Genomic DNA, 56,886 nt, shown 5'->3' with positions numbered 1-56,886 from the left:
CCTCGGAGGCCCCGTACCGCGACCGGTACGGGGAGGCGGAGGCGGAGTTCTTCCCGGAGCCCTCGGCTGCGCCGGACGGCCACGGTGTCGACCCCGACCGGGGCGCCAGGCGCACGGATCGCTACTCCGGGTCCGCCGATGTCGACGCGGACCCGCCCACCGGGCCGATCACCGTGTACACCGACGACCCGGTGACCGGCCCCATCGTGGTGGTCGACGACGAGGCGCCGGCGAGCCCCGCGCGCTTCGTCGCGGACGACGAAGCACCCACCGGGCAGTTGCCGCGGATCACCGACGACTTCCCGGGTGATGACGCCGCAACCGGATGCTTCCCGGCGGTGACCGCCGCGGCGTTCACCGCCGCGCGCGACGAGCCGTTCGCGGAGCCGCTCACCCAGCCCTTCGCCGCTGTGCCCGTGGCCACCGCCGGCGCCCGGCCGGTCACCGAGCCCGAGCCGGACACCGAACCGGACACCGAGCCACGGCTCGCCGCGGCCCTGGTGACCGCCGCGCCGGACGCCGCCGCGGAGTCCACCGCGGCGCTGACGCCGGCCGGTCGGGATGTCGAGGCGCAGCTCGCCGCTCCGCCGGATGCCGACGCGCGATCCACCGCCGCTCTGGCCACCGCTGCGCCGGACGTCGATGCGTGGACCGCCTCGGTTCCCGTCGCCGCGCCCGACAGCGATGTGCGGCCCGCCGCGGCTCCTGATGTCGCCCCGCCCGCGCCGCGGGAACCGGAGCGGTCCGGGCGCGGCCGGCTGCTGGCCAAGGCGACCGCGCTCGCCGCGCTGCTCACCCTCACGGCCGGCGGCGCCACCGCCCTCGCCATGGACAAGACCGTCACGATCACCGTCGACGGGCAGAACCGCACCGTGCACACCTTCGCCGACAGCGTGGCGGGCGCGCTCGGCTCCGCGGGCCTGGACACCGCTCCACAGGACCGCGTCGAGCCGGCCCTGTCCACCGACCTGTCCGACGGCGACCAGATCATCCTCAGCCGGGCCCGGATGCTGACGCTCGTCGAGGGCGGCCACGAGCGGAAGGTCTGGACCACGGCCGCGTCGGTCGACGAGGCCCTGCGCGGAATGGGCGTCGAGGTCGAGCCGATCCAGATGTCCATGTCCCCGGATGCCGAGATCCCGCTGAACGGCCTGCAGCTCGAGCTGCACGTGCCACGCAACGTGTCGCTCGCCGATGGCACCGGCGCCCCCGAGCCGCTGACCACCACGACCGGCACGGTCGGGGGGCTGCTGGCCGAGCGCGGGATCGAGCTCGGACCGGACGACGTCTCGGTGCCCAGCGCAGAGACCCCGCTGACCGAGGGCATGGCCGTCCACGTCGTGCGCAACGGCGTCGGCGAGGTCGTCGAGGTTCGCCAGATCGCCCCGCCCGAGCAGATCATCGAGGATCCGGAACTGCCGCGCGGCAAACGGCAGGTCGTCGAGCCGGGCGTCCCCGGCGAGCAGACCGCGATCATGCGGGTCTACGTGCAGAACGGCGAGGAAATCCGGCGTGAGCAGGTCCGGGCCGGTTCGAGCACGCCGCCGACCCCTCGGGTGGTCAAGGTCGGTACCAACGACGACGAGCCGGAGGTCCCCGTGATCTCCGACGGCACGATCTGGGACCGGCTGGCCCGGTGTGAGGCCACCGGGAACTGGGCGATCAACACCGGCAACGGCTACTACGGCGGGCTGCAGTTCGACGCCTCGACGTGGCGGGCCTACGGCGGCACCCAGTACGCGCCGCTGCCCCACCAGGCCAGCCGGGAGGAGCAGATCGCGGTCGCCACACAGGTCCGCGACGACCGCGGCGGCTACGGTGCGTGGCCCGCCTGCGCCCGCAAGCTCGGCCTGCCCCGGTAGGTGCATCCACCCGCACGGGATGATGGGTGGGTGAGTAGCACCCCGGAGGCGCTGGCGTCGCGGCTGCTCGGGCCCGCGGAGGTCCGCGCGCTGGCCGAGCGTCTGGACCTGCGACCGACCAAGCGGCTCGGGCAGAACTTCGTGCACGACCCGAACACGGTGCGGCGGATCGTGCGGGCGGCCGAGCTGACCGCGGACGACGTGGTGGTCGAGGTGGGGCCGGGCCTGGGGTCGCTGACCCTGGCCCTGCTCCCGGCCGTCGCCGCGGTGCACGCCGTGGAGATCGACCCGACGCTGGCCACCGCGCTCCCCGAGACCGTCGCCGACCGGGCACCCACGCTGGCCGGCCGGCTCACCGTGACCACCGCCGACGCGATGCGGGTACGGGCCACCGAGCTCGCCGCAACCGGCGCCGCGGAGCCCACCGCGATCGTCGCGAACCTGCCCTACAACGTCGGCGTGCCGGTGTTGCTGCACCTGCTCGCCGAGCTGCCGGGGGTGCGCCGTGGCCTGGTGATGGTGCAGGCGGAGGTGGCCGAACGGCTCGCCGCGGCACCGGGCAGCCGCACCTACGGGGTGCCCAGCGCGAAGCTCGCCTGGTTCGCCGCGGCGCGCCGGGCCGGCCCGGTCCCGCGCGCGGTGTTCTGGCCGGTGCCCAACGTCGACTCCGGCCTGCTGGCGTTCACCCGTCGCGAGCCGCCGCCCGGCGCGTCGCGGGAGGAGGTGTTCGCCGTCGTCGACGCGGCGTTCGCGCAGCGCCGCAAGGCGTTGCGGTCGGCGCTGTCGGGCTGGGCGGGTTCGCCGGCCGCGGCGGAACAGGCGCTGCGGGCGGCCGGGATCGACCCGCTCGCCCGCGCCGAGCGGCTCGACATCGCCGCGTTCGCCCGCCTCGCCGCCGCCCGCCTGGCCTGACGCCGCCGCTTCCCCGGCAACGCCGCCAGCGGTGTCGGCCACGCTCACGGGCTCCCTGGTCGCGACGCACGTAGGGTTGACAGGTGCTCGCCGCTGTCCCACCCCCGGTCACCGTGCGCGTCCCCGGCAAGATCAACCTGCATCTGGCCGTCGGCGCGCTGCGCGAGGACGGCTACCACGACCTCGTCACGGTCTTCCACGCCGTGAGCCTGTTCGACGAGGTCACCGTGACGATCGCCGACGATCCCGGCATCGAGGTGCACGGCGAGGGCGTCGCCGAGGTCCCCCTGGGCCACAGCAACCTGGCCTGGCGGGCCGTCGAGCTGCTGTCCCGGCACGCCGACCGCGACCCGGACGTCCGGGTGGTACTGCGCAAGGGCATCCCGGTGGCCGGCGGAATGGCCGGTGGCAGCGCGGACGCGGCGGGCGCACTCGTCGGGCTGGCCGCGCTGTGGAAGCTGGACCTGACCCGCGACGAGCTCTCCCGCATGGCCGCCGAGCTCGGCAGCGACGTCACGTTCGCGTTGCACGGCGGCACCGCACTCGGCACCGGCCGCGGCGAGCAGATCGTGCCGGTGCTCTCCCGGCACCCACAGCACTGGGTGATCGCCCTGCATCGCCAGGGCCTGTCCACCCCCACCGTGTTCCGCGAGCTCGATCGGCTGCGCGGCGACACCGAACCGAAGGAGCGACCCGTCGAACCGGTGCTCGAAGCCCTCGCCTGCGGAGACCCCCGCCAGCTCGCACTCTCGCTGGGCAACGACCTGCAGGCCGCTGCGGTGAGCATGGCCCCCGACCTGCGCCGCACGCTGCGCGCAGGGGTGAACGCCGGAGCCCTGGCCGGGATCGTCTCCGGCTCCGGCCCCAGCTGCGCGTTCCTCTGCTCCAGCGCCGACGCGGCGGTCGAGGTCGCCACCGAGCTGGCCGGGGTCGGGGTCTGCCGGACCGTCCGGGTCGTTCACGGCCCGGTGCCCGGCGCCCGCGTCGTCGACCCGCACGAACCACCGTCCGGTCCCCCGACCGGCTCCTGGCCGCCGGTGCGTGCCTGATGGCCGGGCAGAAGGGAGCGGGGCAGAACCTCGTCAACCTGGAGTCCGTCACCGCGCACGTCCCCGGGGACGCCTCGCGCGTGCTGCTCGACGCCGTGTCCCTCGGGGTGGAGCGCGGCGAGCGGATCGGCGTCGTCGGGCTCAACGGCGGCGGCAAGACCACGCTGCTCGACATCCTGTCCGGGCGCCGCGCGCCGCAGGGCGGGCGGGTCAGCCGCCTCGGCGGAACGAGGCTCGCGCACCTGCTGCAGGGCGACGCGTTGCCGGCCGGAGCCCGGATCCGCGACGTCGTGCTCGCGGAGTGGGAGGGCGCCGGAGACCACGAGTGGGCGTCGGATGCGAAGGTCCGCGACGTGCTCGACGGCCTCGGTCTCACCGATCTCGAGCGCACGGTGGACGGGCTCTCCGGTGGGGAGAAGCGCCGCGTCGCGCTCGCGGCGACGCTGGTGGGCGACCCGGACCTCGTCGTCCTCGACGAGCCGACCAACCACCTCGACGTCGAGGGCGTCGGCTGGCTGGCCGAGCACCTGCTCGCCCGGCGCTGCGGGCTCGTGGTCGTCACGCACGACCGGTGGTTCTTGGACGCCGTCTGCACCCGGACCTGGGAGGTCGCCAACGGGCGCGTCGAGAGCTACCTGGGCGGCTACGCGGACTGGGTCTACGCCCGCGCGGAGCGGTCCCGGCAGGCCGATGCCGCCGAGCAGCGCCGCCGCAATCTCGCCCGCAAGGAGCTGGCCTGGCTGCGCCGGGGCGCCCCGGCCCGGACCTCCAAGCCCCGGTTCCGGATCGAGGCCGCCGAAGCGCTGATCGCCGACGTGCCGCCGCCACGCAACACCGTCGAACTGCTCGGCTTCGCGACCAACCGGCTCGGCAAGACCGTGCTGGAACTCGAGGACGCCACCGTGCGGATCGGTTCGCGCGTGCTGCTGGACCAGGTGACCTGGCGGCTCGGCCCGGGCGACCGGATCGGGATCGTCGGAGTCAACGGCTCGGGCAAGACGACGCTGCTGCGCTCGCTCACCGGGCAGCGCCCGCTCGACGGGGGGAAGCGGGTGCAGGGCTCGACCGTGCAGCTCGCCGAGCTGACCCAGGAGCTCGTCGACCTGCCGAAGGACATGCGGGTACTCGAGGCCACCGAGGCCGTCGCGAAGTACGTGCGTCTGGGCAAGCTGGAGCTGACGGCGTCGTCCGTGCTGGAGCGGCTGGGCTTCCCGGCGTCGCGGCAGTGGACGCCGGTGGGTCAGCTCTCCGGCGGCGAGCGGCGACGGCTGCAGCTCACCCGGCTGCTCATGGCCGAGCCCAACGTGCTGCTGCTCGACGAGCCGACGAACGACCTCGACGTCGACACGCTGGCCAACCTGGAGGACCTGCTGGACGGCTGGCCGGGAACGCTCGTGGTCGTCAGCCACGACCGGTACCTGGTGGAGCGGGTGTGCGACACCGTCGTCGCCCTGTTCGGCGACGGCAGGATCACCCACCTGCCCGGCGGGATCCAGGAGTACCTGGCCCGGCGCGCTGCGTCCGGCGACGGGTCGGCGCCCTCCCGGCCGGCCTCCGCGCGCCCCGCCGCCGCCCCGGCGGCGAGCAACGCCGACCTGCGCGCCGCCCGCAAGGAGGCCGCCCGGTTGGAGCGGCGGATGGAGACGCTGCACGCCAAGGAGGAGAAGTTGCACGCCCGGCTCGCCGAGGCGGCGACCGACCCGGCGCGGCTGATGGAGCTGAACGCCGAGCTCAAGGCCATCGTGGCGGAGCGGGAGGGTGTCGAGCTGGAGTGGCTCGCCGCGGCGGAGCTGGCCGAGTCCTGACCCGCGAGTCGGGGTCAGCCCGTGGGCGAGTCGGGGTCAGTCCGTGCGCGAGTCGGGGTCAGCCTGTGCGCGAGTCGGGGTCAGCCTGTGCGCGAGTCGCGGTCAGCCGGTGGGCGAGTCGGGGTCTGGGCGCGAGTCGAGTCTGTGCGCCCCCGGCCGCGCGGCCCTGACCGCCCGGTCGGTCAGCGGGTCAGCTCGGCCAGCAGCAGCGCCTCGGCCAGCACGCCCTTGCCGAACATCTCCAGGTGCAGGCTCTCGTCGATGCCGTGCCAGCGGCTGGCCGGGTCACCGACCCCGGTGACCAGCACGGACGCGCCCGGGAACGTGCGGGCGAACTCGGCGATGAACGGGATCGAGCCGCCGATGCCCATCTCCACCGCCGCGGTGCCGAAGGCCTCGGCGAACGCGCGGCGGGCGGCGTCGTAGGCGGCCCCGCTGCTGTCGAGGCTGAACGGTTCCGCGATCCCGGGGCCCGGGGTGACGGTGACCCGCGCGCCCCACGGGACGTGCGACTCCAGGTGCGCGGCCAGCGCCCGCTGCGCGCTGACCGCGTCCTCGCCGGGCGCGAGCCGCATGCTGACCATTGCCCGGGCCCGGGGAACGAGCACATTGGAGGCCTCGGCGACGCGCGGCGCGTCGATGCCCAGCACGGCGACGGCGGGGGCGTGACAGGTGCGCTCGGGCAGCGTCCCGGTGCCGATCAGTTCGACGCCGTCGAGCAGCCCGGCGTCGGAGCGGAACGTGGCCTCGTCCATGTCCGGCGCGTCGGAGTGCCCGTGCACCAGCCCGGGGACCGCCACCCCGCCCTTGGCGTCGTGCAGCGACCCCAACGTCGTGCACAGCGCGGTCAGCGCGTCGCCGATCGGGCCGCCGTACACCCCGGAGTGCACCGGGCGCTCCAGCATCGCGACCTCGACGGTGCAGTCCACCAGGCCCCGCAGGCTGGTGGTGAGCGCCGGGACGTCGACGGCCGGGTTGGCGGCGTCGGCGATCACGATGACGTCGGCGGTGAGGAGGTCGCGGTGCTCGGCCAGCAGCGTGGTCAGGGTCGGGGAGCCGGATTCCTCCTCGCCCTCGATGAACAGGGTGACCCCGACCGGGGGTGTGCCGTGGTAGGCGCGCAGTACCGCGAGGTGGGTCATCACGCCGGCTTTGTCGTCGGCGGCGCCGCGGCCGTAGAGGCGGCCGTCGCGTTCGGTGGGTTCGAACGGGGGGCTGGTCCAGTGCTCGTCGCCGCCGGTGGGTTGGACGTCGTGGTGGGCGTAGAGCAGCACCGTGGGCTGGCCTGGTGGTGGCGGCCAGTGTGCGATCACCGCGGGGGCCCCGCCCTCGGCGGCGACGATCCGGACGCTGGGGGCGCCGGCCCCGCGGGCGAGTTCGGCGACGGCCGCGGCGCTGCGGTGGGTGTCGTCGGCGTGCGCGGGGTCGGCCCAGATGCTGGGGATGCGGACCAGCCGTTCCAGGTCCGCCCGGGCGGACGGCAGTGCGGCGGTCACGGCGGCGGCGAGGTTCTCACGCGGATCCGACACGCCGGGTGATCCTACGCCCGGCGGCATGATCGCTCGGGTGCGGCTGCAGGGGGACCGGGCACCCCGCGGCCCGTAGGCTCGCGCCATGTCCCGGTTCCTCGCGATGTTGCTGGACACCGCCGTGCGATCCGATCGCGGCATGACCACGGGGGAGCCGGGCGAACCGGTCCGCCGTACCTGGCCGCAGGTGCACGCCACCGCACTACGGATGGCCGCGGCGCTGCAGGCCGGCGCCGACGGTGTCCCGGCTCTGCGCCGCGGGGGAGCGGTGGCGGTGCTGGCCGGGGAGCCGGCGTCGATCGGCCCCGCCGCGCAGGCGGTGTGGCTGTCCGGGGGCAGCGTGACGATGCTGCACCAGCCGACGGCCCGGACCGACCTCGTCACCTGGGCCGCCGACACCGTGACCGTGCTGGAGATGATCGGCGCCGAACTGGTGCTGCTCGGTGCCCCCTTCGACGCGCTGGCCCCGGTGCTCACCGAACGCGGCATCGCGTTCCGGCTGATCGACGCACTGGCGGACGGCGACGCCGCTCCGGTTCCGGTGGCCGCCGAGATCGCCGATGAGGACGACACCGCCCTGCTCCAGCTGACCAGCGGCTCGACGGCCGAGCCCAAGGCCGTCCGGATCACCCACCGGAACCTGCACGCGAACATCACCGCGATGGTCCAGGCCGCGCAGCTCGACATCGGCCGCGACGTGATGGTGTCGTGGCTGCCGCTGTTCCACGACATGGGGATGGTCGGGTTCCTGACGGTGCCGATGGTGACCGGGCTGGAGCTCGTCACCGTCACCCCGTCGGACTTCCTCGCCCGCCCGCTGCTGTGGGCACAGCTGATCTCGAAGTACCGCGGCACGGTCACGGCCGCGCCGAACTTCGCCTACGCGGTGCTCGGCCGCCAGCTCGCCCGGGCGGAGGAGGGCGCGCTGGACCTCGCCAGCATGCGGTTCGCCCTGAACGGCGCCGAGCCGATCGACCCCGACGCCGTCGACGCCTTCACCGCGGCCGGTGCGCGTTTCGGGCTGAGCCCGGACTCCGTCGTGTGTGCCTACGGGATGGCGGAGACCGCTCTCGGGGTGTCGTTCGCGCCCTGCGACACGGGGTTGCAGGTCGACCACATCGACGCCGAGCAGCTCGAGGCCAACCGCCGGGCCGTGCCCGCGAGCTACGGTCCCACCCGGCGGTTTCCGAAGCTGGGCCCGCCGTTGCCGGGCATCGAGGTGCGGGTGGTCGGTGACGACGGGACGGTGCTGGGCGAGCGGCAGGTCGGGGTGTTCCAGTTGCGCGGCGAGTCGGTGACGCCGGGCTACCTGACCGTTGACGGGCCCGTGCCCGCTCAGGACGCCGACGGCTGGCTCGACACCGGCGACGAGGGCTACCTGGCGAACGGTGTCGTCGTGGTCTGCGGCCGGCGCAAGGACGTCATCATCATGGGCGGGCGCAACATCTACCCGACCGACATCGAGCGCGCCGCGGCCGAGGCCGACGGGGTACGCGCGGGCAACGCGGTGGCGGTGCGGCTGGCGGCAGGGGAAGGCCGGCACCGGGAGTCGTTCCTGGTCGCGGTGGAGTCGCGGCGCGCAGGCGACGCCGAGGCCGAGCAACTCATCCGCAAGGACGTCACGGCACGGGTGGTGGCGGCCGCGGGGGTGCGCCCCGCCGAGGTCGTGGTGCTGGCGCCCGGCAGCCTGCCGAAGACCCCGTCGGGCAAGCTCCGTCGCGCGGCCACCGGCGATCTCCTCGCCGCCCGCGTCTGACGCCCACCCAGACCCGCGCACCCACAGCGTCCCGGGCCACAGCGGGGTGGCTCTACTGCGACTGGATCGCAGCAGAGCCACCCCGCTGCGTCGACGGCGCGGCGGTGGTGGGTTGCGGGGCGTCAGCCCGAGAGGGCGTGGAAGCGGTTCTGCGCCGGCTCCAGGCCCTCGCGCAGCAGGGCCTCGGCGGCGTCGGCGGCCAGGTCGACGGCGAACTCCAGGTCCTTGCGCTCCGCGGCGGAGAACCGCTTGAGCACGAAGTCGGCCGGATCCTGCCGCCCGGGCGGGCGACCGATGCCGAATCGCAACCGCAGGTAGTCACGGGTGCCGATGGACGAGCTGATCGACCGCAGCCCGTTGTGGCCGCCCTCGCCGCCCCCGCGCTTCAGCCGGATGACGCCGAAGCCGAGGTCGAGATCATCGTGGACCACGATGATGTCCTCGGCAGGCACCGAGAAGTACTTCGCCAGCCCGGCGACCGGCCCACCGGAGACGTTCATGTACGTCCGCGGCTTGGCGAGCACGACCCGCCGTCCGGCCAACCGGCCCTCGAACACGTCGGCGTTGGACCTGTGGGCTTTGAACCGGCCACCGCCGGCCCGCGCCGCCAGGAGATCGACGACGCCGAAGCCGACATTGTGCCGGGTCTCGGCGTAGTCGGGCCCGGGGTTGCCGAGCCCGACCACCAGGGCTGGGCCCGGCGCCATGGATCAGCTGCCCGACGAACCGGTGGAGCCCTCGGCCGGGGCCTCGGCGGCCTCGGTGGAGGGGGCCTCCTCGACCACGCCGGCGCCCTCGGTGTCGATCTCGGCCTCGAGGTCCTCGGCGGTGGGCGCGGCGACGACGTTGGCGACGAGCTGCTCGGGGTCGCCGCGCAGCTCGACGCCGGCGGGCAGCTGCACCTGTCCGGCCAGGATCTGCGTGCCGACGGCGGCGCCCTCGACGGACACCTCGACGCTCTCCGGGATGCTGGAGACGTCGGCCTCGACCTCGATGGTGTTGAGCTCCTGGGTGACCAGGCTGCCGGGGGCGGCGTCGCCGTGGATGATCACCTGGATCTCGACGACGACCTTCTCGCCGCGACGGATCACCAGCAGGTCGACGTGCTCGATGTACGGGCGGATCGGGTGCACGACCACGGTCTTGGTCAGCGCGAGCTGCGGTGCGCCGTCGACGTTCAGCTCGAGGACCGCGTTGCGGCCCTGCTCGCGGACGACCCGGGCGAACTCGAGCGACGGGAGCGCGAGGTGCTGCGGGTCGGTGCCGTGCCCGTAGAGCACAGCGGGGATCTTGCCGGCACGGCGGGCCCGGCGGGCGGCGCCCTTGCCGAACTCGGTGCGGGTCTCGGCGTCGATGCGGGCCTCGGCCACGGTACTTCTCCTCGATCAGGCGTTCCGGAATGTGACGCGCGGCGAGGAACCGGTCAAGCCGGCCCGGCGTCGATCACGGCGGGCCCATCGAGCACACCCGCCCTCGCCGCGGAACTGGAACGAGGATACGCGACGGGCCGGTGCCGCCTGACGGCCGGGTCCGGGCCACAAGGCTCCGACCAGCGATGCCGTGCCATCGGGCCGCCCACCCGCCCCGCCGCGCCCGGTACGGCCGGGCGGATCGCCGCGACGGGTGCCGGACCCGGCCGGCGTCGAGCCGGTATCGCGGCCCCCGACCCGGCGTCCCGGACGCGACCCGCGGCCAGGTGCTCGTCGAGGCTGCTGGCCGGGTGCCGGTCTGGCGGGGCTTCGGGTTCCCGCGGGGTGGGCGCGATCGCCCTGCAGCAGCACGACGGCCCGATCCGCAGCGCGGATCGGGCCGTCGTGACGTGCCGGGTGCGGGTCAGGCGTTCCCGTCGAACAGGCTGGTCACCGACCCGTCGTCGAACACCTCGTGGATCGCGCGGGCCACGAGCGGTGCGATGGAGAGGACCGTCATGTTCGGGAACCGCTTCTCGTCCGGGATCGGCAGGGTGTCGGTGAAGACCACCTCGCGCGCGCCGCAGCCCGACAGCCGCTCGGTCGCCGGTCCGGAGAGCACGCCGTGCGTCGCCGCGATGATCACGTCGGCGGCACCCTCGGCGAGCAGCGCCTCCACCGCCTTCGACACCGTGCCACCGGTGTCGATCATGTCGTCGATGACGACGCAGGTCCGGCCCTGGACCTCGCCGACGACGCGGTTGGCCACGGCCTCGTTCGGCTTCATCGGGTCGCGGGTCTTGTGGATGAACGCCAGCGGGGTGCCGCCCAGCGCGTCGGCCCAGCGCTCGGCGAGCCGGACCCGGCCGGAGTCGGGGGAGACCACCGCGAGTTCGCGGTCGGCGTAGGTCTTCTTGACGTGGTCGGCGAGCACCGGCAGCGCGAACAGGTGGTCCACCGGGCCGTCGAAGAATCCCTGGATCTGGGACGTGTGCAGGTCGACCGTCATGATCCGGTCGGCGCCCGCCGTCTTGAACATGTCGGCGATCAGGCGGGCCGAGATGGGCTCGCGGCCGCGGTGCTTCTTGTCCTGCCGTGCGTAGCCCCAGAACGGCATGACCACGGTGATCCGCTTGGCCGAGGCGCGCTTGAGCGCGTCGACCATGATCAGCTGCTCCATGATCGCGTCGTTGATCGGGGCGGAGTGCGACTGCAGCACGAACGCGTCGCAGCCGCGCACGGACTCCTCGAACCTGACGAAGATCTCACCGTTGGCGAAGGAGTACGCCGACTGCGGTGTGATCGTGACGTCGAGCTCCTTGGCCACCTGCTCGGCCAGTTCCGGGTGGGCCCGCCCGGAGAAGAGCATGAGGTTCTTCTTCGGGATGGCCGACATCGCGCTCACCGTGCTGTGCCTCCTCGGCCGGGGTGTCCGGTCTCGTCCGCTGCTTGTGTGCCGGGGCCGGGCGCGGGGTCGAGCGCCGTGGCGTCGGCCTTCTCCGCGGCATCGGCCGCTGGGGTACCCGGGCGGTTCTTCCGGACCCACCCCTCGATGGTGCGCTGTGACCCGGCCGACACGGCCAGCGCCCCCGGTGGGACGTCGTGGCGCAGCACGGTCCCGGCGCCGGTGTAGGCGCCGTCGCCCACACTGACCGGAGCGATGAACATGGTGTCCGAACCGGTCCGGACGTGGGATCCGATGACGGTCCGGTGCTTGTTGACGCCGTCGTAGTTGACGAAGACCGATGACGCCCCGATGTTGCTCATCTCACCGATCGAGGCGTCGCCCACGTAGGTCAGGTGCGGGACCTTGCTGCCCGCGCCGATGTCGGCGTTCTTCACCTCGACGAAGGTACCGATCTTGCCGTCCTCGCCGAGCCGGGCGCCGGGCCGCAGGAAGGCGAAGGGGCCGACGGACGAGCCGGTGCCGATCACCGCACCGCTGCCGTGCGTGCGGACGACGGTGGCACCGGCTCCGATCTCGCAGTCGGTCAGCGTGGTGTCGGGGCCGACCTGGGCCCCGGTGCCGATCACGGTGGCGCCGTGCAGCTGGGTGCCCGGGTGCAGGACGACGTCGGTGCCCAGCTGCACCTGCACGTCGACCCAGGTGCTGGGCGGATCGATCACGGTCACCCCGGCGAGCATCCAGCGCTCCAGCACCCGCCGGTTGAGCTCCGCGCGGGTCTCGGCGAGCTGCACGCGGTCGTTCACGCCGCGGACCAGCCACTCGTCGGGGCAGCGGACCGCGCCGACGGTGGCGCCGTCGGCGGCCGCGATGCCGACCAGGTCGGTCAGGTACAGCTCGTTCTGGCTGTTCTCGGTGTCCAGCCGGCCGATCGCGGCGGCGAGGAAGCCCGCATCGAAGGCGTAGACCCCGGAGTTGACCTCGGTGATCGCGCGCTGGTCGGGGTCGGCGTCCTTCTGCTCGACGATGCCGGTGACCGTGCCGGCACTGCGCAGGATGCGTCCGTAGCCGGTCGGGTCGTCCAACTCGGTGGTCAGCAGCGTCACCGCGGCGCCGACCGCGGTGTGCTCGGCGAGCAGGGCGGCGAGCGTCGCGGTGTCCAGCAGCGGAACGTCACCGCAGCTCACCAGCACCGTCCCGCGCACGTCCGCGGGCAGCGCCGCGAGCCCGGCCCGCACCGCGTCACCGGTGCCGAGCTGCTGCTCCTGGACCGCGGTCAGCACCGGCCGGGCCAGCTCCTCGCCGAGGTCCGCGGCGGCGCCGGCGACCTGCTCGCGGGCGTGTCCGACGACCACCACGAGGTGTTCGGGGTCCAGCGCCGCAGCCGCGTGCACCGCATGGCCGAGCAGGCTGCGGCCACCGATGGCGTGCAGGACCTTCGGGACCGCGGAGCGCATCCGGGTCCCCTCCCCGGCGGCCAGCACGATCGCGGCGGCCGGTCGGCTCGTCCCGTTCGGATCCGTCGAAGCGACGGGATCGGGAGCCCCGCCGGATCGATCGTGTCCGCCGTGACGATCGGGCATGGGCCCCACTCCTTGGCTCGTTACGTCCGCGCGTCGGCGCCGGTCCGCTGGAACGACGGGAGCCGTTCGGCAACTGAGCGGTGACGCGGCGTCCGCGACGGACCGGATCCTACGGCGTCCGGAATGCATCCGGTCCCTCCCCTGCATCACCCCGGGAGGCTCGTAACCATCGGGTCGGGCCGTCGTTGATCCGCCCGGTCGAGCAGCTGCGGACGAGGGATTCCGATGGGCAAGCACAGCAAGGCCCGGCGGCCCCGGGTCAGGGCGGCGGTCACCGCCGGTCTGGTGGGCGTCGGAACCCTCGGTTCGATGGGTGTCGGCCACGCTCAGGGCGTCCCGGCCGGGGCTGAGGCTCCGATGGTCGAGGGCACCCCCTGCACCGCAGCGGCCAGGGCGTGCGTCGACGTGGATGCCAAGAAGGCGTGGCTGATCGACGACGGCCAGGTCGTCCGCGGCCCGGTCCGGATGAGTCCCGGTGGACCGGGGCACGAGACCCCGCGGGGGAACTTCCGCGTCGAGTGGAAGAACAAGAACCACCGCAGTGCGGAGTTCAACAACGCGCCGATGCCGTTCGCGGTGTTCTTCGCCGAGGGTGGGATCGCCTTCCACGAGGGCAACCTGTCGACCCCGTCGGCCGGGTGTGTGCGGCTCGGCACGGAGGACGCCGGCGCGTTCTACGACTTCCTCCAGATCGACGACCGGGTGCAGGTGCGCTGACCACCTCCACCGCTGAGCGCGCAGGTTGCTCCGCTCGCCGCAGTGCATGGACCGGTCGTCTCACGCATTGTGAGGACGCGAAGGATCGGCCGACCGAACGGGTTGACCGGGAGCGATCGCTCGAAGGAGGAGGAGACATGCCCACCCGTACCGCGCGGACGGCCTGGAACGGCACCCTCGAGAAGGGCTCCGGGCAGGTCGAGCTGAGCAGCAGCAAGGTCGGCACCTACGACGTGAACTTCCCCAAGCGCGCCGCCGACGACGCCGGTGGCACCACGAGCCCCGAGGAGCTCATCGCCGCGGCGCATTCCTCGTGCTACGCCATGCAGCTCTCGGCGCTGATCGCCGAGGCCGGTGGCACGCCCGAGGCGCTGGACGTCACGGCCGACGTGTCGCTGGGGCCGGACCCGCAGGGCGGGTTCCGCATCACGGGGATCCAGCTGACCGTCCGCGGCGAGGTCTCCGATCTCGACGCGGCCGGGTTCGAGCGGGCCGCACAGGCCGCCAAGGAGCAGTGCCCGGTCAGCAAGGCGCTGACCGGAACGACCATCACCCTCGACGCGGCGCTGAGCTGATGTGCCACTGATCCGGCGCAGTCCGGGACGTCGCGAACGAGCATTCGGGAGAGGAGAAGTCGACATGAGGTGCACCGGGAACGGCCGACCCGAGCCGACACCGCCGCCGAAGCCCACGGGCGGGCACTGAGCCCATCCGCGGTCGGGAGCCGGACCGGCCCCGCTCCCGCGGACCACGATCGACGACCAGGGGTGGCCCACCGGACGACGGTGGCCACCCGTCGTCCTGCCGGCGCCGGACGCCCGCTCAGCCCGGGTAGAACTCGGCGCCGACGTGCCGGTGCACCCATGCCGACCAGTCCGGCACCGTCCAGCCGTGCTCCGCGACGAGGAGCCCGTAGGTCTCCTCGGACAGCAGCGCGTAGAGCATCTCGGTCGCCCGGCGCACGCCGAGTCCGTCGGCGAAGCCGGCCTTGGTGGTCAGCTCGGTCACCACGACCTCAAACGTCGTGAAGCGCATCCGCTTGTTCGAGTGGAGCAGTTCGGCCGGCTCGGGATCGGTGGCGGCGGCCCGCACGGCGGCGTAGAGCGGGTAGAAGCGGCCGATGATCTCGGTCGCCGCGTCGACGAAGACGCCGAGCGCGCGCCGGCCGTCCGGCTCGTCCTGCAGCCGCCGGTACCACTCCCGCTCGATGACCGGGGAGGGCTCGTCGTCCCCGGCGATGGTGATGTCGACCGCCGCGGCGAGCACCGCGACCTTGCTGCCGAAGGCCAGGTACAGGGTCTGCACGGCCACGCCCGCCTCGCGGGCGATGTCCGCCATCGTCGTCTGCAGGTAGCCGTCACGGACGAACAACGTGGTGGCGGCGGTGACGATGCGCTGCCGGGTGGCCCGGGCCCGTCGCGCCTGGCCCTCCCGCTTCCTGGTGCGTGACCCCGTCGTCATGGATGCCCTCTTGACGCTGGTGTGTGACTGTAGTCTCATTATAGAACGTCATTCCAGTATGGGTGTACATCAGCGAGGATCGAGCTTGGAGACAGCCATGGGCGATCCGATCCAGACGTCCACCGAGTCATCCGCGCCCCCGATCGCCGGGTTCCACCACGTCGGCCTGACCGTCACGGACGTCTCCGCCAGCGAGGCCTGGTACGAGCGGGTCCTCGGAATGCAGCGGGTGATGGTCGAGGAGCACGGCGATGGCGGGCACACCGTCGTGATGGCCCGGCCGGACGCCCCGCTCTTCATCGGACTGGCCCACCACGAGCGCAACGCGGCCGAGACCTTCGCCGAGCACCGCACCGGTCTCGACCACGTCTCGCTGGCCGTCGCCACCCGGGCCGAGCTCGACGGCTGGCGTGACCACCTCGACGCGCTGGGGATCCCGCACTCCGGGGTCACCGAGCGGACCGAACCGTTCGAGTACGCCCTGCTCGTGTTCCGGGACCCGGACAACATCCAGCTCGAGGTGACCTGGTCGTGAACGCGCCGATGGAAGCCGTCCCGACGCGGGACGGGCCGCGGCCGGCCGTGAGCGACGGGATGCCGCACCGCCAGATCGACCAGCAGTCGCCCACCGAGGTGGCCGCGGACCTCGTGCGCCGGGTGTTCGACGCGCTGCCGCCCGGCGTGCACGCGGCGCCGAGCCGCATCTCCGTGCCGGGCGCCCGGGCGCTCGTGCTCGACGACGACGTCATCGCCGGCCCACCCGCGGCGTTCCTGATCGGCCGGGAGTACGCCCACGTCCACCCGGCGCCGGACCACAGCCTGCACCTGACCCTGCCGCCGGACGCTGCCGACCGGGTCGTCGCGGCGGGCTGGGCCGAGCCGCACCCCGCCGTCACGTCCGGCCACGCGCCGGCGGGCGCGGTCATGGTGTACGCGCCGCGCACCACCGCCGAGGTGGACGTGGTCCTCGGCCTGCTCGATCTGTCCTACCGCCACGCCACCACGCCGGAGCCAGAGGTGGCGCCATGACGTCGGCCTGACCGCCGCACGGATGCACCCGGGCGTCGGGCGGAGGGGGCTCGGCGCCCGGGTGACGACGCGCGGGCGTGCCGATCGGCTCGGGCGCGCGGCCCGCTCGGCCGGGTCCGGTGGGGCACAACCGGACCCGGCCAGTGGTCAACGCGCCCGGTCGAGGACGTCCGCCGGCGCGTCGGGCAGGGAGAACATCGGCTGGTGCGAGGACGGCAGCCGTTCGATGGGGTCGGCGTCCGCGGCGAGCCGCTCCGGCACGGCCGGTGCCAGGACCTGGTCGCGCTCGCAGACGATGTAGGTCACGGGGTGTCGACGCTCGGGCCCGGTGCTCGGCGCGGTCACGCCGGACATCGACGACGCAGTGTGCCGTCGCAGATTCGCCGCAGCCCGCTCGGGCTCCACGTCGGCGCACAGCAGACGCCGGAGCAGTCGAGATCATCCATGACGCGGAGGGTGCCGTCCTCCCGGGGGACGACCCAGGCCGCGGGGCCGTCTCCGATCACGCCCAACGCGGATCCGGCCCGGACCCGCCGCTCGGCAGCTGGGCGACCACGTCGACGCGATGGCCCGCCTTCTCCAGCCGCGGGACGACGTCGTCCCGGAACCACCCACCGGCGAAGCCGCCGTGGACGAGCAGGTACCGGGACAGACGAGTGTGATGCGGCGCACATTCGGGGACAATCCACCGGCCGGCCGCGCGGGTGCTGGGAAGGGCCGTGTGCGGCGAGCCGCGCAGGCGGCCGCGAGCGGCTGCTCCGCCGCCAGGATTCGAACCTGGACCATCGGAACCAAAATCCGAGGTGCTGCCGTTACACCACGGCGGACAGGCCTCCATCCTGGCATGGCGGTACTGCAGGCTCCGCATCGCCGCCGTCGGGGCAGTGACACTGCGGTGATCGTGGTGGGGCGCTCACCACCCGATGTGTGGGGGGCCCAGGTGCTGCGCGCTGCGCGTCGACTCGCTTACTCTCCGGGAGGTGCGACCCGGTCGAGCCGTCGCACCGATCTGTTTTCCCGAAATCTCGAGGTGACCCCGCAATGCCCGCCGAGGCCGCTGCCCCCGCGAACCCCCCGATCCCCGCCGATGCCGGCGCCCCACCGGCGCCGGCCGGAGTCAAACCGCTGTTCGGCGTGGACCGCACCAACTGGCAGCAGGGCCTCGTCTGGGCCTTCGTGATCGCCCCGATGCTCGCCCTGGTCGCCACGGTTCCCGTGGTCTGGGGGTGGGGTCTGGGCTGGCACGACGTGGTCATCGCGGCGGTCTTCTACGTCGTCGGCATCCTGGGTGTCACCGTCGGCTACCACCGGCACTTCACGCACAAGTCGTTCAAGGCCCGGCCGTGGCTGCGCGTGACGCTCGCGATCAGCGGGTCGCTGGCGATCCAGGGCTCGGTGCTGGCGTGGGTCGCCGACCACCGGCGCCACCACGCGTACTCCGACAAGGAGGGCGACCCGCACTCGCCGTGGCGGTACGGGACGTCGCCGGTCGCGGTGGCCAAGGGGTTCTTCTGGGCGCACATCGGCTGGCTGTTCGACCGGCGCAAGTCGAACTACGAGCGCTTCATCCCGGACCTGCTCGCCGACCGTGCGGTGCGTCGGGTCAGCAAGCTGTTCGGGCTCTGGGTCGCGATCAGCCTGATCCTGCCCGCCGTGCTCGGCGGGCTGATCACCTGGTCCTGGGCCGGCGCGGTGACCGGCTTCTTCTGGGGCGGCCTGGTCCGGATGGGGCTGCTGCACCACGTCACCTGGTCGATCAACTCGATCTGTCACATGGTGGGCGAGCGGCCCTTCCGCTCCCGCGACCGGTCGCGCAACTTCTGGCCGCTGGCGATCCTGTCCATGGGCGAGTCCTGGCACAACCTGCACCACGCCGACCCCACCTGCGCCCGCCACGGCGTGCTGCGGGGTCAGATCGACATCTCCGCCCGGGTGATCTGGCTGTTCGAGCGCCTCGGGTGGGCGCACGAGGTGCGCTGGCCGACGACGCAGCGGTTGACTCGCCTCCGCGCCCGCTGAGCATCCGGCCGTGCGACACGTCCGGGTGACGCACCCTCGGGTGAGCGCTGGCCCGTTCGTGGAAGACTGACCGGATGTTGAGCCTCTTGCCGGAGCGCATCGACCGGATGCTGCTGCTCGGCGCGCACTGCGGCGACATCGCCATCGGTGCAGGTGGCTCGCTGCTGGAGTTCTGCCGGTCCCATCCGGGGGTCCGGGTCTCGGCGCTGATCCTCACCGGCGGGTCCTCGCTGCGCGAGGAGGAGGAGCGCGCCGCGCTCGCCGCGTTCTGCCCCGGTGCACACCTCGAGATCGCCGTGCTCGACCTGCCCGACGGCCGGGTGCCGACCCGATGGGAGCGGGCGAAGCAGGCTCTGGAGGAGATGCGCGCGCCGGGGGAGCCGGACCTGGTCTTCGCGCCCTCGCCGCACGATGCGCACCAGGATCACCGCACGCTGGCGCAGATGGTGCCCACGGCGTTCCGCGACCATCTGACGCTGGGTTACGAGATCGTCAAGTGGGACGGCGACCTGGTTCAGCCGTCGGTCTTCCTCCCGCTCGCCGAGCCGGTGCTGCGGGAGAAGATCGCCAAGCTGCACGAGCACTACGGCTCCCAACGGGACCGCAGCTGGTTCGACGCGGAGACGTTCGGCGGTCTGGCGCGGATCCGCGGCGTGCAGTGCCACGCCCGCTACGCCGAGGCGTTCCACATGTCCAAGCTGGTGCTCGGCGTCGCGCCGCTGACCGGGCTCGACCCGGTCGACTGAGGACTCTCAGGCCGGGTCGATCCGCAGCACGACGTCGTCGGTGCCGTTCGAACTCGTGACGAACAGCGCTCCGTCCGGGCCACTGCGCACCGCACGCAACCGGCCGAAGGTGTCGTCGAGAGCGGCCGGTACCCCCACCGACGCGACCGCACCGTCCGCTCCCAGCGTCATGAGCAGAAGTTTGCTGCCGCGCAGCGCCGCCACCGCGAGCGTGCCGTCCAGGGCGCCCCACTGCGGCCCGGAGATGAACGCCGCACCGCAGATGGCCTCGACGGGGCGGCCGGAACTCCAGACCGCCGGCACCGCGTCGGGGTAGCGCGTCAGGTCGGTCATCGGCACGGACTCGTCGTAGCCGCCGACCGTGCCGCCCTGCGCCGGGTCCCAGCCGTAGTTGCCCCCGGCCCGCAGCCGGTTCACCTCGTCGTCGGTGGTCGGGCCGTGCTCGGCGATGTAGACCTCGCCGGTCCCCGGCCGGACCGCGACACCCTGCACGTTGCGGTGCCCGTAGGTCCAGATCAGCCGCTGGGCCGGATCGGCCGCGTCGGCGAACGGGTTGCCCGCCGCCGGCCCGCCGGTCGTCAGGTCCACCCGCAACACCTTGCCGCCGAGCGAGCCGAGGTCCTGCGCGATGGTGCCGCGCGCGGTGTCCCCGGTGCCGACCAGCAGGGCGCCGTCGGCAGCCAGTGTGGGCCGGCAACCGGAGTGCCGACCGGACGGGTTGACGGGCAGCCCGCCGACCAGCGGGTCGGCGACCCGGGTCGCCGACCGGGCGTCGGGCGCGAGCTGCCAGGTGACCAGCCGGATGTCGACCGGGTTCCCGTTCTCGGTGTGGGTCTGGCATGTCGTGAACCGGCGGCTCTGCGCGAAGTCGGGGTGCACGACGAGCCCCATCAAGCCGCCCTCACCGCGGGCCAGCAGGTCGCTGAAGTCGGCGGCCACCGGCGTCACGGCCGCCCCGGGGGAGGTCCCGGACAGCAGGACGAACCGCCCGTCGCGCTGGCTCACGAGCACCTGACCGTCGGGCAGGAAGCCCAGGTCCCAGGGATGGGAAAGGCCGGAGGCGACCGTGCTGACGCGCAGTTGCGGGGTGTCGACCCGGACCGGCACGGTCTCGGCGCCGCTCGCCGCGGGCGCCGCCTCGCCGTCACGAGCCACCGACGCCCGGTCCGCGGAGCAGCCCGACAGGGCGAACACGAGCGCCACGACGCTCGTGGTCCACGTGATCCGGTGTCGTCGCGACCGCTGCATGCGCCACATCTTCCGGGCCTGTTCGTAAGGCCGCAGTGTGTCCGGTTCGGCGGGGATCGCCGCCCCCCGCCGTCGGAGCGGGTAGATACCGTCTGGCCTCATGTCCCCCAGCTACCTCCGCTTCCCCCACCTGCACGCCGACTCGGTCGTCTTCGTGGCCGAGGACGACGTCTGGTCGGCACCGTTGTCCGGCGGGCGGGCCTACCGGCTGACCGCCGACGCCGTGCCCGCGGCCAACCCGCGACTGTCTCCCGACGGTGCCCGGGTCGCGTGGACGTCCTGGCGGGAGGGCGCGCCGGAGGTGTTCGTCGCCGACGTGGAGGGGGGCGGCGCGCGCCGGCTCACCTACTGGGGCGACCCGCGGACCCGGACGGTGGGCTGGACCGCGGACGGCGAGGTGCTCGCCGTGACCGCGGCAGGCCAGGCGTCGGCCCGCCGGAGCTGGGCGCACGCGATCCCGACGGCCGGCGGGGCGCCCCGGCGACTGGACTTCGGGCCGGTGTCGGATCTGGCGCTGCCCCCGGACGGTGGGTCCGCCGTGCTGCTCGGTACGACGATGTCGCGCGACATGGCCTGGTGGAAGCGCTACCGCGGAGGCACCGCGGGGAAACTGTGGTGGGACCCGACCGGGTCGGGGGAGTTCACCCGGCTCGCCTCGGAGCTGGACGGCCAGCTCGACTCACCGATGCTGGTCGGGGACCGGATCGCGTTCCTGTCCGACCACGAGGGCTGGGGCAACCTCTACTCGCTGCCGCTCGACGGGGACCTGGCCGGGCTGCGTCGGCACACCGACCACGGGGCGGAGGGCGCGCCCGCGTTCTACGCCCGGCACGCCGCCACCGACGGCAGCCGGGTGATCTACGAGTCGGCGGGTGAACTGTGGGTGGTCGACGACCTGGACGGCGCGCAGCCGCGCCGGCTCGACGTCCGTCTCGGCGGGCCGCGCACCGCGCGCGAGCCGAGGCGCATCGACACCGCACGGTGGCTGGCCCGCGCGGTGCCGGACCGCACCGGCCGGACCAGCATCGCCCAGGTCCGGGGCACCGTGCACCGGCTGACCCACCGTGACGGGCCGGCCCGGACGTTGCTCGCCGAGCCCGGGGTGCGCGCCCGGCTCGCTCAGCCGCTCGGCGAGGACCGGGCGGTGTGGATCGACGACGCCAAGGGCGAGGACGCGGTCGCCATCGCGCCGATCGACCCGCACGCCGCCGGTGCCGACGCGACCGGGCCGGTCCGCTACGGCGCCGGCGAGATCGGCCGGGTGCTCGAGCTCGCCGCCGCCCCCGACGGGGCCACGGTCGCGCTGGCCACCCACGACGGGCGGTTGCTCGTCCTGGACACCGCCGGCGGGGCGTTGCGCGAGCTCGCCCGCGGTGCCGACGGGGAGATGTCGGGTCTGAGCTACTCCCCGGACAGTGCGTGGCTGGCCTACGCCGATCCGGCCGAGGCCGGGCTGAGCCGCATCATGATGGTGCGGATCGCCGACGACACCCTCGTCGAGGTGACCGAGCCCCGGTTCGTCGACACCCACCCGGTCTTCACCGCCGACGGCAAGTACCTGGCCTTCCTGTCGCTGCGCAGTTTCGACCCGATCTACGACCAGCACTCGTTCGACCTGACCTTCCCGGCGTCGTGGCGGCCGTTCCTGGTGCCGCTGGCCGCCCGCACCCCGTCGCCGTTCGGCGCCAGCCCGGACGGGCGGCCGACCTCGGCCGCGGACGAGGGCCCGGAGGACCTGCCGGCCGCCGACGAGGACGCGGCCCCCGCGGAGGCCACCGACGCGACCGAGGGCGCCGAGGAGACGGCGATGCCCACCACCGGCGACAAGGCCAAGCAGGCGAGGAAGTCCGACGCCCCGCCGGAGGTCGTCGTCGACATCGAGGGGCTGGCTGCGCGGGTCGTGCCGGTGCCCGTGTCCGAGGGCCGCTACAGCGGGCTCGGCGCCGGCAAGGACTGCCTGCTGTGGTTCCGCTCGCCGGTCGCCGGGATCCTCGGTGAGGGCCGGGCGATCACCGGCGAGAAGTGGCCGCGGCCCGTGCTGGAGCGCTACGACCTCAAGCGCCGCAAGCTCGAGGTGATCGCCGACCCGATCAGCGCCTACGAGGTCAGCGGCGACGGCACCCGGCTGGTGGTCCGCGACGGCTCGACCCTGCGGGTGCTGCGCACGGACCGCTCCGGTTCCGGGGCTCCCGGTGACTCCGACGCCGACGAGTTCGAGATCGACACCCGGCGGATCACCGTCACGATCGACCCGACGGCCGAGTGGCGGCAGATGTTCGACGAGACCGGCCGGTTGATGCGCGACCACTTCTGGGTCGCGGACATGGCCGACGTCGACTGGGCCGCCGAGCTGGACCGCTACCGGCCGTTGGTCGATGCCGTCGGCAGCCACGACGACCTGGTCGACCTGCTGTGGGAACTGCACGGCGAGCTCGGCTCGTCGCACGCCTACGTGATCGGCGGCGGAGCGAACGGCAACGGGTCGGGGCGTCCCGGCCTGCTCGGCGCCGACCTGGAGCCCGACGGGGAGGGGCACTGGCGGGTGGCCCGGGTGCTGCCGCCGGAGACCTCGGCGCCGCGGGCCCGCAGCCCGCTGGCCGGGCCGGGCGTCGACGTCCGGGAGGGCGACGTGATCCTCGAGGTCGCCGGGCAGCCGGTCGACCCGGAGCTCGGGCCGGCACCGTTGCTGGTGGGGACCGCCGAGCAGCTCGTCGAGCTCACCGTGCGGTCGGGTGACGAGGTCCGCCGGGTGGTGGTCCGGCCACTGTCCGACGATCTCGCGCTGCGCTACCAGGACTGGGTGGCGGGCCGGCGGGCGTTCGTGGCGGAGCGCTCGGGCGGGCGGCTGGGCTATCTGCACGTGCCCGACATGGTGGCCAGCGGCTGGGCCCAGCTGCACCGCGACCTCGGCCGCGAGACCCGGCGCGACGGCCTGATCGTCGACGTGCGCGGCAACAGCGGGGGGCACACGTCGCAGCTGGTGATCGAGAAGCTGGCCCGCAAGGTGATCGGCTGGGACGTCGTGCGCCATCGGCAGCCCGAGACCTACCCCGGTGACGCCCCGCGGGGCCCGGTGGTCGCGCTGGCCGACGAGCACTCCGGTTCGGACGGCGACATCGTCACCGCCGCGTTCAAGCGGATGGGCATCGGGCCGGTCGTCGGGGTCCGGACGTGGGGTGGGGTGATCGGGATCGACAGCCGCTACGGCCTCGTCGACGGCACCCGGGTGACCCAGCCGCGCTACTCGTTCTGGTTCGACGACCTGGCCTGGAGCGTGGAGAACCACGGCGTCGAGCCCGACGTCGAGGTCGTGATCACCCCGCAGGACTGGGTGGCCGGGCGCGACCCGCAACTGGAGACCGCGGTCGATCTGGCGCTCGCCGCGCTCGAGGAGCGGCCCGCGGTGCGTCCCCCGGACCCGGCGACGCGGCCGTCGCGGCGCCGCCCGGCACTGCCTCCGCGGCCCTGATCCGCACCCGCCGCCCCGCGATCCGCGGGGCGGCGGTCCGCCGGTCCGGTCGGCGCCGGGGCGCTGCCGCGCACGCCTGGGCCACGGGCGCTATCGCTGCCTGAGCGGTCCTCAGCAGGTGGTGGAGCCGTTCGGCGTATCGTGGAGGTAGCGACCCCACCGGGCCCTCCGCCCCGGGCAGGGGTGTGTCCGCATGCGTTTCATCTCCCAAGGGGTATCCCGACGTGGCCATTCGCCCGCCCGTCCTGTCCGGTCTGCTCCGTTCCGCCCTGACCGATCCGGGCCTGCGTTCGGTCTCCGACGCCGCCCGGGCCGCCGCCGGTTCGGCGGCCGGCCGCGCCGAGGTACCCGCTGTGCGGGTCGAGGGCCCCACGGCCCTGCGGCCCGTCCTGGCCGCCGTGCTGGCCGCCCCCTCGGACCAGGGCGGGGCCGAGCGGACCGTGCTCGCCGTCACCGCCACCGACCGGGAGGCCGAGGACCTCGGCGCCGCGGCCGCCGACCTGCTCGGGGCCGACGCCGTCGCCGTGCTGCCGTCCTGGGAGACGCTGCCGCACGAGCGGCTGTCCCCGCGCCCGGACACGGTCGGCCGTCGGCTGACGATCTTCCGCCGGCTGAGCACGCAGGACGACAGCCTGCGCGTGGTCGTCGCCGCCGCCCGCAGCCTCATCCAGCCGATCGCCCCGGGTCTGGGCACCCTCGACCCGATCCGGTTGCGCGTCGGCGAGGAGCACGACTTCGACCGGCTGCTGGAGCGGTTGGTCGAGCTGGCCTACACCCGGGTCGAGATGGTGACCACGCGCGGCGAGTTCGCGGTGCGCGGCGGCATCGTCGACGTCTTCCCACCGACCGCCGACCACCCGGTGCGCGTCGAGTTCTGGGGCGACGAGGTGAGCGAGCTCCGCGCCTTCGCGGTGGCCGACCAGCGCTCGGTCGAGGCCGTCGAGGAGATCGTCGCGCCCGCCTGCCGGGAGCTGCTGCTCACCGAGCCGGTCCGGCAGCGCGCCGCCGTGCTGGCCCGCGAGCACGAGAACAACCCGCAGCTGCGCGAGCTGCTCTCCCACCTCGCCGAGGGCATCCCGTCCGAGGGCATGGAGTCGCTGATCCCGGCCCTGGTCGGGGGCGAGTTGGAGCTGCTCACCGACCTGCTGCCGGCCGGTGCGCTGGTGCTGGTGGCCGATCCCGAACGCATCCGCACCCGCAGCCACGACCTGGTGCGCACCGGGCAGGAGTTCCTGGAGGCGTCCTGGCTGGCCGCCGGCACCGGTGGGCAGGCGCCCATCGACATCGGGGCGTCCGCCTACCGCGACCTGGGTGAGGTCCTGGAACACGCGACCGCGTCCGGGCGTCCGGTCGTCTCGCTCAGCCCGCTGCTCAGCGGAGCCGACGACGCGCTGGTCCCGGCCGTGCACGAGGTCGAGTCCTACCGCGGCGACACCGACCGGGCGCTGGTCGACCTGCGCGCCCACACCGCGGCCGGCGGCGCGGCGCTGCTGGTCGTCGCGGGTCACGGCACCGCCGAGCGGTCACTGGAGCAGATGCGCGAGGCCGATGTGCCCGCGCGGCTCGTCGAGGAACTGCCCGACCCGCCCGAGGCGGGTGTGGTCACGGTGACCTGCGGGCGGGTCGCGGACGGGTTCACCGCCGCCGCGATCGGGCTCGTCGTGCTGAGCGAGGCCGACCTGACCGGCAGCCGGGCCGCCGGCGGCGAGACCCGCAAGATGCCGGCGCGCCGGCGCAACACCGTCGACCTCGTGACCCTGCAACCCGGTGACTTCGTCGTGCACAACCAGCACGGCATCGGCAGGTTCGTCGAGATGCGGCACCGGGAGGTCCAGGGAGCAACCCGGGAGTACCTGGTGCTCGAGTACGCGAGCTCGAAGCGGGGTCAGCCCGCCGACCGGCTGTTCGTGCCCACCGACGCGCTCGACGAGATCAGCCGCTACGTGGGCGGCGAGCAGCCGACGCTGAACAAGCTCGGCGGTGCGGACTGGTCCAAGACGAAGGGGCGCGCGCGCAAGGCCGTCCGCGACATCGCCGCCGGGCTCGTGCAGCTCTACGCGGCGCGCCAGTCGGCGCCCGGGCACGCGTTCGGGCCGGACACGCCGTGGCAGCGCGAGCTCGAGGACGCCTTCCCGTACACCGAGACGCCCGACCAGCTCGCCGCGATCGACGAGGTCAAGGCGGACATGCAGCGCCCGGTCCCGATGGACCGGGTGATCTCCGGCGACGTCGGCTTCGGCAAGACCGAGATCGCGGTGCGGGCGGCGTTCAAGGCGGTGCAGGACGGCAAGCAGGTCGCCGTGCTGGTGCCCACGACGCTGCTGGCCACCCAGCACCTGCAGACCTTCGCCGACCGGATGCGGGCGTTCCCGGTGACCGTGCGGGGACTGTCCCGGTTCACCGACGCGAGCGAGGCGAAGGAGACGGTCAAGGGCCTGGCCGAGGGCACCGTCGACGTCGTCGTCGGCACCCACCGGCTGCTGCAGAACGGGGTGCGCTGGAAGGATCTCGGGCTGGTGATCGTCGACGAGGAGCAGCGCTTCGGCGTCGAGCACAAGGAGCACATCACGGCGCTGCGCACGCACGTCGACGTGCTCACCCTCTCCGCCACGCCGATCCCGCGGACGCTGGAGATGAGCCTGGCCGGCATTCGTGAGATGTCGACGATCGCGACCCCGCCGGAGGACCGGCACCCGACGCTCACCTACGTCGGCGCCTACGACGACAAGCAGGTGGCCGCGTCGATCCGGCGTGAGCTGCTGCGCGACGGCCAGGTGTTCTACGTGCACAACCGGGTGTCGAGCATCGACAAGGCGGCGAAGCGGATCCAGGAGCTCGTTCCCGAGGCGCGGATCGCGGTCGCGCACGGTCAGATGAACGAGGACGTGCTGGAACGCACCGTCAACGGGTTCTGGCACCGCGAGTTCGACGTGCTGGTCTGTACCACGATCGTCGAGAACGGGCTGGACATCTCCAATGCCAACACGCTGATCGTCGAGCGGTCGGACACCCTGGGCCTCTCCCAGCTGCACCAGCTGCGCGGCCGGGTCGGCCGAGGGCGCGAGCGCGGGTACGCCTACTTCCTGTTCCCGCCGGAACACCCGCTCACCGAGACCGCGCACGACCGGCTCGCCACGATCGCCCAGCACTCCGAGCTCGGCTCGGGCGCGGCGGTCGCGATGAAGGACCTGGAGATCCGCGGTGCCGGCAACATCCTCGGCGCCGAGCAGTCCGGGCACATCGCGGGTGTCGGGTTCGACCTGTACATCCGGCTCGTCGGCGAGGCCGTCGCGGCGTTCCGGAAGCAGGCGGGCTCGGAGGTGCCCGAGGAGGAGCAGCTCGCCGAGGTGCGGGTGGACCTCCCGGTCGACGCGCACGTGCCCCACGACTACGTGACGGGCGAGCGGCTGCGTCTGGAGGTCTACCGCAAGATCGCGGAGGCGGGCGACGAGGCGGCGCTGGACGCGATCGTCGAGGAGCTCACCGATCGCTACGGCGAGCCGCCCACCCCGGTGCGCAACCTGCTCGCCGTCGCCGCGTTCCGGCAGGCCTGTCGGGCGCTGGGCATCTCCGAGGTCGCCGCGGCCGGGAACCTGATCCGGATCGGGCCGGTCGTTCTCGCCGACTCCGCCCAGATGCGGTTCAAGCGGCTGCACCCGAAGGGCAACTACAAGCCGGCCGCGCGGCTGGTCACCGTGCCCAAGCCCGTGGAGGGCGGCCGGATCGGGGGCGCGCCGCTGCGCGACGTCGGGCTGCTGGAGTGGGTGACGAAGCTGCTGAACGACCTGGTGGCGCCCGCGAAGGTGCCGGCCGGGGCGTCGGCGGGGGAGTAGGCCGGTCCACGATGATCCATCGACACCGCCGGCATCGGATCGGGCGCGGACCGTAACGCCGGTGCCGCTGCGGCGAGGACACGGGTAAGAGCACGTGCGCTGTTCCCGCCCCCCGGGACGCAGGCTCTCCCCGCGACCCGGAGGCTCCGATGACCGTCGTCCCCCCGCAGGATCCGTACTCCCGGCCCGGCCCGCCGCCCGGGGCCGACGGGTACCAGTACGGCCAGCAGCCTTACCCCCAGCAGCCGTACGCCCAGCCCGGTTACGCGCAGCCCGGTTACGCGCCGGGCGGTTACGGTGCGCCGTCCTACGGATTTCCCGCTCACTCCGGTCCTACCGGCGGCTACGGGCCCCGCCGCAGATCGCGCCGGCGTCGTGGGGCGCGCGGGTCGGCAGTGCTCTGATCGACGGTGCGATCCCGGCGTTGATCGCGCTGGTCGTCGCGCTTCCGCTGTCGTTGTCCGGCGACCTCGGCCTGGCGTTCACCGGCTCGATGCTCACCTCCGCGGCGGTCTTCGCGTTCGCGGTGTGGAACAGCGGTTACCGCCAGGGCACCACCGGCCAGAGCATCGGCAAGAAGGTCGTCGGCACCCGGCTGCTGCTGGCCACGACCGGCCGGCCGGTCGGTTTCGGGCTCGCGGTGGGTCGCCAGCTCGCGCACGTCCTCGACGGGCTGCCGTTCTACCTCGGCTACCTGTGGCCGATCTGGGACGAGCGCCGGCAGACCTTCGCCGACAAGGTGTGCAACACCCTCGTCGTGCGTGCCGAGAGCTGATCGCCGTGGCGCCGGGCGAGGGGCCGGCGCCACGGCGGTCGCATGGTGCCGGGCACCGGATGTGACACCGGGCCGTCCGGCTCGCTCCTGACCGCGACCGGGGCCGACCGCGCGCCGGGGCACCGGGGTTCGGGTCGGGCTCGGGTGATGCGTGTCGGTGACGGCCGATCCGGGCCGTGACGGCACGATGTCCCAGGTCGGCGCGCCGTGCGCGGGCCGGGCGCCCGGAGCGGCGCGGGTGGAGCGTGAGAGGGTAAGGGTCGTGCGCAGGCAGCTTGGACGCGTGGCGGTGGCCGTTGCGGTCGTCGGCGCGGTGGTGAGCGGGTGTGGCAGCGGGCCGAGTCAGGTCGGCTCCGCCGTGATCGTCGGCGCGGACGCCGTTCCGCTGGCCGAGGTGCAGTCCCGGCTCGACGTCGCGCTCGCCAAGACCGAAGCGGTGTCCCAGCTGGCCTCGCGGGGTGTGGGCAGCGACGACATCGCCCGCGACGTGGTGTCCCGCGCCGTCGTCCACGACCTGCTGGCGCGGACCGCCGCGGCCGAGGGCATCGTCATATCGGACGCGCAGATCGACGCCGAGCTGGCCGCGAACGGCGGGGCGGAGTTGGCCGTTCAGTCGTCGCTGTACGACCTGCCGGCGCTGCGCGAGCGGGTCCGCGACGAGCTGGTTGCCGCCGAGCTGGCCCGGCGCCACATCGACGGGCTGGCCGTCACCGTGGACGTCGCCGCCGCGACCTCCCGCGAGGACGCCGAGGCCAAGGCCCGCGCGATCGCGGCGGGCGGGGCCGCGGCGGACGCCGTCTTCGCGGTGAACGCCCAGCGCGGCCTACAGTTCCGCGCCACGAGTGACCCGGAAGCGGCGGCGATGGCGTTCTTCGGTACCACCGACGGGCGGATCGTGGTCTTCCAGCCCGCGCCGGAACAGAGCGGCTGGATCGTGCTGCGCGTGGCCGAGCGCCGCACCGACGCGCCGCCCGCGGGCCCGTCGGTCGCCAGCCAGATCGACCAGGCCACCCTGGTGAAGATCGGAGAACGGATGTTGCAGCCGCTCGCCGACGAGATCGGTGTCCGGGTGAACCCGCGATACGGCGTGTGGGACCCGATCCGGTTGCGGGTCGTGGCCGAGGGCCAGGAGGCCGGCGCGATCCTGACGCCGCCGTCGGTCGGTTGAGCGCCGAGGTGCCCCGCACCGTCGTCGTCCTCTCGCCGCGGCTCGGAGCGGTGCTGCCCGCTGCCGCGCTCCCGGCGCTGCGCACCGCGCCGGTCGTGATCGCCGCGGCGGACGTGCCCGCGGAGGTCGCGGACGCGGCGGGGGCCGAACGCCTGGACGGCCCGTTGCCCGCGGACGCCGTGCTGCTCACCACCGACCCCGCGCACCCGGCCGTGGCCGGTGCCGACGAGGTGATCACGACGCCGGAACCGGCCGGGGCGGCCCTGCTCGACGCGGTGGCGGTGATGGACCGGCTGCGCTCGCCGGGCGGGTGCCCGTGGGACGCCGAGCAGACCCACGCATCGCTGCTGCAGTACCTGGTCGAGGAGTCCTACGAGCTCTACCAGGCGATCGAGGACGGTGACCGGGAGGCGCTGCGCGAGGAGCTCGGCGACGTCCTGCTGCAGGTGCTGTTCCACTCCCGGGTCGCCTGCGAGGGCGCCGACGGCGAGCCGTTCGACATCGACGACGTCGCCGGCGAGCTGGTCGCCAAGCTCGTCGGCCGGCATCCGCACGTGTTCGCGGGCACCGAGCGCATCGACACCGCCGAGCGCCAGCAGCACCGCTGGGAGGAGCTCAAGCGCGTGGAGAAGCAGCGCGAGTCCAGCGTGGACGGCGTTCCGCTCGGGCAGCCCGCGGTCGCGCTGGCGGCGAAGCTGACCAGCCGCACCGCCCGGGCCGGGCTGCCGGCCGACCTGTTGCCCGCCGGGCCGGCCGTTGGGGACCAGCTGTTCGCCCTGGCCGCGCGGGCCAAGCTCGCGGGCGTCGATCCCGAGGCGGAGCTACGCGGCACGGCGCGGCGGTTCGCCGACACGGTCCGCGACGCCGAACGCGCCGCCCGTGAGTCCGGGCACGACCCGCATGCGCTCGACGCCGAGACCTGGCACCGACACTGGCCCGCGAGTCGCGGTGATTCCGTGCGCGAGTCGCGGTGAGTCCGCCCACCAGTCGGGGTGATCCCGTGCGTGAGTCGGGGTGGCCCGGCCCGCGAGTCGCGACTCCCGCCCTGAGATCACTCTCAGCCGCCATCCGTACGGTGGAGTCGTGCGACCGCTGACGATCATCTCCGGCCTCTTCGCCGCGGTCGTACTCCTCGGGATCGCCGTGGTCGTCGTCGGGAACCTGTCCGGCATCGGGGAGTCCCGCCGCGGAGACGGGCTCACCCCGGCCCGCGTCGACCGCGACACCCCGGTCGCACAGGGCGCACCCCTGGCCGAGACGGTCGACCTCGTCACCTGGTCCACCGAGGTCGCCGAGCGGACGACCGTCCCCGCCCGTGCGCTGCAGGCCTACGCGGCCGCCGAGCTCGCCCAGCGGGCCGCGACCCCGGACTGCCGGCTGTCCTGGACGACGCTCGCCGGCATCGGTCGTGTCGAGTCCGACCACGGCCGGCTCGGTCGTGCCGATCTCGATGTCAACGGAGTCGTCCGGCCGTCGATCATCGGGGTCCCGCTGGACGGTTCCGCGGGAGTCTCCGAGATCCTCGACACCGACGGCGGCCGGCTCGACGGCGACACCACCTACGACCGTGCCGTCGGCCCGATGCAGTTCCTGCCCGGGACGTGGGCCCGCTTCGGCGCGGACGGCAGCGGCGACGGCATGCGTGACCCCCAGCAGATCGACGACGCCGCCCGCGCCGCCGCGGCCTACCTGTGCGCCGATGGACGAGACACCGCCAGCGGCGAGGGCTGGTGGGACGGCGTGCTCACCTACAACCGCTCGGTGAACTACGCCCGGCTGGTCTGGGCGGCGGCCGACCGCTACGCAGGCGCGACCACCCCTTGACCCCGACTCGCGGGCGGAGATACCGCGACTCGCGGGCGGAGATACCGCGGCTCGCGGGCGGAAGTACCGCGACTCGCGGGGGTCAGGCGTCGAAGAGGGCTTGACCCCAGTAGGAGCCGGGGCCGAGTCCTGGAGGGCAGGCGAACACAGCCGATCCGGTGTGCTCGAGGTACTCCATCATCACGTCCTTGGTGGACAGTGCCCGCTGCATCGGTACGAACTGAGTCGCCGGGTCGCGGACGAACGCGATGAAGAACAGGCCCGCGTCGAGATGGCCCTGCCCGTCGGTGCCGTCGACGAAGTTGTAACCGCGGCGCAGGATCTTGACCCCACCCAGGCTCTCGGCCGAGGCCAGCCGGATGTGCGCCTCGGTGGCGATGACCGGTTCGCCGTCGGCACCCTTCGCGGAGAAGTCCGCGGTATCGAACTCGGCCGCACGGCCCAGCGGGGCGCCCTCGCCCTTGGTCCGCCCGACGATGATCTCCTGCTCGCTCAGCGACGTGCGATCCCAGATCTCGATGTGCATCCGGATCCGCCGCGCCACCAGGTAGCTGCCGCCGGCCATCCAGTCCGGGCCGTCGCCAGGCTGCACCCAGACGTGCCTGTCGAGCTCGGCCGGTTCCTCGGCCTTGAGGTTGTTGGTGCCGTCCTTGAAGCCGAACAGGTTGCGCGGGGTGGTCTGGGCGGTCGAGGTCGAGGAGGTGCGCCCGAAGCCCAGCTGCGACCAGCGCACCGAGGTGGTGCCGAAACCCATCCGCACCAGGTTGCGCACGGCGTGCACGGCGACCTGCGGGTCGTCGGCGCAGGCCTGGATGCACAGGTCTCCGCCGGACCGGGCGGGATCCAGCTTGTCCCCGGTGAAGGCCGGCAGATCGGCCAGCGCGGCGGGCCGCTGCGCGTCGAGCCCGAGCTTCGCGAAGAGGCTCGCCCCGATCCCGAAGGTCAGCGTCAGTGACGACGCGGCCAGTCCGAGCGCCTCACCGGTGTCGGCGGGCGGCGCCTGCACGTTGCCCCCGACCGCGCCGCCCTCCGTCGTCTCCAGGCCCGCGGTCATCCGCTCCGCGGCCAGCGTCCAGCGCTGCAGCAGCCGGCGCACCGCCGCCGGATCGGGTGTGGTGACGTCGAGCGCGACGAAGTGCAGCCGGCCCTGGGCCGGCGTGATGATCCCGGCCTGGCGGTCGCCGCGGAACGCGACCACCCCGTCCCGGGCCGCCGCGGAGCCGGCGCTGCTCCCGGCGGCGTAACCGGCCGCCGCACCCACCCCCGCCAGCGCGACGCCCGCGCCGGCCACCCCGAACAGCCGGCGACGGGACAGCCGCGGCCCGGACGGCTCCGGATCCGACGGGGCCGCTGTCCGAGGGTTCGGCGTCGCCTGCGGGGTGTCCTGGTCGCTCATGCCGTGACGGTGCCGGCGACCTGGCTGACCGGCTCGCCGAGCGCGTCGACGGCGTCAGCCATCTTCTTGACGTCCTCCGGGGTCAGCTGCGTGTAGAGCACGAAGCCGTCGCCCGCGCGGTAGGTCTCCAGCAGCGCCTCCACCGCGGCGAAGCGCTGGTCCAGCGTCGGTCCGAGCTGCGGGTCCTTCTCGTCGATCACCGGCCGCAGCGCCGCGACCGCGGCCTGCGAGCCCTCCACGTTGGCCTTGAAGTCGTAGAGGTCGGTGTGGGAGTAGCGGTCCTCCTCGCCGGTGATCTTGCCGGTGGCCACCTCGTCGAGCAGCTCCTTCGCCCCGTTCGCGAGCTGGACCGGCGTCAGTTCGACGGTCCGCACCCGGTTCTGCAGATCGAGGATGTCGGCCTGCAGCTGGTCGGCCATGGCGGGGGAGTCGGCCTGCAGCCCGTCCACCCACAGGTCCTTCTCCAGCCGGTGGTAACCGGTGAAGGCGACACCGGGCTCGCGCTCGTCGTCCTCCCGGCCGTCGATCTTCGGGTCGATGTCGCCGAACGACTCGGCCACCGGCTCGATCCGCTCCCAGTACGTCCGGGAGATCGGGAACAGCGCCTTGGCCTGCTCGACCTGGCCGCCCTTGACGGCGTCGACGAACTCCTGGTTCTTCGCGACGAGCGCCTCGATCTGGGAGGTCACGTAGCGCTGGTAACCGGCGGCGGCTTCGGCGAGCTTCGCGTTGTCGTCGACCGAGCGGGTCGCGGTGCCGGTCACGGTGAACGGGGCGCGGATGCCGTCGCCGGCCATGCCCGGCTTGCACGCCGTGGTGTAGGTGCCGCCGTCGGGCACCTCGACGATCAGCGGCCGGGTCAGCCCGGGACCGATGTTCTCGACCTCGCCCATGATCCGGTCGCCCGTCCCGTACAGGTAGAACTCGGTGACCTTGGAGCCGGTGTTGGTGACGGCGAAGGAGATCGTTCCGGCGGGGGCCTCGGCCTTTGCGAGCTCACAGGAGGTGTCGCCCGCCCGGACCTCGATCGGTGCGTTGGCGGCGTCGCTCGCCGGGGGAGCGGTGCTCGTGCAGCCGGCCAGGACGGCGGCGACCCCGGTCGTGAGCAGGACGGCGGCGGACCTGCGGGACATGGTTCTCCTCGGGGGTGGGGGTGCGACGGGCTCAGGCGGCGGCGACGGCGGGAGCGGGCCTGCGCCGCGGGATCAGGAACAGCATCAGCACCACGGCGACGTAGGCGACCCAGATGGCGGCCTCGAGGACGGTGGTCTGCGGGGAGAAGTTGAAGACGCCCTTGAGCAGGGTGCCGTACCAGGAGTCCGGCGGGACGGCGGTGCTGACGTCGAATGCCAGCGAGGTGAGCCCGGGCAGCACCCCGGCCTCCTGCAGGTCGTGCACGCCGTAGGCCAGGATCCCGGCCGCGACGAAGATCAGCAGGACGCCGGTGACCGTGAAGAACTTCGCCATGTCGATCTGGACGGCGCCGCGGTAGAGCAGGTAGGCGAGCGCGATCGAGACCGCGATGCCGACGAGGAAACCGATCAGCGGCTCGAGGGTCTGGCCGGCAGCCTGCGCGGCGGCGAAGAAGAACACGGCGGTCTCGAGGCCCTCGCGGCCCACGGCCAGCGCGGCCATCACCACGACGGCGACCGGGCCGACCTCGATGGCCGATTCGAGCCTGCCGCGCAGCTCGCCCGACATCGACCGGGCGGCCCGGCGCATCCAGAAGATCATCCACGTCACAAAGCCGACGGCGACGATCGACAGCACCCCGCCGAACGTCTCCTGCGCGGTGAAGGTCAGCGCCTGCGCGGTGAGGGCCAGCACGAGTCCGACCCCGATGCTCACACCGACGGCGATGGTCACGCCGAGCCACACCTTCGGCAGCACGGACCGTCGGCCGGTGCGGACGAGGAAGGCGACCAGGACGCTGACCACGAGCGACGCCTCGAGGCCCTCGCGCAGTCCGATCAGGGCGTTGCCGAGCATCGCCGTCCCCCCTCCGTGACTCCACGATTAGGGGAGCCTCAGTAATTCGGGAGTGAGGCTAGCTTGCCCAATGCTCCTCCGGAAGCAGCAATTTTGGCTGCTCAGAGGCTTTTGAGGTGGATCGTCCGGTTTGCCCTGGGGTTGCGGTGCGTAGTCAGGCCGGCTCGGCCCGATCCACGGCGATCCGCGCGAGCACCTCGCCGAGGGCTTCCTGGTATTCCGGGCGTGGGTCCATCGCGGCGGCCATCTTCAGTTGGGCCAGCGCCTCGGCGAGACGGTTCTGCCGCTGCAGGGCCTTGCCCAGGGCGAACCGTGCGTAATGATCGGCCGGGTCCAGCTCCAGCACCTTCACGAACGCCTCCTCGGCGCGGTTCAACTGCGCGGAGTCGAGATAGGCGCGTCCCGCCAGCAGCTGCACCGACGCGTGGTTGGGCTGGCTGTCGAGCACGGGGAGCAGGGCCTGCAGGGCGTCGAGTGGGCGCCGGTCGGCCAGCAGCATCTCCGCACGGCGGAACGATTCGAAGACGTTGTTCGACCCGGGCTGGCTCGTCATGGTCGTTCCTACGTTAGGTGTCCGGCGGACGATCTGCGAGGGGTTGACATGGCTGCGGCCCGTCGTCCTGTGCGATCCCTGGGTGATCCCCGTCGGATCTCATGGGTTCCTGCACGGCGTCGACACGCGCGGCGGTTACCCTGGCGCACCGGATCTTTCAGATCAGACGCTGGACGGGAGCACTGGTGGCGGTCATCGAGCAGGTCGGGGCACGCGAGATCCTCGATTCGCGGGGCAACCCGACGGTCGAGGTCGAGGTCGCGCTGGACGACGGGACGTTGGCCCGGGCGGCCGTCCCCTCCGGCGCGTCGACCGGTGAGCACGAGGCGGTCGAACTGCGCGACGCGGACCCGGCGCGCTACCTCGGCAAGGGTGTGGAGAAGGCCGTCGCGGCGGTCCTCGACGAGATCGGTCCCGAGCTGACCGGCATGGAGGCGGTCGACCAGCGGCTGGTCGACCAGCGCCTCGTCGACCTGGACGGCACCCCGGACAAGTCCCGGCTGGGCGCCAACGCGCTGCTCGGGGTGTCCCTCGCGGTGGCCAAGGCGGCCGCGGAGTCGTCCGGTCTGGAGCTGTTCCGCTACGTCGGCGGGCCGAACGCGCACGTGCTGCCGGTGCCGATGATGAACATCCTCAACGGCGGCGCGCACGCCGACACGTCCGTCGACGTGCAGGAGTTCATGATCGCCCCGATCGGCGCGGAGTCGTTCCGTGAGGCGGTCCGCTGGGGCGCCGAGGTCTACCACTCGCTGAAGTCGGTGCTGAAGAGCCGCGGCCTGGCCACCGGCCTGGGCGACGAGGGCGGCTTCGCGCCCGACCTGGAGGGCGGCACCCGGGCGGCGCTGGACCTCATCGCCGAGGCGGTCGAGAAGGCCGGGTTCGTCCTGGGCCGCGACATCGTCCTCGCGCTGGACGTCGCCGCGACGGAGTTCTACTCCGACGGCAAGTACCGCTACGAGGGCAAGGAGCTGACCTCCGCAGACCTCGCCAAGGTCTACGCCGAACTGGTCGAGTCCTACCCGCTGGTGTCCGTCGAGGACCCGCTCGCCGAGGACGACTGGGACGGCTGGGTGGCGCTGACCGAGGCGCTCGGGGACAAGGTGCAGCTCGTCGGCGACGACCTGTTCGTGACCAACCCGGAGCGGCTCGAGGAGGGCATCGCCCGCGGGGCCGCCAACGCGCTGCTGGTGAAGGTCAACCAGATCGGCACGCTGTCGGAGACCCTCGACGCCGTCACTCTGGCCCACTCCTGCGGCTACCGCAGCATGATGAGCCACCGCTCCGGCGAGACCGAGGACACCACGATCGCCGACCTCGCGGTGGCCACCGGGTGCGGTCAGATCAAGACGGGCGCGCCCGCCCGTTCGGAGCGGGTCGCCAAGTACAACCAGCTGCTGCGCATCGAGGAGGCCCTCGGCGACGCTGCGCGCTACGCCGGCGAGCTGGCCTTCCCGCGCTACTCGGTGTCCCAGCCCGAGAGCTGAGTGCGTGGCCGTGACCGAGGAGCGTGCGAGGACCCGGGGCGACCGGGTCCGGGCGGGCCGTGGCACGGCCCGCCCGCGCGCCTCGGTCACGACGCGACGCACCCGGGAGCCGCGGCTGACCCGGACGCGCTCGCGCGCGAGTGGGATGGTCGCCGCGACGACGGGGCTGCTCGGGCTGTCGTCGACGCGGCGCGCCGCGGTGCTCGCGATCGTGGTGTGTGCGCTGGCGCTGACGGTGGCTGTGCCGTTGCGCAACTACGTGGCGCAGCGGCAGGAACTGGCCGAGGTGTCCGAGCGGCAGCGCATCCTGGCCGCCCAGGTCGACGAGCTGACCCGGCAGCGCGCACGGCTGTCAGACCCGGAGCAGGTCGTCGCGGACGCTCGGTCCCGGCTCGGGTACGCCCGCCCGGGTGAGGTGCCCTACGTGGTGCAGTTGCCCCCGCCGCCCGCCACCGGGGCGGCGCTCGATCGGTTCGACGGCGTGCCCTGGTACCAGCGGCTGTGGCACGAGGTCGGAGAGGGACCACGATGAACGCCCCGTCCCCGGAGCCGGCTCCGGGTATCTCCGACGACGATGCCGCGGCCGTGGCCGCACAGCTCGGCCGGCCCCCACGCGCGGTCCGCCGGGTGGCCCACCGGTGTGCGTGCGGGCTGCCCTCGGTGGTGCAGACGGCGCCGCGGCTCGCGGACGGCACCCCGTTCCCGACGCTCTACTACCTGACCTGCTCGCGGCTCGCGGCGCGGCTCGGCACGCTGGAGGCCGAAGGCCGGATGCGTGAGATGACCGACCGGCTGGCCGAGGACCCGGAACTGGCCGCGGCGTACCGGCGAGCGCACGAGTCGTACCTCGCCGAGCGCAACGCGATCGAGTCGCTGGGCACCGAGGTCAGCGCCGGCGGTATGCCCGACCGGGTCAAGTGCCTGCACGTACACGCCGCCCACGCGCTGGCGGTCGGTCCGGGGGTGAACCCGTTCGGCGACGAGGCCCTGGCCGAGGTCGGGGAGTGGTGGGCGGCAGGCCCCTGCGCCTCCTGCCGCGAGTCGACACATCCGGGAGAGTGAACCGCCCCTTCCAGGGGCGTGAGTCATGAGGCCGGGGAGATTCGCTCCAGGAGGGCTCGGGAGTGGGCCTCCGCGGGGAGGGTCCCCGCCGTGCGCCAGGGGCCGTCGGGCAGGAACCGCGAGGACACGAACGCCGACGACACCTCCACCGGCGCGTGCCGCAGCAGCAGTGAACCCTGCAGGCACAACGCCAGCATCTCCGCCAGCCGGCGCGCCCGCCGCTCCTCGCGGGCGCGCAGTTCGGTGCGCAGCTCGCGGACGGCGCGGTCGAACCACGTGTCGGAGCCGGCGGCGGCGTCGATCTCGGCCAGCACGGCTTCCACCGAGTCCGGTTCGCGGGTCACGGCGCGCAGCACGTCGAGGGCGGTGACGTTGCCCGAGCCCTCCCAGATCGAGTTGAGCGGCGCCTCCCGGTACAGCCGCGGTAGCCCGGATTCCTCGACGTAACCGTTGCCTCCCAGGCACTCCAGGGCCTCGGCCACCACGGCCGGGGCCCGCTTGCACACCAGGTACTTCGACGCGGGCAGCGCGAGGCGCAGCAGGTCCCGTTCGCCGCGGTCGGCCGCGCCGGCCAGCCGCAGCGCCAGGCTCGTGGCGGCCTCGGACTCCAGGGCGAGGTCGGCGACGACCGCCTGCATCAGCGGTGCGTCGGCCAGCCGGGTCCCGAACGCGCTGCGGTGCGCAACGTGATGCGCGGCTTCGGTGAGCGCGGCCCGGATCGTCGACGCGGAGCCGAGCACGCAGTCGAGCCGGGTCATCGACACCATCTCGATGATCGTCGCGACGCCCCGGCCCTCCTCGCCGAGCCGCCAGCCCGTCGCCCCGTCGTACTCGATCTCGGCCGACGCGTTCGAGCGGTTGCCCAGCTTGTCCTTGAGCCGCTGCAACCGGATCGGATTGCGTGTCCCGTCCGGCAGCACCCGCGGCAGTACGAAGCAGGTCAGCCCGGCCGGCGCCTGGGCGAGGGTGAGGAACAGGTCGTTCATCGGCGCGGAGGTGAACCACTTGTGCCCGATGAGCTGGTAGGTGCCGTCCGATGATGACCCGATGGGGGTCGCGACCGTCGTGCCGGAGCGGACATCCGAACCGCCCTGCTTCTCGGTCATGGACATCCCGGCGAGCAGGCCGGCCTTCGTGTCGGGGCGGGCGAGCCCCGGCTGGTAGCGCCGCGACATCAGGCCCGGCTCGAAGCGTGCCGCGAGGTCCGGGTCGTGGCGCAGCGCCGGCACCGACGCGTAGGTCATCGAGATCGGGCAGCAGTGTCCCTGCTCGAGCTGCCCCATCAGGTAGAAACCGGCTGCTCGCGCGACATGTGCGCCGGACCCCGGTTCGGCCTGCCAGGGCGCCGCGTGCAGCCCCCAGCCCACCGAGATCTCCATCAACCGGTGCCAGGACGGATGGAACTCGACCTCGTCGATGCGGTGGCCGTAGCGATCGTGGGTGCGCAGGACCGGCGAGTTCTCGTTCGCCAGCCGGGCGTCCTCCCGCGCCGCCGCCGATCCGACGATGCGGCCGAGCTCCCGCAGGTAGGCCAGCGCGTCGCCGGCGCCCTCGCGGCGCACCGCGTCGACGAGTGCGGGGTCGCAGGCCGTCGGGTCGAAACCGGCGAGCGAGGGTACCTGGTTGGTGACCTCGTGGGTGCCCAGGTCGGTGCCGACGGGCGGGGCGACCGGTCGTGGACGCGCCGCGGCTCCGTTGCTCTGCGGTGCGGCGGGGGGTCTCGTGGCCCCGGGCGGACGCCCGGCCGGTACGGCGGCCCGCCCGCCCGGGGAGTCCGGGGAACTGCCGGTCTGTCTGGGGAGCCCGACCGGCGCGGCCACGACGGCCTCGGTCTGCTCCGTGCCCTGCGGGCGCCGCTCGACCACGCGCCGAGGGTAACCGCGCGAAAGCCGGTCGCAGTGGAGTCGTAGCCGTGCCGTGACAGGCAGGAGCGCTCCGCGACGGTCCGCGTACCGTTGCGGCGGACTCGATCTCGATTCCCTTGACCGATAAGGAGAGCGCATGTCGCGGGTGGCCGCCATCGACTGCGGAACCAACTCGATCCGCCTGCTCGTCGCCGATGCGACGACGAGTTTCGACGGCGCGGTCGCCCTGCGTGACGTGCACCGGGAGATGCGCATCGTGCGGCTCGGCAGGGGCGTCGACGCGACCGGCGTGCTCGACCCGGAGGCCCTCGAGCGCACCCGCGTCGCCCTCGCGGACTACACCGCCGTGCTGCGCCGCAAGGGAGCGGAGAAGGTCCGCATGGTCGCCACCTCGGCGACCCGGGACGCGTCGAACCGCGAGGACTTCTTCGGCATGGTCCGCGCCACCCTCGGTGTCGATGCCGAGGTGATCTCCGGTGACGAGGAGGCCGCGCTGTCGTTCGTCGGCGCGGTCGGGGACCTGGAGCCGGAGGACGGCCCGTTCGTGGTCGTCGACGTCGGCGGGGGCTCGACCGAGCTGGTCGTCGGCGCGCTGGTCGACGGGGAGGCGAAGGTCCACGCCGCGCACTCGGTCGACGTCGGCTCCGTGCGGCTCACCGAGCGCTGCCTGCCGGGAGACCCGCCGAGCCCCGCCGACGTCGAGAAGGCGCGAGAGGTCGCGGCCGGCATCCTGACCGACGCGTTCGCCGCCGTCCCGCTGGACGGGGTGAAGACGTGGGTCGGTGTCGCCGGCACGATCACCACCTTGTCCGGCATCGCCCAGGACCTGCCCGCCTACGACCCCGCGGCGGTGCACCTGTCCCGGCTCTCCCGTGACGACCTGCACCGCGTGGCCCGTGACCTGCTGGGCATGCCCCACGACGAGCGGGAAAAGCTCGGCGCGCTGCACCCCGGCCGGGTCGACGTGATCGGCGCCGGCGCGCTCATCGTCGACGTGCTGGCCGAGGAGTTGCACGCCCGCGCCGGCATCGGCGAGCTCGTCGTCAGCGAGCACGACATCCTCGACGGTATCGCCCGCTCGATCGCCTGACCATGCCGCCGCCCCGCAAGCTCCGCAGCATCCCGGAACTCGACGCCGCCATCACCGACTGTCGGGCCTGCCCACGGCTCGTCGCCTGGCGGGAGAAGGTCGCGGTGGAGAAGCGGGCGGCGTTTCGTGACCAGGAGTACTGGGGACGCCCGGTGCCCGGCTTCGGCCCGGCCGACGCGAAGCTGCTGATCGTCGGCCTGGCCCCGGCCGCGCACGGGGCCAACCGCACCGGCCGGATGTTCACCGGTGATCGATCGGGCGACGTCCTCTTCGCGGCGCTGCACGCCGTCGGGCTTGCGAACCAGCCGACGGCGGTGCACGCACACGACGGGCTGGCCCTGCGCGATACCCGGATGTCTTCCCCGGTGCGCTGCGCCCCACCGGCCAACAAGCCGACGCCCACCGAGCGCGACACCTGCCGTCGGTGGTTGACGGCGGAGCTGGCGCTGTTGACGCCCACCGTCCGCGCTGTGGTCGTGCTCGGCGGGTTCGGTTGGCAGGCGTTGCTGCCGGTCCTGGCCGAGTCGGGCTGGGCGGTGCCCCGACCGTTGCCCCGCTTCGGGCACGGCGCGCACGTCGAACTGCCCCCGGTCGCGCCCGGCCGTGAGCCGCTGCACCTGTTCGGCAGCTATCACGTGAGCCAGCAGAACACGTTCACCGGCCGGCTCACCCCCGCGATGCTGGAGGACGTGCTGCGCGCGGCGGCGGACCACGCCGGCATCGTCACCGTCTGAGACCGGGCGGCGGCTCGCCGCGCGCCGACGGTCCGGGCGCGGGCCATCACCGCCGCGGAGGCCAGCCCTGAATTCGCGTTCCGGCCGGCCATTGGATCACCCGAAAGAAGCCATACAGGTGGTTCGTCTCATTTGCCGGTGGGATCGACAGCCCGGTTGCTACCGGCTGTTGTTGGGGGGCCATTCCGGTCGAGTTCCACGATCTGCTCCTCCTAGAGGCCGAGCCTCGATGCGGTGTGTCCGCCCGTCGTCATCGCCGCATGAGCAGGCATTTCGACGCCCCGCCCGCCGGCCCGCGGGCAGCCTGAGCGCCACCGCGCGGTGGTGCTGGTCACACGGCCGGGGGTCTTGCACGTAAAGCGGGTGTGACGTAACACGATTCGGCCTCCGCGATTGGGATCAATCGCGGCGCCGGTGGGAACATGACAGGTATGGCGGGCAACACCAGGATCCTCGTGGTCGGCGGCGGATACGTCGGCATGTACACGGCTCTGCAACTGCAGAAGAAGCTGCGCCGCGGGGAAGCGTCGGTCACGGTGATCGACCCTCAGTCGCACATGACCTACCAACCGTTCCTGCCCGAGGCGGCGGCCGGTTCGATCGAGCCCCGCCACGTCGTGGTTCCGCTGCGCCGGGTGCTGCGGAAGTGCCACCACCTCACCGGCCGGGTCACCGAGATCAACCACGCTCGTCGCGAGGTCACCGCCGAGCTCGCCGCCGGGCACGTCACGAAGATCGGCTACGACATCCTGGTTGTGGCGCCGGGATCGGTCGCCCGGGTCCTGCCGGTGCCCGGGCTCGCGGAGCGCGGTATCGCGTTCAAGACCGTCGGTGAGGCCATCTACCTGCGCAACCACGTGCTGTCGCGGATGGATGCGGCGTCCACGACGGCCGATCCCGCGCTGCGCCGCCGGCTGTTGACCTTCCTGGTGGTCGGCGGTGGGTACGCCGGCATCGAGGCGTTGGCCGAGCTGGCCGACATGGCCCGCTACGCGAGCCGGTACTACGAGAACATCAACCGCGAGGACATCCGCTGGGTGCTCGTGGAGGCGGCCAACCGGATCATGCCCGAGGTCGGCCCGAAGATGGGTCGCTACACCGTCGAGCGGCTGCTCGACGCGGACATCGAGGTCAACCTCGACACCCGGGTGCTGTCGATGGAGGGCGGCCACGTCAAGCTCGACGACGGCACCGAGTTCGACACCGACACCATCATCTGGACCGCCGGCGTCAAGCCGAACCCGATGCTGGAGAACACCGACCTGCCCCGCGACGAGCGCGGCCGGGTCAAGTGCACCGCAGCCCTGCAGGTTGTCGGGATGCCCGACGTCTGGAGCGCGGGTGACTGTGCCGCGGTGCCCGACCTGTCGAAGGACGACCCGAACGCCACGACCAGCCCCTCGGCGCAGCACGCCGTGCGGCAGGCCAAGGTGCTCGGCGACAACATCGTCGCCTACCTGCGTGGCAAGACGCTCAAGCAGTACAAGCACTCGTACGCGGGTTCCGTGGCCAGCCTCGGTCTGTACAAGGGCGTGGCGGAGATCTACGGCATCAAGCTGCGCGGCATCGTCGCGTGGTTCATGCACCGCACGTACCACGTGAGCCGGATGCCCACGTGGAACCGCCGGATCCGGATCGTCTTCGACTGGACCGGGGCGCTGGTGCTGGGCCGCGAGGTCGTCGCACTCGGCCAGATCCACGACCCGCGTGCCGAGTTCAGCCGGGTGGCGGGCAACCCGAGGCCCCCGGGTCCGCCTGCGCACGAGGTGCTGGCCGACACGACGCACGCGACTGCGGCCCGGCCGAGCGCCTGAATGTGACGGGGGTGCGTGGCTCGGCCCCGTAGGCTGGCTGCGCGCCCCCGTAGCCCAATCGGCAGAGGCAGGCCCCTTAAAAGGGTCACAGTGTGGGTTCGAGTCCCACCGGGGGCACCCACCCGCAACCAGCAAAATCGCCCGCCGACCAGGGTGTTCCTGACCGGCGGGCGATCTTGTGCAGTCCGGTGGCGTCCGGGGGGCACGAGTCGTCACCGGCTGTCCGTGGCAAATGCGTGTCAAAGTTCGGCGTCCCCGAGCGCAGCGGCGATGCGGCGGCGGGCCGCGTCCTCCTGGCCGGCGAGGCACTTGGCGTAGATCTGGAGCAGCACGGCGACGCTGTGCCCGGCCCACTCGGCGACCTGGGTCGGCGGCACACCGGCGTTGAGCCACGTCGACACCGCGGCGTGGCGGAGGTCGTAGGGCCGACGTGCCATCGGCGACGCGCTCTCGGCGGGGGAGAGGGAGGCGGCCCGTGCCTTCCTCCAGACACGGCAATACGTGCTCTCCGCGAGTTGCCCGCCGCGCACGCCACGGAACAGCAGACCGTCCGCGCCGGTGCCGAAGTTCGTCAGGTGCGTGTGCAGGAGCGCGGTCAACGCCGGCGGTGACGGCACCACGCGGGTCTCGCCACGAGCCCGGTGCTTCAGCTGACGTTCCTCGCGCCGGTGCCCGCTGTCCGTCCACGAGGCCCCGGCCGCCGGCGTCGAGGTCTCCAGCACCAGCTCGCCCCAACCTTCCTCAGGCAGGGAGAGGTTCGACTTCCGCAGCGTCGCCGCTTCCGCCGGCCGGAGAGCCGAGTAGTACATGGCGCCGAAGAAGGCCACGAGCCCTGCCCCGCTGGGCTTCTCCCTGGCGACGGCGTCGAGCAGTTGCCGAGCCTGGTCGGGATTCACCACCACACGTCGGTCCACGGTCTGCACGGTGCGCGGCGCCTTCCACGACAGGTGCGTGATCGGGTTCCGGGCCAGGAGCCGGCGCTCCACCGCGTATTCGGCGGCGTTCACGACCACTCCCCGGAGTCGTTGCACCGTGCCGGGTGCCGCGGGTTCGCCGGCGTTGGTGACGGTCAGCGCGTCGAGGACGGCCCGAGCAACGGCCGGCCGTTCGAGTTCCGAGACTGGCCGGGTGGTGCGTTCGAGCCAGGCGAGTGCGGTGGCGATGTCGTCGGGCGGCGGTCCGGTGCGGTTGGCGGCGATGTTGAACGCCCAGCTCGTCATCGCCTTGCGCAGCAGATCATCGGCGGGCCGCCCCCGATCGCTGGTGATCAGGGCGAGTGTGGCGTTCGTGAGCGCCCGAGCGGTGTTGCGCCGTGAGTTCGGTGCGAGGTGCGGCCACTTCATCGCGGCGTACTCCCGCGCGAACACCAGCCAGGGCACCTGCCGTTCGGCCCGCTCCATCGACACCGGCCGGCCGGAGTCCACCACGAAGGCTTCACCGCGGCGTGCCGCCTGCACCAACTCTGAGCGGAACGCGTCAGCCAGGGCAGAGGTTCGGAACGACTGTCGCCACTGCCGGCCGGCGACCGACCAGCGCACCCGATGGCTCGTCGTTCGGGTGCCCTCGTACTTCTGCAGGTTCCAGATCTTGACGTCGTAGCTCGTCTCGGCGTCCATCATGCCGCGTCCTCATGCGCTGTTTGCCAGCGGTCGAACTCCGAGCGTCGGACCCGCAGATCTCCGTTCGGGAGCTTGATGCAGCGCGGCGCCCGCCCCTTGGCCCGCCACTCGTAGAAGGTGGACCGCGCGATCCGCAGCTCCGCGCACACCTCCGCCACCGTCAGCCGCTCGTCCCTCATGCCGCCGCCCCCTCAGTTGCCGAAAGATCTCCCGCGATCGTCTGGGCCGCTTCGTAGTCGGCCTTCCAGCGTTGTCGTTGGCTGATCGCGTGCAGCAGCAGCGCCGGTCTGGTGGGCACGTCCGGGTCGCCGGCCTTGGTTTTCTCCCACTCGAACGGCCCGTCATCGACGGCGTAGCCAGGGCGCACACCGGCGCGGTCGAGGAGTTGCCGAACGAAGGCGGCGCGTTCGGCCCGGTGGTCGTCGAGGGTCTTGTTCGACCACTTCCGCGAGACCAGGACGCGGCGGCCGGCGATGCCGAGGTGTTCGGCCTTGTGCGCCTTGCCCTTGCACTGCCCCGGGATCGTGGAGAGCCGGGCGCCCTTGGGCTGGACGCCGTAGAGCAGCCACACCCCACACGTCGGCGAGCACGGCGTGATGGCCAGCTCCGCGACGAGTCGGCGGTGATGCTCCCGGAGCCGGGCTGGCGCGTTCTCGTCGAGGCCAGCGGCCTGGGCGACGTGCTTGGTCAGATATTTCGTCAGGTAGCCGATATGTCTCCCGGCCTCTTCGGTCCCGCCGAGGATGCCCTTGACGTGAACCTGGGCGCCGAAGGTGACGGTGTGCGCCGGCCGGGTCAGGTTCTCCGGGTCGGTGGCTTCCGCCCACGTCGGCAGCGGCTCCCGGGTGTGCGGGTCCACGAACCCCTTCGACCGGTCGTCCCACCGCGGCATGTGCTCCCCGCCGTAGACGATCTCGTCGTGCGCCGGCCACCACACCTGGTGATACGTCGCGGCGGCGATGGCGCGCAGCTCGGCGCGCGGGATGCTGCCGCGGATGGCGGCGTGGAAGTGCGGTGCACCGCGGCGTTGCGGTTCGACGGTGCCGAAGTACTGCACATCCCACCCGACGCAGCGGCGGGTGTTCTGCCAGAACCGATCGACGATCTTCGGGAAGTGGATCGCGTCCCGAGCCGCCCGGCGGTAGTCGTAGCGGTCCGGGTGCAACGCTGCCCCGTGCTCGTCGACGGGGCCGTACGAGTCGAGGGTCAGGGTCAGGAACGTCGACGGGCGATACCGGCCGCCGAAGGTCTGGCCCACGGTGCGGTTCTCCACCTTGCGGCGCGGCAGGTTCGGTGCGTCCTGGCGGCGGCGGGTCGAACGCTTCACCACCCGGGCCGGTGGGTCCAGGGGTGCGAGTGGGCCGCGGATGCCGAGGGCGCGGATTTCACCGTCCAGCTCGCTGACGACGGCCCGGATCTCCTCGCACCTGTCCTCATCGCCCTGGGCGCGAGCCAGCGTGTAGGCGGCGTGCAAGTCCGAGCGGGTGGCCATCAGCTCCTTCTGCTGCGCGGTCGGCTCCACCCGGGGCGGGATCGGTTCTTCCTCGAGGTGCCAGCCTTCCCGGCACTGCACTATCCGCAGCCGGCGAGCCTTGTCCGCGCACGGCCTACACACGTCCTCCCGCGTCGACCCACACGGCACCGGCACGACGTCGACCCGACCGGAGGACAGGTCGATCCGCCGCAGCGCCAACGGTCGGACGCAGACACCGTGGTCTTCGGCGAGCTTCCGGGCGACGTCCCCGGACAGCGACAGGAGCGCCTTCTGCGCGCGGGTGAGCTGGTCCTGATTGATCGGCGCCACCGCCGCGGTGGCGACGGCGCTCACGCGGCACCACCAGAGGTCTCCGGCTCGGCCGGCGCCGGAGCGGGCAAGGCCAGGACCTTGCCGCCGTCGACGAGCGGCGCGGGGCCGGCGACGAACTCCTCCAGCATCTTGATCGCCAGGTCCGGCACCCAGCCGGCGCGGATGCGCAGCGGTTCGCGGATGCCCTCCCCGAAGATGTACCCGACACCGGGTACGGACTCGGGGATGCGGTTGGCCCACGCTCCGCGGTCGTAGGCCTGGTCCCCGAGCACCATCCCCACGTGGGTCTTCGAGGCCACCCGCAGGCAGATGCGGCGGGGGAACAGCTCCCGTACCGGCACCGTGTCCTTGGTGGGTTCCTGCACGTAGCCGCGCACCGTGTACCCGAGGGCCCGCCCTTGGGTGGTGAGCAGGGCGACCCGGTCGATGATCGCTTCGCGGGTCTTGCGGTCACCGACGTAGCGGATCAGGGCGCCGATCTCGTCGAACTCCAGCAGCTCCATCGGGTGCTCGCGCGAGATCGGGACTTCCCGCTTGTGGCCGGCGAACTCAGCCTTGCGCTTCTCCATCCCGTCGACCAGGTCGTCGAGCAGCGCCAGGGCGTCGGCGGAGGTGACGGCGTAGCGGGAGAAGATCCGCCGCCCGTAGGCCAGCTCCATGCCTTTCGGGTCGATCGCCGACACCTGCACCAGGCCATCGCGGATGGCTGGGGCCATGGACACGATGGGTGCCCAGCCGACGCTGTTCTTGCCCGCGCCGGTCGCGCCGGCGGTGAGGGTGTGCCCGCCCACGAGAGGCTGGGTCCAGTCGGTGCCGTACTCGGTCTTCCCGGACCACACCTTCCGCAGGTCGATGTCCTCCCCGCGCACCGACCGCAGCGCCATCAGCGATTGGCACGCCACCACTTCGGCCAGGCGATCCACGCGCTGGTAGTCGATGGAGACCAGGTCCGGGCCGAGCTCGCGGATCTGGCACCGGGACACCCCGCGGGCCACGGCCAGAGCGCGGGCGGCCTGGTCGTAGTCCTCCGGGGTCTGCCCCGGCACCAGGCGCACCTGCACCTCATCCCACGACGGACCCGAGCGCACCGTGACGATCCGCGGGGTCTGCTCGCGGCGCGGGTTGACCTTCGGCGCGACGGCGGTCCGGCGGAACGGGGTGACCGCAACCGTGACCGGGCCGCCCTGGTCGGCGACGGTGAGCCCGCAAGCGCGCAGCCAGTCGGGCATGTGCCGGGCGTAGACCATCCACCGCTGCCACCAGCCGCGCAGCCGGCGCCCGGCCCAGGGTTCGAACGAGGCCAGGTCCCACCAGCGCCACACCCCGAACGCTGCCGCGACCACGGCCGCGGTGATGACGAGCGAGACCAGCCCGAACAGCCACATCCACAACAGCGCGGCCAAGCCGGCGGCCGAAGAGCGCGGGTGCCGGTACAGCCACCGAGCGCCGCGGTAGACAGCCTTCACCACCAGCCACGCCGTCACGAACACCACGGCGATCGCAGCCAAGGCCTCCAGAACGTTGGTAATGAACTGGCCGACCTTGTAAAGCACCCACATCCCGGCACCGCCGAGGATCACCAGCCACACGAGTTGCCCCGACATCACGCCACCTCCCCCACGGTCGTGGCGGACCAGCGCTGGTGCGCGGCCTGCCGGGTCACCCCGAGCCGGGGCGCGATCTCGCCACACGAGAAGCCGGCCGAGCGCAGCCCGGTCACCGCATCGGTGATCGCGGCATCGACCGCGGCCGACAACGCCGCAAGCTCCGGGAGCGCATCCACATCACCCGAGGCGACACGCCGGCCAGCGATGCGCACGATGCGGCGGGAGAACGCGGCAAACTCGTCGTTCTCCACCACCCACCGCCCCCGACCGGATGTCGACGAGCCCTTGACGGTGGAGCGAGGCTTCCGGTTCATGCCGCCACCGCCCCACCGTCGGCACCGCTCGGGCGGGCAGCGGCGAACAGGAGCGTGCGCTGGGCGGGTGTGGTGCCGCCGATGACACCCCATCGCCGGGCCGGGTCCTCCGAGGCCAGGGCGTCGGCCAGGCACACTGCCCGGACCGGGCAGCCGGCGCACACCCGCAGCGCCGCAGCGATCGCGGGCGAACGCGGGGTCTCGTCGACGGGGTAGAACAGCTCCGGGTCGACCTGCGCGTACACAGCAGCGCGACGCCAGTCGGTGCGGGTCATGCCGTCACCCCCAGCTCGTCCCAGCTCGACAGGGCACCAGCCGCGTCCGAGGTCGGGCGGTGCTCGGCGCGGGCGGTCCAGTCCGCGGCGACGTCACGCCAGAACCGGGCGTCGTCACGAGCCTTGTGTGCCGCCCGCAGCGCCGCGCGCATGTACATCGGGTGCACCCGCGTCAGGTCGGTGACTGCCGCGCGGGCCAGGAGCTGCCACCAGCCGGCCTGCCGGGCGTGCAGCCGGGCCAGCAGCGCCGCGCGGTGGGCGTTGTGGGTGTTGGTGCCGTGCGGGATCGCGATCACGACGTGGATCTGGGTGATGGTGTCGTCCAGGGCGGCCGCGATCCGAGTGAGCGGGTCAGCAGCCGGCGGGACCGGGCTGTGGTCGGTGAGGGTGCGCATTACCGTGGGCGTCCTTCCGTGGACTCGGATTCCCTGCCAGGGGTTGGTGTTGCGGAAGATCAGGAGGGGAGCGCGGTGCCAGCCGTGCTCCCCTCCGCTGTGCATGTCAGGCGGCGTTCTCGCCGCTGTGCGCCCGCGGCGCCGGCTTGCCAGAGCCGACCTCCGGGGCACGCATCCCGGTCGCGCGCAGGCTGAACGCCACCCGAGCGCGACCGCCGTTCTCGTTGACGTACGGGGTGACGGTGAGGCCGTCGAACTCCACCGGGCGGAACGGAAGCCCGGCCATCGCCTCCGGCGGTACTGGCTGGACCGGGGCCGAGATCTTGACCGTGAGCGTCTTGGAGTCCTTGCGTGCCTCCGGGTCGGCATCCAGTACCGACACCGACCACACGAGGTGACCGGTCTCCTTGTCGGTGGCCTGCACCGACTTGCCAGGCGAGGACTTGTCCCAGTCCCGCACCGGCTCCACCTCCGACACCACGAAGGCCCCGTGCGGGAACACGTCGCCGTGACTGACCTTGAACCGCGTGTTGATCGCCATGTCTGCGTCTCCTTGTCGTGGGAGCCGTTCGTGCTCCCCTAGACAAGCTAGTGCACGCCTACACGACTAGACAAGCTAGTTAAGGTGGCGGGCTGGTCAGGGCCTTGCAGGTGTCACCGAGCGGGGAAGTCGTACTCCAGGACGTAGGCGTACGCCGCCTTGACGGTGTCGCAGACCTCCACTGCCACGCCCTGCTCATCGAATGCCGTACGCACCACGGTGAGAACCGGGACGCCGGGCCCGAGCTGCAGCGCGCGGCGCTCGGCCGGTGTGGGCATGCGCGCGGCGACCTCCTCCACGAAGCGGGCGAGGGGGTGGCCGGCTTCTTCCAGGCGGGCGTAGATCCCGCCAGGGCCGGTGTCGTTCTCGGTAATCGCAGTCCCGCGGGCGAACTCGGCCGGGATGTAGGAGGTGGCGGTCTCGACCGGCTCACCGTTGGCCAGGTACCGACGCTCGCGCACCACGACCGGATCGCCGGCCTTGATCCCCAGGCGCTCGGCCACGTCCGCCGCAACGGGCGCCTCGTGGACGCGGATACTGTCGACGCCAGCCTGGTAGCCGACCTTCTCCGCCTCCGCGAGGAACGCCGCCTTGCCGCGGTCGCGATGCTGGCGTGCGAAGCGCTCCGAGGCCAGCCGGCGCACGACCGGCGCCGACCGGACGAACACGCCCCGCCCGTGCTCTGCCATCACCAGGCCCTCGGTCTTCAGCTCCTGGATTGCCTGCCGCACCGTCATGCGCGCGACCCCGTAGAAGCCGGTCAGCTCACTCTCCGACGGCAGCCGATCGCCCGGTCCGAGCCGACCCACGTTGATCGCCTCGCGTAGCGCGGCGGCGATCTGGAGGTACGGCGACCGGTCATCAGAGCGGTCGAGCTGGTCGAGCTGGATCACGACCTGTCACTTCCCTGGACGTCTGTACCAGTAGAATCTTGTCACACGTAGTCGTCGACAGAGATGCCAGGGATGCCAGAGACGCCGAAACACTCCGTGAGCGTGGCCGGGGTCGTAGTCGACGACAACGGGCGCGTCCTCGTGATCAAACGTAGAGACAACGGGCACTGGGAGCCGCCAGGCGGCGTCCTTGAACTGTCAGAATCGTTTGAAGCTGGCGTCCGTCGCGAAATTGCGGAAGAGACTGGTATATCTGTAGAGGTCGAGAGACTCACCGGAGTATACAAGAACATGACGCGAGGCGTTGTGGCCCTTGTCTTTCGCTGCCGGCCGCTTTCCCTTCGTCCTAGCGCTACCGATGAAGCCGTGACGGTCCGATGGGTCAACCCCTCCGAGGTTGTTGGCTTAATGGATCCGGCCTATGCGATACGCATCGATGACGCACTCGGCGAGTCAGCTGCCGCGACAAGAACGCATGACGGCGTGCAGTTGATGCAGGCTTAGCCGGACCGAACTGGGAAGCACGAGTGAGTGAGGACGACCGTCCAGACCGTCAATCAGACGCTCTTCGCCCCGGAATCCGATCACTTCGCGGCACAACAATAACAATTCCGGAAGGTGGGCTCGTATTCGGGTTTGGCGCCGATGGCAGTCCATTTGGTGAAGTGCGACAGATTTTGGGCTCTTCAAGCACGTGGTTGGACTGGCTCGAAATAGCCGTGGCCCGCTCGACCGAGGTAGGAGCGCACAGAAAAGCCCTACGTGCGGCCACGATCGCTGGTGACAACGACGCCGAGAACTCGGCCTTGCTAAACGAGTTTCAGTCTTCACTTCAGGCGATAACTGCGAGCGTTCTAGCCCTCGACGGCTTCTACGGGTTAATACAACCGCACATAACTATAGATAAAGTAGAGCTGGATGGCCGCCGCAGGCGTCGTACGTCTAGGGCAACCTGGGTCTCTGACGCAATCTTTCGCGCAGCTCGAATACCTGGAGGTATTCGCTCAAGGCTGAAGGGAAACATCAATAATGCTTACCGTGTGCGCGATTGGGCCGTCCATGCAGAGTCGGTGCCGCGCGACTTCGTCGTGCACAAAGGCTTAAACCAGCTAGTGCCGCACTACGTTGGCGTGTTCTCAATGGAAGTCGTCGCCGGAACGTTTGTGACGTGTGCAGAAGCGATCATGTGGGTCGTTGACAAGCCAAGTCGCTCGAATGCATCCTTGCAAAGCATCGCGAACTCATTCCGAGAGAACTTCCACGCAATCGTTGACCCGCATGTTTCATTCACACCGGGCTCGCCGTTGCGCCCACGCGCGAGTGACGAACACTAGGACGGACACCGGTTGCGCCTAGCGGTCCAAATGTCGGCGACCGTTGCCCAATCCGCTCTCTATGACCCGGGGTTTCTAGACTATCGTTTCGGCTCTGACAGGGCCTAGAATGTGAGAACAACCATTCCGGCGATCGATTCTGGAAGCCCTGGCGGTCGGACGCCTGTTTGTAGAAACTCAGATACATAGGGTGGCGGGGTCCGCCGGAGGCCACGAAAAACATTTGAATAGTACTCGTCTGAAAAGTGGCCACGGTCGTCGGGGAGCTCTGTGAATATTTGCTCGCCCGCCGGCGCCAGGCGAAGTGTTGGTGCAGCTTCACTAAACGACCTCGTCCGGGCTTCCGCCAGAATCCGAAACACTTCTTTCGCTACATGACGCGCGCCGCGCTGGGGTTCACTTAATAATGCACGGAGCTCCTCCGAGATACCATACAAGTGGAAGTCGTAGACGGCGCCACCGTCGGTCGTCGAATCGCCCAGATATTCAAGCGGTATCGCCGTCTGAAGCGCTAAATCTGCCGCACTGCGAATCCCATTCCATGAAAACTGCTCCGCTTCGAGGGCCGGCAGAACGGAAACGGTGCTGACTTCACAGTTGAATGGACAATCTCCTGGATGCTGCTTCCCGCAGATCGCCGCGAGATCCGCGCGACTTCCCCTATACAAGACGTATTGTGGGCAGACCTCTAGTTCTCGGGCGCTGCGCATGAGCTGCGCCAATTGATTTCCGCCGGGACCACCTTTGAAGTCAAGGGTCCACCTGTTCGAGGGCTTAAAGTACCGCTTAGCTTGGACCAGCATTCCGAAGCACTCGTCGATTGCGTCGAGCCACCACCAGAGCCAATCTGCGCCTACCTTGCTTTCTTGGTTTCGAGTGAAGGATGCAAACCGAACTGAGAGTGACGTGTTGGCCCAGAGTATCTCGGATGCAGTCTCTTCTTGCCAGTTGCCGCCCGATCCTTCGATTGCGTCGATGTGGCGTTCGACCGCAATACGGCCCTCTCTTAGTACCGATGCAAGTGAAGGGACCGTCATGTGCTATCACCGTCCTTGATATGAAGGTCGCGTCAGGTATTAAGTATGTCGTGCCAGTGCAGGGCTAGACGCCAGTCTGGCATCTGCGATCAAGGCCCGAACGTCAAGCATCACCTGAGGCCGGAACGTCAGCCATCCCCGGGACTCGACGGCGACTGTCGTCAACAGCTGCCGGACTCGCCTCTATTAGATCAAGGGCGCCGCCTGGCGGCGGCGCGCGTGGCCGGCTACGCCGGCCCCGCCGTCCACTCCCTCTACCTCCGGCCCGGTCGCGGCCGGCGGGACTCGGCTACCCGTCCACGCTCGTGCCGCCAAAGACGCCCGTTCTCGATCAGGCGACCACCGGTGACCAGCGAGCATGGCGCGCCATCTAGTGGAGCCTCGCGTTCAGCCGTGTAGATCAAGCGGGACGTAGAGCTGTGCTTGTCGTCCTTTGACATGTGCGGCCACTGTCTCGTCCAGTGAAAGCGTGAGTAGTAGTCGCCGCCGATCTCGTGGTCCGTGTACGGCTGCCCTGAGCTGACCCTCGTACATGTCACCCACATCAGAGACCAGGGGTAACCAGGTGCCAATCGCTTGCTCGTACGGCTCCAGGTCGTACCAGTGGCCAACGGGTGCGAGTGCCTCTGCAACGACCTCGGGGCCGCGAGTCCACCTCGTAGGCACCGCTCGTCGCGTCTCTACGCGAGGAACGCTGGCCCCGAGGGGGAGATTTGCAGAGGCGCGGCCATCGCGAACCTTCTGTACAAAGTCTCGACCTGCGTATGCAACTAGAGTTGCCGCTTTGTCGTTGCCCTCTACGGGAAAGACGTCCACGCCGCGTGCCGTGCCTCCGCCTCCTGGACCGTCAACGTAAAACTCGAAACCCTTAAAGATATCTCGCAGCGAGTCGAGCTGGACGGGTCGGCCGCTCAGCGAACGTATCTCTCCAAATAGGAGGTCCTCGGCGACTTCGGCGCGAAGTTCGACGGGTGACTGCACGATACCGTGGAACTTGTAGCGGATCTGATCCGGATCAAGTTCGCCCGAGCCGGGGTACACGAGGCCGAAAGCCTCCATGAATTCGTAGACCATCCAGTCTTGGATGAAGATCTCGTCGCCCACGTTGAACCATCTGAGGTCCACGCACTTCCCAGAGTTCTTGCTTGTCGCGACACCTCGGCACTTCAAGATGTCATGTCGAATCTTTGCGAGGTCTGCCATGTGTTGGTTCAGGAGGTCGTTCTTCTTATTCAGGCCACGATCGAGCGCGATTTCCTCGCGAAACCTGTTTTCCCACAAGTGGTAAACGCTCACAACCCACTGATGTCCCGCCTGACGGGCAATTGTGCCATCGTTGGCCAAGTTCTCCGGCAAGCGCTTCAATGGCCAAGCTGCGAAGGCGTCACCAGGCCCGTCATTCGGCGATCGACCTATGGCTGTGAGGTGTATTAGATCCTCTTGCCGCATCTTTGCAGCTCGCGCAAACTCTGTCAGTTGTCTGGAGGTAAATGGAAGTGAACTACGCAAGATACCGAAAACGGCGGCCGCGTCATTTAGTAGGTTGCGAAAATCATTGATGACGTCCGTAGTTGCTTCGGTCACTGGAGGAATGATGGCGGGTGATGTGATCTAGGGCAAGCTCCCTCGGCCGATCATCGTCCACGTCGTGCCGGCCGCGTCAAGGGCGGCTTCGCCGTCGCTCCGCGATGCCTGCGGCACCCTTGACCCACCCGACACGACGAGGAGAGCGGCCTGTACGAGGGAGCGGGGGAGGAGTAGGCACCCGGGGCGAGCGGACTGGCCGGTCCCGCGGGGAGGCGTCAAGGGCGCGTTGACAGTGGATCGCCGGAGGCCAGACCGACCGCCCGTGTGCCGAATACGTGCCAAAGTTCGGGACGGCTCGACCTTGGAGCGCGTGTACCGGCAGGTCAGGAGCGTGATCAGACCGGGGGAGTGGCTCCCCTTAAAAGGGTCACAGTGTGGGTTCGAGTCCCACCGGGGGCACCCTCGGCTGAGCAGCAGTACCGAAGTTTCAGCCACCCGGCGCCTCCCCGAGCACCGCGGCGATCCGCTGCTTGGCGGCGTCCTCCTGGCCGACGATGCACTTGGCGTAGATCTGGTGCAGCACCCCGACGCTGTGTCCGGCCCACTCGGCGACCTGGGTCGACGGCACACCCGCGTTCAGCCAGGTCGACACAACTGCGTGCCGCAGGTCGTAGGGTCGACCGGCCAGCGGGAGACCGTCTCCTCCGGGCTCGGCGCCGTGATCCGCGCCTTCCGCCACATCAGGTTGGATCGGCGCAGCTTCGCCGCCTCTGCCGGGCGCAGGCCGGCGTAGTACATCGCCCCGAAGAAGGCCACCAGCCTCGGCCCGCTCGGCGTCTGTTGCCGAACAGCGGCCAACAAGGCACGCGCCTGCACTGGGTTCACCACGCCCTGCTTGTCGACGCCTTTGGCCGTCCTCGGCGCCTTCCACGCCAGCGACGTGATCGGGTTCTTGCCGAGAAGGCGACGTTCCACCGCGAACTCGGCGAGGTTCGCGGCCGCCGGGTCCGGCTACCCGGCCCGTCGACGGAGAGGCGTTGACCGGCCGAATGCGTCAGCGCGCAGACGAACCCGTCCACGTCCGTGATCCCTTCGGCGACCGCTTGCCGCTCCCCCGCTCGGCCCGTGACAGGCGCGCCGGGACACGGAAGGCTTCGAGGGTCTACATGATCGTGACTCTTGTCGGTCCAGGAGAACTCGTGACAGCCAAGCTCGACTTCAAGCGGGATCTGGAGTGCTACACGGCGAAGCGCAACTCACCGCAGGTCATTGATGTGCCGGACCTGGAGTACCTCATGATCGATGGCTACGGGGATCCGAACACGCCCGCCTATGTGGACGCGGTCTCGGCACTCTACCCAGTGGCCTACAAGCTCAAATTCGCCAGCAAGAGAAACCTTGACCGTGACTACGTCGTGATGCCGCTAGAGGGCCTGTGGTGGGCCGACGACATGGGCACCTTCACCACCGCTCGGGACAAGACGCAGTGGGAGTGGACTCTGATGATCATGGTTCCCGACTGGATCACAGCCGAGATGTTCACTGATGCGGTCGAGCAGGTCGGCATGAAAGATCGACCCACGCGACTCGGCGATCTCCGCTTGGAGGCTCTGTCGGAGGGGCGCTGCGTCCAGGCTCTTCACGTCGGGGCCTACGACGACGAGGCCGAACTGCTGCGGTACATGCACGAGGAGTTCATTCCTGATCAGGGCCTCAAGATGGTCGGAAAACACCACGAGATCTACCTCAGCGATCCGCGGAGAGCGGAGCCGGCCAAGCTGCGCACGATCTTGCGACAGCCCGTAGCTGACGCATGAGCCATGTCGATCTTGCGACAGCCCGTAGCTGACGCATGAGCCATGTCGATCTTGCGACAGCCCGTAGCTGACGCATGAGCCATGTCGATCTTGCGACAGCCCGTAGCTGACGCATGAGCCATGTCGATCTTGCG

At 71.7% G+C, this 56,886-nt stretch carries 52 protein-coding genes and 2 tRNA genes (1 of these 54 only partly in view); 27 read left to right on the top strand and 27 right to left on the bottom strand.

All coding sequences use genetic code 11. The features are described from left to right. The 4 genes from HF519_RS32140 to HF519_RS02655 form a co-directional block, all read left to right on the top strand. Positions 1–1,862 carry the 3' portion of a resuscitation-promoting factor gene (locus HF519_RS32140; RefSeq protein WP_169409997.1) on the top strand. Its footprint begins 94 nt before the window's first position, so 1,862 of the gene's 1,956 nt are visible here — the last part of the coding sequence; its start codon lies beyond the left edge, outside the window; the stop codon is at positions 1,860–1,862. 30 nt (positions 1,863–1,892) lie between these two features. Further along, a complete protein-coding gene (gene rsmA / locus HF519_RS02665; RefSeq protein ID WP_312859857.1) occupies positions 1,893–2,774 on the top strand; it encodes a 16S rRNA (adenine(1518)-N(6)/adenine(1519)-N(6))-dimethyltransferase RsmA in 882 nt (293 codons plus the stop codon). An 83-nt stretch (positions 2,775–2,857) separates the two neighbouring features. Then, positions 2,858–3,823 (top strand): 4-(cytidine 5'-diphospho)-2-C-methyl-D-erythritol kinase, encoded by a 966-nt coding sequence (locus HF519_RS02660; RefSeq protein WP_169409996.1) that lies wholly within the window; start codon positions 2,858–2,860, stop codon positions 3,821–3,823. After that, positions 3,823–5,628 (top strand): ABC-F family ATP-binding cassette domain-containing protein, encoded by a 1,806-nt coding sequence (locus HF519_RS02655; RefSeq protein ID WP_169409995.1) that lies wholly within the window; start codon positions 3,823–3,825, stop codon positions 5,626–5,628. Before HF519_RS02660 ends, HF519_RS02655 begins: the two co-directional genes overlap by 1 nt. 182 nt (positions 5,629–5,810) lie before the next feature. Here HF519_RS02655 and HF519_RS02650 read toward each other — a convergent pair whose 3' ends face one another. Further along, the gene (locus tag HF519_RS02650) at positions 5,811–7,157 is read right to left on the bottom strand and encodes a dipeptidase (RefSeq protein ID WP_312859856.1); all 1,347 of its coding nucleotides are present in this window, start codon (positions 7,155–7,157) and stop codon (positions 5,811–5,813) included. 85 nt (positions 7,158–7,242) lie between these two features. Between HF519_RS02650 and HF519_RS02645 the strand changes: the two genes are divergently transcribed. Further along, positions 7,243–8,913, top strand: a complete 1,671-nt coding sequence (locus HF519_RS02645; protein WP_169409993.1) for a fatty acyl-AMP ligase — start codon at positions 7,243–7,245, stop codon at positions 8,911–8,913. A 122-nt stretch (positions 8,914–9,035) separates the two neighbouring features. Here the strand turns inward: HF519_RS02645 and pth are convergent, their stop codons facing one another. The 4 genes from pth to glmU form a co-directional block, all read right to left on the bottom strand. Then, entirely contained in the window at positions 9,036–9,620 is a 585-nt protein-coding gene (gene pth, locus HF519_RS02640) for an aminoacyl-tRNA hydrolase (RefSeq protein ID WP_169409992.1), read from the bottom strand. 3 nt (positions 9,621–9,623) lie between these two features. Continuing rightward, complete coding sequence (locus HF519_RS02635) at positions 9,624–10,283, bottom strand: 50S ribosomal protein L25/general stress protein Ctc (protein ID WP_169409991.1); 660 nt, start codon at positions 10,281–10,283, stop codon at positions 9,624–9,626. A gap of 463 nt (positions 10,284–10,746) precedes the next feature. Continuing rightward, positions 10,747–11,718 (bottom strand): ribose-phosphate diphosphokinase, encoded by a 972-nt coding sequence (locus HF519_RS02630; protein WP_169410039.1) that lies wholly within the window; start codon positions 11,716–11,718, stop codon positions 10,747–10,749. A 5-nt stretch (positions 11,719–11,723) separates the two neighbouring features. After that, positions 11,724–13,310: a bifunctional UDP-N-acetylglucosamine diphosphorylase/glucosamine-1-phosphate N-acetyltransferase GlmU gene (gene glmU / locus HF519_RS02625; RefSeq protein ID WP_169409990.1), complete on the bottom strand. Its 1,587-nt coding sequence runs from the start codon at positions 13,308–13,310 to the stop codon at positions 11,724–11,726. Between the two features lie 225 nt (positions 13,311–13,535). Between glmU and HF519_RS02620 the strand changes: the two genes are divergently transcribed. Together HF519_RS02620 and HF519_RS02615 are read left to right on the top strand one after the other, a co-directional pair. Beyond that, positions 13,536–14,027 (top strand): L,D-transpeptidase, encoded by a 492-nt coding sequence (locus tag HF519_RS02620; RefSeq protein WP_169409989.1) that lies wholly within the window; start codon positions 13,536–13,538, stop codon positions 14,025–14,027. Positions 14,028–14,164: 137 nt separating this feature from the next. Continuing rightward, positions 14,165–14,602 carry an OsmC family protein gene (locus tag HF519_RS02615; protein WP_169409988.1) on the top strand — a complete coding sequence of 146 codons (438 nt, stop codon included), beginning with the start codon at positions 14,165–14,167 and terminating at the stop codon, positions 14,600–14,602. Positions 14,603–14,849: 247 nt separating this feature from the next. Here the strand turns inward: HF519_RS02615 and HF519_RS02610 are convergent, their stop codons facing one another. Further along, the gene (locus HF519_RS02610) at positions 14,850–15,488 is read right to left on the bottom strand and encodes a TetR/AcrR family transcriptional regulator (RefSeq protein WP_169409987.1); all 639 of its coding nucleotides are present in this window, start codon (positions 15,486–15,488) and stop codon (positions 14,850–14,852) included. Between the two features lie 97 nt (positions 15,489–15,585). Here HF519_RS02610 and HF519_RS02605 point away from each other — a divergent pair, with 97 nt between their 5' ends. Both HF519_RS02605 and HF519_RS02600 read left to right on the top strand, forming a co-directional pair. Further along, complete coding sequence (locus HF519_RS02605; protein ID WP_169409986.1) at positions 15,586–16,023, top strand: VOC family protein; 438 nt, start codon at positions 15,586–15,588, stop codon at positions 16,021–16,023. Further along, positions 16,020–16,517, top strand: a complete 498-nt coding sequence (locus tag HF519_RS02600) for a luciferase domain-containing protein (RefSeq protein WP_211169441.1) — start codon at positions 16,020–16,022, stop codon at positions 16,515–16,517. The genes HF519_RS02605 and HF519_RS02600 overlap by 4 nt, the downstream gene beginning before the upstream one ends. A 147-nt stretch (positions 16,518–16,664) precedes the next feature. Here the strand turns inward: HF519_RS02600 and HF519_RS30215 are convergent, their stop codons facing one another. Next, complete coding sequence (locus HF519_RS30215; RefSeq protein ID WP_211169440.1) at positions 16,665–16,823, bottom strand: hypothetical protein; 159 nt, start codon at positions 16,821–16,823, stop codon at positions 16,665–16,667. A 450-nt stretch (positions 16,824–17,273) separates the two neighbouring features. After that, positions 17,274–17,344, bottom strand: a tRNA-Gln gene (locus HF519_RS02590). A gap of 214 nt (positions 17,345–17,558) precedes the next feature. Here HF519_RS02590 and HF519_RS02585 point away from each other — a divergent pair. Then, positions 17,559–18,536 (top strand): acyl-CoA desaturase, encoded by a 978-nt coding sequence (locus tag HF519_RS02585; RefSeq protein ID WP_169409985.1) that lies wholly within the window; start codon positions 17,559–17,561, stop codon positions 18,534–18,536. A 74-nt stretch (positions 18,537–18,610) separates the two neighbouring features. Next, positions 18,611–19,282 (top strand): PIG-L deacetylase family protein, encoded by a 672-nt coding sequence (locus HF519_RS02580; RefSeq protein ID WP_169409984.1) that lies wholly within the window; start codon positions 18,611–18,613, stop codon positions 19,280–19,282. 6 nt (positions 19,283–19,288) lie between these two features. Here HF519_RS02580 and HF519_RS02575 read toward each other — a convergent pair whose 3' ends face one another. Further along, complete coding sequence (locus HF519_RS02575) at positions 19,289–20,530, bottom strand: PQQ-dependent sugar dehydrogenase (protein WP_169409983.1); 1,242 nt, start codon at positions 20,528–20,530, stop codon at positions 19,289–19,291. A 100-nt stretch (positions 20,531–20,630) separates the two neighbouring features. Here HF519_RS02575 and HF519_RS02570 point away from each other — a divergent pair, with 100 nt between their 5' ends. From HF519_RS02570 to HF519_RS02545, 7 genes are all read left to right on the top strand, one after another. After that, entirely contained in the window at positions 20,631–23,999 is a 3,369-nt protein-coding gene (locus HF519_RS02570) for a S41 family peptidase (RefSeq protein ID WP_169409982.1), read from the top strand. A gap of 230 nt (positions 24,000–24,229) precedes the next feature. Beyond that, positions 24,230–27,832 carry a transcription-repair coupling factor gene (gene mfd / locus HF519_RS02565; RefSeq protein WP_169410037.1) on the top strand — a complete coding sequence of 1,201 codons (3,603 nt, stop codon included), beginning with the start codon at positions 24,230–24,232 and terminating at the stop codon, positions 27,830–27,832. 149 nt (positions 27,833–27,981) lie between these two features. Beyond that, complete coding sequence (locus HF519_RS30860) at positions 27,982–28,236, top strand: hypothetical protein (RefSeq protein WP_246242246.1); 255 nt, start codon at positions 27,982–27,984, stop codon at positions 28,234–28,236. Positions 28,237–28,256: 20 nt separating this feature from the next. Beyond that, complete coding sequence (locus HF519_RS30855) at positions 28,257–28,607, top strand: RDD family protein (protein ID WP_246242244.1); 351 nt, start codon at positions 28,257–28,259, stop codon at positions 28,605–28,607. Positions 28,608–28,890: 283 nt separating this feature from the next. Next, positions 28,891–29,775, top strand: a complete 885-nt coding sequence (locus HF519_RS02555) for a hypothetical protein (protein ID WP_169409981.1) — start codon at positions 28,891–28,893, stop codon at positions 29,773–29,775. Next, the gene (locus HF519_RS02550; protein WP_169409980.1) at positions 29,772–30,749 is read left to right on the top strand and encodes a nucleoside triphosphate pyrophosphohydrolase; all 978 of its coding nucleotides are present in this window, start codon (positions 29,772–29,774) and stop codon (positions 30,747–30,749) included. The genes HF519_RS02555 and HF519_RS02550 overlap by 4 nt, the downstream gene beginning before the upstream one ends. A 109-nt stretch (positions 30,750–30,858) precedes the next feature. After that, a complete protein-coding gene (locus HF519_RS02545; RefSeq protein ID WP_312859855.1) occupies positions 30,859–31,599 on the top strand; it encodes a lytic transglycosylase domain-containing protein in 741 nt (246 codons plus the stop codon). An 82-nt stretch (positions 31,600–31,681) separates the two neighbouring features. Here the strand turns inward: HF519_RS02545 and efeB are convergent, their stop codons facing one another. The 4 genes from efeB to HF519_RS02525 all read right to left on the bottom strand — a co-directional run bounded on the left by efeB (position 31,682) and on the right by HF519_RS02525 (position 35,537). Next, positions 31,682–32,995 carry an iron uptake transporter deferrochelatase/peroxidase subunit gene (gene efeB, locus HF519_RS02540; RefSeq protein ID WP_169409978.1) on the bottom strand — a complete coding sequence of 438 codons (1,314 nt, stop codon included), beginning with the start codon at positions 32,993–32,995 and terminating at the stop codon, positions 31,682–31,684. Further along, on the bottom strand, positions 32,992–34,128 hold the full coding sequence (efeO, locus tag HF519_RS02535) for an iron uptake system protein EfeO (RefSeq protein ID WP_169409977.1): 1,137 nt from the start codon (positions 34,126–34,128) through the stop codon (positions 32,992–32,994). Before efeO ends, efeB begins: the two co-directional genes overlap by 4 nt. Positions 34,129–34,159: 31 nt before the next feature. After that, a complete protein-coding gene (efeU, locus tag HF519_RS02530) occupies positions 34,160–34,984 on the bottom strand; it encodes an iron uptake transporter permease EfeU (protein ID WP_169409976.1) in 825 nt (274 codons plus the stop codon). A gap of 154 nt (positions 34,985–35,138) precedes the next feature. Beyond that, positions 35,139–35,537, bottom strand: coding sequence for a tetratricopeptide repeat protein (locus HF519_RS02525; protein WP_169409975.1), 399 nt, complete (start codon positions 35,535–35,537; stop codon positions 35,139–35,141). A 185-nt stretch (positions 35,538–35,722) separates the two neighbouring features. On the opposite strand from HF519_RS02525, the gene eno reads away from it, so the two are divergent. The 3 genes from eno to HF519_RS02510 are packed head-to-tail and all read left to right on the top strand — an operon-like array spanning position 35,723 to position 38,083. Then, a complete protein-coding gene (gene eno, locus HF519_RS02520) occupies positions 35,723–37,021 on the top strand; it encodes a phosphopyruvate hydratase (protein WP_169409974.1) in 1,299 nt (432 codons plus the stop codon). 4 nt (positions 37,022–37,025) lie between these two features. After that, a complete protein-coding gene (locus tag HF519_RS02515; protein WP_312859854.1) occupies positions 37,026–37,553 on the top strand; it encodes an FtsB family cell division protein in 528 nt (175 codons plus the stop codon). After that, the gene (locus HF519_RS02510; protein WP_169409973.1) at positions 37,550–38,083 is read left to right on the top strand and encodes a DUF501 domain-containing protein; all 534 of its coding nucleotides are present in this window, start codon (positions 37,550–37,552) and stop codon (positions 38,081–38,083) included. Before HF519_RS02515 ends, HF519_RS02510 begins: the two co-directional genes overlap by 4 nt. Before the next feature lie 23 nt (positions 38,084–38,106). Here the strand turns inward: HF519_RS02510 and HF519_RS02505 are convergent, their stop codons facing one another. Then, positions 38,107–39,729 (bottom strand): acyl-CoA dehydrogenase family protein, encoded by a 1,623-nt coding sequence (locus HF519_RS02505; protein ID WP_169410035.1) that lies wholly within the window; start codon positions 39,727–39,729, stop codon positions 38,107–38,109. 355 nt (positions 39,730–40,084) lie between these two features. Here HF519_RS02505 and HF519_RS02500 point away from each other — a divergent pair, with 355 nt between their 5' ends. The 4 genes from HF519_RS02500 (at position 40,085) to HF519_RS02485 (ending at position 43,703) form a co-directional block, all read left to right on the top strand. Further along, entirely contained in the window at positions 40,085–41,038 is a 954-nt protein-coding gene (locus HF519_RS02500; protein WP_169409972.1) for a Ppx/GppA phosphatase family protein, read from the top strand. Positions 41,039–41,040: 2 nt separating this feature from the next. Then, complete coding sequence (locus HF519_RS02495; RefSeq protein WP_169409971.1) at positions 41,041–41,772, top strand: uracil-DNA glycosylase; 732 nt, start codon at positions 41,041–41,043, stop codon at positions 41,770–41,772. Positions 41,773–42,194: 422 nt separating this feature from the next. Then, positions 42,195–43,586 (top strand): NAD(P)/FAD-dependent oxidoreductase, encoded by a 1,392-nt coding sequence (locus tag HF519_RS02490; protein WP_438826373.1) that lies wholly within the window; start codon positions 42,195–42,197, stop codon positions 43,584–43,586. Between the two features lie 43 nt (positions 43,587–43,629). Next, positions 43,630–43,703: transfer RNA gene (locus HF519_RS02485), tRNA-Leu, on the top strand. A gap of 122 nt (positions 43,704–43,825) precedes the next feature. On the opposite strand, the gene HF519_RS02480 is transcribed toward HF519_RS02485, so the two are convergent. The 9 genes from HF519_RS02480 to HF519_RS02440 form a co-directional block, all read right to left on the bottom strand. Further along, positions 43,826–45,205: a tyrosine-type recombinase/integrase gene (locus tag HF519_RS02480; RefSeq protein ID WP_246242237.1), complete on the bottom strand. Its 1,380-nt coding sequence runs from the start codon at positions 45,203–45,205 to the stop codon at positions 43,826–43,828. Then, a complete protein-coding gene (locus HF519_RS02475) occupies positions 45,202–45,384 on the bottom strand; it encodes a helix-turn-helix transcriptional regulator (protein WP_169409969.1) in 183 nt (60 codons plus the stop codon). The genes HF519_RS02480 and HF519_RS02475 overlap by 4 nt, the downstream gene beginning before the upstream one ends. After that, positions 45,381–47,033, bottom strand: coding sequence for a replication initiator (locus tag HF519_RS02470; RefSeq protein WP_169409968.1), 1,653 nt, complete (start codon positions 47,031–47,033; stop codon positions 45,381–45,383). Before HF519_RS02470 ends, HF519_RS02475 begins: the two co-directional genes overlap by 4 nt. Beyond that, positions 47,030–48,616 (bottom strand): FtsK/SpoIIIE domain-containing protein, encoded by a 1,587-nt coding sequence (locus HF519_RS02465; RefSeq protein WP_169409967.1) that lies wholly within the window; start codon positions 48,614–48,616, stop codon positions 47,030–47,032. The genes HF519_RS02470 and HF519_RS02465 overlap by 4 nt, the downstream gene beginning before the upstream one ends. Then, positions 48,616–48,933 carry a hypothetical protein gene (locus HF519_RS02460; protein WP_169409966.1) on the bottom strand — a complete coding sequence of 106 codons (318 nt, stop codon included), beginning with the start codon at positions 48,931–48,933 and terminating at the stop codon, positions 48,616–48,618. The genes HF519_RS02465 and HF519_RS02460 overlap by 1 nt, the downstream gene beginning before the upstream one ends. Further along, on the bottom strand, positions 48,930–49,208 hold the full coding sequence (locus HF519_RS02455; protein ID WP_169409965.1) for a WhiB family transcriptional regulator: 279 nt from the start codon (positions 49,206–49,208) through the stop codon (positions 48,930–48,932). The genes HF519_RS02460 and HF519_RS02455 overlap by 4 nt, the downstream gene beginning before the upstream one ends. Next, positions 49,205–49,603, bottom strand: a complete 399-nt coding sequence (locus HF519_RS02450) for a hypothetical protein (RefSeq protein WP_169409964.1) — start codon at positions 49,601–49,603, stop codon at positions 49,205–49,207. Before HF519_RS02450 ends, HF519_RS02455 begins: the two co-directional genes overlap by 4 nt. 106 nt (positions 49,604–49,709) lie before the next feature. Then, positions 49,710–50,144: a plasmid replication, integration and excision activator gene (locus HF519_RS02445; protein ID WP_169409963.1), complete on the bottom strand. Its 435-nt coding sequence runs from the start codon at positions 50,142–50,144 to the stop codon at positions 49,710–49,712. Between the two features lie 113 nt (positions 50,145–50,257). Continuing rightward, the gene (locus tag HF519_RS02440) at positions 50,258–51,037 is read right to left on the bottom strand and encodes a GntR family transcriptional regulator (protein WP_169409962.1); all 780 of its coding nucleotides are present in this window, start codon (positions 51,035–51,037) and stop codon (positions 50,258–50,260) included. A gap of 63 nt (positions 51,038–51,100) precedes the next feature. Here HF519_RS02440 and HF519_RS02435 point away from each other — a divergent pair, with 63 nt between their 5' ends. Continuing rightward, entirely contained in the window at positions 51,101–51,541 is a 441-nt protein-coding gene (locus HF519_RS02435; protein ID WP_312859853.1) for an NUDIX hydrolase, read from the top strand. Positions 51,542–52,475: 934 nt separating this feature from the next. Here HF519_RS02435 and HF519_RS02430 read toward each other — a convergent pair. From HF519_RS02430 to HF519_RS30205, 4 genes are all read right to left on the bottom strand, one after another. Continuing rightward, positions 52,476–53,408, bottom strand: a complete 933-nt coding sequence (locus tag HF519_RS02430; RefSeq protein WP_169409960.1) for a DUF6615 family protein — start codon at positions 53,406–53,408, stop codon at positions 52,476–52,478. A gap of 387 nt (positions 53,409–53,795) precedes the next feature. Then, positions 53,796–54,704, bottom strand: coding sequence for a hypothetical protein (locus HF519_RS02425; RefSeq protein WP_169409959.1), 909 nt, complete (start codon positions 54,702–54,704; stop codon positions 53,796–53,798). 718 nt (positions 54,705–55,422) lie between these two features. Beyond that, complete coding sequence (locus HF519_RS30210) at positions 55,423–55,587, bottom strand: hypothetical protein (protein WP_211169437.1); 165 nt, start codon at positions 55,585–55,587, stop codon at positions 55,423–55,425. After that, positions 55,572–55,910, bottom strand: a complete 339-nt coding sequence (locus HF519_RS30205) for a site-specific integrase (RefSeq protein WP_211169436.1) — start codon at positions 55,908–55,910, stop codon at positions 55,572–55,574. The genes HF519_RS30210 and HF519_RS30205 overlap by 16 nt, the downstream gene beginning before the upstream one ends. Positions 55,911–56,134: 224 nt before the next feature. On the opposite strand from HF519_RS30205, the gene HF519_RS02415 reads away from it, so the two are divergent. Then, positions 56,135–56,752 carry a GyrI-like domain-containing protein gene (locus HF519_RS02415; protein WP_312859852.1) on the top strand — a complete coding sequence of 206 codons (618 nt, stop codon included), beginning with the start codon at positions 56,135–56,137 and terminating at the stop codon, positions 56,750–56,752. The last annotated feature ends 134 nt before the right edge of the window (positions 56,753–56,886 follow it).

This window comes from Pseudonocardia bannensis, from assembly GCF_012911875.1.
In the GTDB taxonomy this organism is placed as follows: Bacteria; Actinomycetota; Actinomycetes; order Mycobacteriales; family Pseudonocardiaceae; genus Pseudonocardia; species Pseudonocardia bannensis.
Note: the sequence above shows the minus strand (reverse complement) of the source record. Positions and strands in the feature narration are given on the sequence as shown.

What these genes read in the sequence shown, in the direction of transcription:
- HF519_RS02655 (WP_169409995.1), top strand. Translation starts at nt 3,823, where the DNA reads ATGGCCGGGCAGAAGGGAGCGGGGCAGAACCTCGTCAACCTGGAGTCC.
- HF519_RS02645 (WP_169409993.1), top strand. Translation starts at nt 7,243, where the DNA reads ATGTCCCGGTTCCTCGCGATGTTGCTGGACACCGCCGTGCGATCCGAT.
- pth (WP_169409992.1), bottom strand. Translation starts at nt 9,620, where the DNA reads ATGGCGCCGGGCCCAGCCCTGGTGGTCGGGCTCGGCAACCCCGGGCCC.
- HF519_RS02630 (WP_169410039.1), bottom strand. Translation starts at nt 11,718, where the DNA reads ATGTCGGCCATCCCGAAGAAGAACCTCATGCTCTTCTCCGGGCGGGCC.
- glmU (WP_169409990.1), bottom strand. Translation starts at nt 13,310, where the DNA reads ATGCCCGATCGTCACGGCGGACACGATCGATCCGGCGGGGCTCCCGAT.
- HF519_RS02620 (WP_169409989.1), top strand. Translation starts at nt 13,536, where the DNA reads ATGGGCAAGCACAGCAAGGCCCGGCGGCCCCGGGTCAGGGCGGCGGTC.
- HF519_RS02615 (WP_169409988.1), top strand. Translation starts at nt 14,165, where the DNA reads ATGCCCACCCGTACCGCGCGGACGGCCTGGAACGGCACCCTCGAGAAG.
- HF519_RS02610 (WP_169409987.1), bottom strand. Translation starts at nt 15,488, where the DNA reads ATGACGACGGGGTCACGCACCAGGAAGCGGGAGGGCCAGGCGCGACGG.
- HF519_RS02605 (WP_169409986.1), top strand. Translation starts at nt 15,586, where the DNA reads ATGGGCGATCCGATCCAGACGTCCACCGAGTCATCCGCGCCCCCGATC.
- HF519_RS02585 (WP_169409985.1), top strand. Translation starts at nt 17,559, where the DNA reads ATGCCCGCCGAGGCCGCTGCCCCCGCGAACCCCCCGATCCCCGCCGAT.
- HF519_RS02580 (WP_169409984.1), top strand. Translation starts at nt 18,611, where the DNA reads ATGTTGAGCCTCTTGCCGGAGCGCATCGACCGGATGCTGCTGCTCGGC.
- HF519_RS02575 (WP_169409983.1), bottom strand. Translation starts at nt 20,530, where the DNA reads ATGCAGCGGTCGCGACGACACCGGATCACGTGGACCACGAGCGTCGTG.
- HF519_RS02570 (WP_169409982.1), top strand. Translation starts at nt 20,631, where the DNA reads ATGTCCCCCAGCTACCTCCGCTTCCCCCACCTGCACGCCGACTCGGTC.
- HF519_RS30860 (WP_246242246.1), top strand. Translation starts at nt 27,982, where the DNA reads ATGACCGTCGTCCCCCCGCAGGATCCGTACTCCCGGCCCGGCCCGCCG.
- efeB (WP_169409978.1), bottom strand. Translation starts at nt 32,995, where the DNA reads ATGAGCGACCAGGACACCCCGCAGGCGACGCCGAACCCTCGGACAGCG.
- efeO (WP_169409977.1), bottom strand. Translation starts at nt 34,128, where the DNA reads ATGTCCCGCAGGTCCGCCGCCGTCCTGCTCACGACCGGGGTCGCCGCC.
- efeU (WP_169409976.1), bottom strand. Translation starts at nt 34,984, where the DNA reads ATGCTCGGCAACGCCCTGATCGGACTGCGCGAGGGCCTCGAGGCGTCG.
- HF519_RS02525 (WP_169409975.1), bottom strand. Translation starts at nt 35,537, where the DNA reads ATGACGAGCCAGCCCGGGTCGAACAACGTCTTCGAATCGTTCCGCCGT.
- HF519_RS02510 (WP_169409973.1), top strand. Translation starts at nt 37,550, where the DNA reads ATGAACGCCCCGTCCCCGGAGCCGGCTCCGGGTATCTCCGACGACGAT.
- HF519_RS02500 (WP_169409972.1), top strand. Translation starts at nt 40,085, where the DNA reads ATGTCGCGGGTGGCCGCCATCGACTGCGGAACCAACTCGATCCGCCTG.
- HF519_RS02495 (WP_169409971.1), top strand. Translation starts at nt 41,041, where the DNA reads ATGCCGCCGCCCCGCAAGCTCCGCAGCATCCCGGAACTCGACGCCGCC.
- HF519_RS02490 (WP_438826373.1), top strand. Translation starts at nt 42,195, where the DNA reads ATGACAGGTATGGCGGGCAACACCAGGATCCTCGTGGTCGGCGGCGGA.
- HF519_RS02480 (WP_246242237.1), bottom strand. Translation starts at nt 45,205, where the DNA reads ATGATGGACGCCGAGACGAGCTACGACGTCAAGATCTGGAACCTGCAG.
- HF519_RS02475 (WP_169409969.1), bottom strand. Translation starts at nt 45,384, where the DNA reads ATGAGGGACGAGCGGCTGACGGTGGCGGAGGTGTGCGCGGAGCTGCGG.
- HF519_RS02465 (WP_169409967.1), bottom strand. Translation starts at nt 48,616, where the DNA reads ATGTCGGGGCAACTCGTGTGGCTGGTGATCCTCGGCGGTGCCGGGATG.
- HF519_RS02460 (WP_169409966.1), bottom strand. Translation starts at nt 48,933, where the DNA reads ATGAACCGGAAGCCTCGCTCCACCGTCAAGGGCTCGTCGACATCCGGT.
- HF519_RS02455 (WP_169409965.1), bottom strand. Translation starts at nt 49,208, where the DNA reads ATGACCCGCACCGACTGGCGTCGCGCTGCTGTGTACGCGCAGGTCGAC.
- HF519_RS02450 (WP_169409964.1), bottom strand. Translation starts at nt 49,603, where the DNA reads ATGCGCACCCTCACCGACCACAGCCCGGTCCCGCCGGCTGCTGACCCG.
- HF519_RS02445 (WP_169409963.1), bottom strand. Translation starts at nt 50,144, where the DNA reads ATGGCGATCAACACGCGGTTCAAGGTCAGTCACGGCGACGTGTTCCCG.
- HF519_RS02435 (WP_312859853.1), top strand. Translation starts at nt 51,101, where the DNA reads ATGCCAGGGATGCCAGAGACGCCGAAACACTCCGTGAGCGTGGCCGGG.
- HF519_RS02430 (WP_169409960.1), bottom strand. Translation starts at nt 53,408, where the DNA reads ATGACGGTCCCTTCACTTGCATCGGTACTAAGAGAGGGCCGTATTGCG.